Below are 55271 nucleotides of genomic sequence, written 5' to 3' on the forward strand. Positions count from 1 at the left end.
CGCCGTCGAGCGGGTCGGGGCCGGCGACGATCAGGGTGCCGCCCGCCTCGGCGAGGATCGCGCGCAGGTCGGCGGCGAGGGCGGCGCGCTCGGCCCGCGGGAGGTCCTTCTCCCGCAGCACCACCCACCGCACTCCCCCGGCCACCGCCCCGGCAACGACCTCGGCCAACGGCCGCCGAGCCTGCCGCCGGTCGGTCAGCAGCAGGACGCCGGCCGGCCCGCCCGAGATCCTGGTAGGAAACGGCCCCTCCCGGGGCTCTTTCGTACCAGGATCCAAAGCCGAAGCTGGCGCGACGGCCGGAGCCAGCGCCGAAACGACAGCCGACAGCGCCGAAACGGCACCCTGGGGCGAAGCGGAACCGGGGGTGGGGGCGGGGCGGGTCACAGGTCCGGCCGTCCCTCGTCCGGAGTGGAGGCGAGCGCGTGGAAGCGGCGGGCGATCCGGCCCGCCCCGTACGCGAGCCGGCCCGCCTCGACCGCGTACCGCATCGCGGTGGCCATCGCCACCGGGTCGGCGGCGCGGGTGACCGCGCTGGCGAGCAGCACCGCGTCGCAGCCCAGCTCCATGGCCAGCGCGGCGTCCGAGGCGGTGCCGATGCCGGCGTCCAGGATCACCGGCACGTCGACGCCCTGCCGGATCAGCCGGATGTGGTGCGGGTTCGACACGCCCAGGCCGGAGCCGATCGGCGCGCCCGCCGGCATCACCGCCGCGCAGCCCACGTCGGCCAGCCGGCGGGCCAGGATCGGGTCGTCCGACGTGTACGGCAACACCACGAACCCGTCGTCGACGAGCTCCTCGGCGGCGCGCAGCAGCTCCACCCCGTCAGGCAGCAGCGTGCGCTCGTCGCCGATCACCTCCAGCTTCACCCAGTCGGTGCCGAACGCCTCCCGGGCCAGGTGCGCCACCTTGACGGCCTCGCCCGCCGTGTAGCAGCCGGCGGTGTTCGGCAGCAGCCGTACGCCGCAGCAGTCCAGCAGGTCCAGCAGCCCGCCGGCGGTGCCGGGGGCGGTGTCGACGCGGCGCAGGGCCAGGGTGACGAGTTCGGTGCCGGAGGCACGGATGGCGTCCTCCAGCACGCGCAGGTTGGCCGCGCCGCCGGTGCCGAGGATCAGCCGGGACGTGAAGCTCACGCCGCCCAGGTCGAAGCTCACCGCGTCACCCGCCCTGGGCGGCGCTGAGCACCTCGACGCGGTCGCCGTCGCGCAGCACGGTCGCCGGCCAGCCCGTACGCGGCACCACCTCCCCGTTGACCGCGACGGCGAGGCCGCGCTGCTGGTCGGTGACCGCGCGGACCAGGTCCGCCACGGTCGAGCCGCCGGGCAGGCTGCGCCCGGCACCGTTCACCGTCAGTTCCACGTGTGCTCCTCCTCGGATGCGGACAAGTCGTGACCGAACCGGGCCGGGGTGAAGGGGGCGAGCAGCGGGTCCGCCGCGCCCGTGGCGACCAGCTCGGCGATCAGGTCGGCGGTGACCGGGGTGAGCACGATGCCGTGCCGGTGGTGTCCGGTGGCGGCGACCACGCCGGGCCGGCCGGGCAGCGGGCCGAGGATCGGGGCGTTGTCGGGGGTGCCGGGGCGCAGGCCGGCAAGCGTCTCCACCAGGTCGTACTCGGCCAGCTCGGGCAGCAGGTCGACGGCGGCGCGGAGCAGGCGCAGCACCGCCCCGGCGGACACGTCGGTGTCGGAGCGCTCCTCGACGGTCGCGCCCACCACCACCTCCCCGTCGGCGCGGGGCACGAGGTAGACGTGCTCGCCGTCGGCGTACCCCCGGATGACGTGCCGGAAGCCCGGCGCGTCGCCGCCGGGCGCGCGGAGCCGGACCACCTGCCCCTTCACCGGCCGCACGGGCAGCCCCGTCAGGGCCGCCGCGCCGCAGCCGGCCGCGACCACGGTGACCCTGGCGTCCACGTCGGACAGGGAGCGCACGGCGGCGGGCACCAGCGTGGCGCCGGCCCGCTCGGCGGCCGTGCGCAGCGCGGGCACGAGCCGGCGCGGGTCGACCTGGTGGTCGGTGTCGGCGAGCGCGCCGCCGCGCACCCGGGGCGCCAGCGCCGGCTCACGCTCCCGCAGCGCCGTGGGGCGCAGCGGCGTCACCGGCAGTCCGATCCCCTGCTGGTACGCCCACAGCCGGCGTGCCTCGGCCAGGTCGTCGGCGGTGAGCCCGACCATCAGCGTGCCCTCGGTCCGGTAGCCGACGTCCACGCCCGTGGCGGCGGTCAGCTCGGCGGCGAACGCCGGCCAGCGGGCGGCGGAGGCGGTCAGCAGCCCGGTCAGCTCGTGCTCGCCGAAGTACGCCTCCGCGACCGGCGCGAGCATCCCGGCGGCGACGTGGGACGCGCCGGAGCCCGGGGCGGGATCGTGCACGACGACCCGCAGTCCGCGCTGCGCGCAGCGCCAGGCGATCGCCAGCCCGACCGGTCCCGCCCCCACCACGGCGACGTCCGGTCGGTTCAGCACCCCAGCGCTCCCAGCAGCTCCGCCGTCGCCCGACCCGGATCCGCCGCCCCGGAGAGCGCCCCCACCACCGCCACCCCGTACGCCCCTGCGGCCAGCAGCGCGGGCACCCGCGCGGCGGTCACGCCGCCGATCGCGACGACCGGCACGTCCACGGCGTCGGCGACGGCGCGTACCCCGGCCGGGCCGATCGGCGCCGGCAGCCCCGCCTTGGTGCCGGTGGTGTGGCAGGGGCCCACGCCCAGGTAGCTGGCCCCGGCGGCGACCGCCCCGGCGGCCGTCCCCGGCTCGCGGGCGGTGGCACCGAGCACGGCGGTCGCGCCGAGCACCCGGCGGGCCGCCCCGACCGGCAGGTCGTCCGCGCCGACGTGCCCACCGGCGGCGCCCGCCGCCAGCGCCACGTGCAGCCGGTCGTTCACCAGGCAGGTGACGTCGTACGGGGCACAGAGCGCGACCACCCGGCGGGTCAGGTCGTACGCCTCCCGGTCGGTGGCGTCGTCCTCCACCCGGACCTGCACGACCAGTTCCGCGCGGGCCACCGCAAGGGCGGCCCGCAGCACGGTGAGCGGGTCCCGCCCGGGTCGGGTGTCGGTGATGAGATGCAGTCGCCCGAGGGACGGCACGGCAACACTCCTCCCTGCGCCGGCATTACCCGGATCAGGTTCGACGGTCGGGGGCTCACAGCCCCCCTCTCAGCCCGGTCCACCGGGCTCCCGTGGGTCACTTGCGGGTGTCACCGTACGACGGATCGCCGGATCCGCCAAGGTCGGGACGCGGATTTCACATCGACCGCCCGAACCCGGGGGACAGGGCGGCGGGTGACCGTCCCGTCACGCGATGCTGTCCGGATGCCCTCCGCCGCCCGGGTACCACCCCGCCTGGCCTTCCTGCCGTTCCGGGCCAGCGCCGCCATCGCCGACGGCCTCCTGACCTGGACGATGCTGCGCGGGCCGTCCTGGCGGCGCCTCCTGCCCGACGTCCACGTGCACCGCGACGGCTATCGGGCGGACGACCGCCGGATGTGGTGCGACGCGGTCGCACTGTCGCTGCCGGTCGGCGGGGCGATCGCCGGCCGCAGCGCCGCGTACCTGTGGGGCGTCGACCTGCTTCGCCGGGACGCGCCGGTCACCGTGCTGCTGCCACGCGCCGCGCGGATGCGCGCCCATCCCCGTCTTCGGGTGCACCGGTCGGTGGTGCCGGATTCCGATCGCACCCGCCTCGGCGGGCTGCCCGTCACCACTCCCCTGCGCACCGCCTTCGACCTGGGCCGCCAGGCCCCCCGGGACGACGCCCTGGTCGCCGTTGACGCGCTGCTGCACCGCCGGGTGGTGAAGCTCGCCGCACTACGCGCGTACGCCGACGCGCGGCCCGGCTGGCCCGGCCTGCCCCTGCTGCGGGAGATCCTGGCGCTGGCGGAGCCGCTGGCCGAGTCCCCGATGGAGACCCGCCTACGGCTGCTCCTGCTCGACGCGGGATTGCCGCCCGCGATCGCCCAGCACGACGTGCGCGACGCCGACGGGCGCTTCGTCGGCCGGGTGGACCTGGCGTGGCCAGCCCTGCGCGTCGCGGTCGAGTACGACGGCGACCACCACCGCGAGCGCGCCCACTTCCGCCAGGACGTCGCCCGGCTGAACGCCCTGCGCGCGGCCGGCTGGATCGTCCTCCGCTTCACCGCCGACGACGTGCTCCGTCACCCCACCCGCACCGCCGCCCTGGTGAGCCAGGCCCTCCGCGAGCGCCACCCCTCCGCCTGACCCACCACGCCAAGCTACGGGCAACCGGCCACCCCGATAGCCGGCCACCCCGATAGCCGGCCACCCCGATAGCCGGCCAGCCCGGTAGCCGGCCAGCCCGGTAGCCGGCCAGCCCGGTAGCCGGCCAGCCCGGTAGCCGGTCGGCAGGCCGAGTGGCCGGTCGGCAGGCCGGGTGGCCGGGTGGCCGGGTGGCCGGGTGGCCGGCCGCCTTACCCGGTGGCCGGCCCGGCCCGGTGGAACACCATGGGTGCCTCCGCCGCCCCTTGACACCCGTGACGTTCCACCGACGGGTGCGGTAGGGGTGCGTCCCCCGCCCCGCCCCCGGGCACCGGCACCGGCACCGGCACCGGTGGAACATGGCGGGTGTCTCCGAGGCCAGGTGACACCCGCCAGGTTCCACTCAGCCACCCGCACACCCCGCAACCAACGGTCGCCGGGTGACGGGTGGCGCACCGCCCGCGATGGCGCACCGCCCGCGATGGCGCACCGCCCCGCAGTGCTGCGGTGCCCGGGCGGGTCGACGTGGCTCAGAAGGTTGCGCGTAGGGCTTCGAGGTCCTCGTCGGTGGGCTGCCAGGTGCCCGCCGCCGCGTTGGCGCGTACCTGCTCGGGCGTGGTGGCGCCGGCGATCACCGAGGTCACCGCCGGCTGGGCGGCCAGCCCGCCGATGGCCACCTGGAGCATCGACAGCCCCCGCTCGGCGGCGTACGCCTCGATCGCCTCGATGGTGTCCCAGTCGGCGGCGGCGAGTCGCTGGGCGTACCGGCCGCCACCGGCGAGGCGGCTGCCGACCGGCGGGGTCTCGTTGCGCTTGTACTTGCCGGTGAGCAGCCCGTTGGCCAGCGGGAAGAACGGCAGCAGCCCGAGGCCGAAGCGCTCGCAGGCCGGCACCACCTCGGCCTCGACGCCGCGCTCCAGCAGGCTGTAGTGGTTCTGTGCGCTGATGAACCGGGACCGGCCGTTCGACGAGGCCACCCAGTCGGCGTCGGCGATCTGCCAGCCGGCGAAGTTGGAGTTGCCCAGGTAGCGGACCTTGCCGGCGCGGACGAGGTCGTCGAGCGCGGCGAGCGTCTCGTCGATCGGGGTGCCCGGGTCCGGCTCGTGCATCTGGTACAGGTCGATGTGGTCGGTGCCGAGCCGGCGCAGCGACGCTTCCACCGCCCGGGCGATGTAGCGGCGGGCGCCCCGGGCGCCGAAGTCGGGGCCGTTCATGCCGTTCATGTCCATGCCGAACTTGGTGGCCACCACCACGTCGTCGCGCCGGCCCTTGAGCGCCTGGCCCAGCAGTTCCTCGGAGCCGCCCTGCGGCTCTCCGTAGATGTCGGCGGTGTCGAAGAGGTTGATCCCGGCGTCGAGCGCGGCGTCGACCACCGCCCGGGTGCCGTCGAGGTCGAGCTTGCGGCCGAAGTTGTTGCAGCCGATCCCGACCACGGACACCACGAGCCCGGAGTCGCCCAACCGGCGGTAGGTCATCTCATTGACTTCCTCCCCATGCCTGAAGGCGGGGGATTCCCGTACCTCACGGTTCGGGGCTTTCTCCTTCATCGACAGTTGCCTTCCCACGCTAGGCGCGGGCTGGTCTGACACCATCTCGAGAGACGGACACGGCCAGCCCGGCCGCCAGAATGTTGATCGCCGCGTTCACGTCCCGGTCGTGGACGGCCCCGCACGGACACGTCCACTGGCGGATGTTCAGCGACAGGGACGGGTTGACCCATCCGCAGGTCGAGCAGATCTTGCTCGACGGATAGAAACGGTCGACCGCGATGACGGTCCGGCCGTACCAGTCGGCCTTGTACTCCAGCATGCTTCGCAGCTGCGACCACGCCGCATCCGAGATGGCACGGGCGAGGCTGTGGTTGCGGACCATGTTGCGTACCGACAGGTCCTCGATGACCACCGTTTGGTTCTCGCGGATGATCCTCGTGGACAGCTTGTGCAGCGCGTCGCGCCGCCGATCGGCGATGCGGGCGTGGATGCGGGCAACCATCAGCCGAACCTTGACCCGGTTCGCCGACCCCTTCTCCTTGCGGGCCAGGTTCCGCTGCGCCTTCGCGAGTCGTTCCCTGTCCCGCTTCTCGTGCTTCGGGTTGGTCACCTTCTCCCCGGTGGACAGGGTGACCAGGCTGGTGATGCCGGCGTCCACACCAACCCGGTTCGGGCTCGATGCGAGCGTTTCGATCGTGGCCTCTACCAGCATCGAGATGTGCCAGCGGTTCGCGCTGTCCCGGGAGACGGTGACCGTGGACGGGGTAGCGCCGTCGGGTAGTTGCCTCGACCAGACGATATTCAGCGGCTCGGCGCACTTCGCGAGTCGGATCCGACCATCGCGGTAGGAGAAGCCGCTGGTGGTGAACGTGGCAGACGCCCGGGACTTGCGCTTCGACTTGAACGTCGGGTATCTGGACCGCTTGCTCCAGAAGTTGAGGTAGGCGCGTTGCAGATGCTGCAACGCCTGCTGCAACGCCACGTTCGACACCTCGGACAGCCACGACAGGGCGGGGTCGCGCTTCCAGTTGGTGAGCATCCGACAGGTGCCGGCGAACGTGACCCGTTCCTGGTCCTGAAGCCAGGCGCGCGTGCGTTCGGCCAAGGCCCGGTTGTAGACGTAGCGGACACAGCCGAACGTGCGGTTCAGCAGGTCCGCCTGCTGCTCCGTGGGGTAGAAGCGGTACTTGTATGCCCGCTTGACCATTCGACTGGCCATGCTGAAACACTAGGGCTCCCGCGTTTCAGATGCACCTACCACGCGGCGGAACCATGGGCCCGCGCTACGAATTTTGGTCACGAGATCCACCCTATGCCGGCCGGCCAGGTACGCGCCGTGTACCTCGAAGCCGGAGGCAGGGCTGGACCGACGGTGGTAGACCAACAGACCAAACCCAGCAGACCGCTAGCCGAGCACGTCGGCGACGAGCCGGCGCGCGGCGGCGAGCGTGCCGGCCAGCTCGTCCGGAGTGTGCCCGACCCCGCCCAGCAGCGCCTGTGCCCGCCCGGCGAAGTCGACCGGCGCGCCCGGCAGCCGCCCTGCGGAGGCGATCATGCCCTTCTCGTTGACCAGCCACCGCCCGGCCCGGGCGTGCAGCACCTGGGCGAGTACGCCGACCACCCGGAACAGGCAGCCGGCCACGTACCCGCTGTCGCCGGCCACGGCGGCCTTGGCCGCGCCGCCGATCAGGAACGGGGCCTCCCAGCCGCCGGCGGTCAGGGCGTCGGCCAGGGCGCGGGTACGCGAGCGTCTCCTCCCGCAGCGCGGTCAGCTCACCGGTCGGGTCGCCGAGCACCCGGCAGTACGCCACCTCGCCGGCGTAGGCGGGCGAGTAGAAGCCGAGCGGGTGCCCGGCCTGCACGCCGACCTCGTAGCGGCCGGCCCGGCAGTCGGCCCAGATCCGGTGCACCCGGTCGAGGTCGCGGTAGATCCAGTCGACGGCCGCCCCGCCGATCCGCAGCCATCCGCCGCCGTCGACCCAGGGCCCCCACCCACCGGGCGGGGTCAACTCGACCGCCTCGTCGGCCACCGACGCGGCGACGGCCAGCAGCCCCGGCACGTCCAGCTCGCCCCGGTAGTAGAGGCCGAGGTCCCAGTCGGAGTCGTTCCGGTGCTCGCCCCGGGCCCGGCTGCCGCCGAGCGCGACGGCGACGACGCCGTCGACCGCGCAGAGGCGGGCGGCCAGGTCGGCGGGGATCACGCCACGTCCCAGACCGGCTCCGGCGTCTCCACCACCTCGTTGTCGCCCCGGAAGAGCACGAACCGGTCGAAGGTGCGGGTGAACCAGCGGTCGTGGGTCACCGCCACCACCGTCCCCTCGAACGCGGTCAGCCCGGCCTCCAGCGCCTCCGCCGAGGCCAGGTCGAGGTTGTCGGTGGGCTCGTCGAGCAGCAGCAGCGTCGCGCCGGACAGCTCCAGCAGCAGCACCAGGAAGCGCGCCTGCTGGCCGCCGGAGAGCGTGCCGAAGCGCTGGTCGCCCTGCCCCGCCAGCTCGTACCGGCTCAGCGCCGCCATCGCGGCGTGCCGGTCCATGCCGGTCCGGTGCTCGTCGCCCCGCCAGAGGATCTCGACGAGGGTCTTCGTCATCAGTTCCGGCCGGTCGTGGGTCTGGGAGAAGTGCCCGGGGCGCACGCGCGCGCCGAGCCGGGCCACCCCGTCGTGCACCACCGGCGCGAGCGCGGCGGCGCCGTCGACCGGCCCGTTGGCCGGGTCGGGGTCCGTGCCACCCCGGGCGAGCAGCCGCAGGAAGTGCGACTTGCCCGTGCCGTTGGCGCCGAGCACCGCGACCCGGTCGCCGTACCAGATCTCCAGGTCGAACGGGAAGGTCAGGCCGTCGAGCTCCAGCTGCTCGCAGATCACCGCGCGCTTACCGGTCCGCCCGCCGGTGAGCTGCATCCGGATGTCCTGGTCCTTCGGCGGTACGGGCGGCGGCCCGGCCTCCTCGAACTTGCGCAACCGGGTCTGCGCGGCCTGGTAGCGCGACGCCAGCCCGTCGTTGTACGCGGCCTTCTGCTTGTACATCAGCATCAGCTCGCGCAGCTTCTGGTGTTCCTCGTCCCACCGCCTGCGTAGCTCGTCGAGGCGGGCGTGCCGGGCCAGCCGGGCGGAGTGCCAGCTCGCGAAGCCGCCCGGGTGCACCCAGGCGCTGCCGCCCTCCACGGCGACCACCCGGTCGGCGGTCTGGGCGAGCAGTTCCCGGTCGTGCGAGACGTAGAGCACCGACTTGGTCGACTCCCGCAGCCGCCCTTCCAGCCACCGTTTGCCCGGCACGTCGAGGAAGTTGTCCGGCTCGTCGAGGAGCAGCACCTCGTCGGGGCCGCGCAGCAGCAGTTCGAGGGCGAAGCGCTTCTGCTGACCGCCGGACAGGGTCCGGACGGGTCGTTCCCGGGCGCTCTCCCAGGGCAGGCCGAGCACGATGGTGGCGACCGTGTCGAAGAGCACCTCGGCGTCGTACCCGCCGACCTCGCCCCAGGCCGCGAGCGCGTCCGCGTACGCGAGCTGGGCCTTGCCGGCGGCGGTGCTGTACTTGCCGCGGACCTCGGCGGCGCGCATGGCCCCCTCGGTCTCGACCAGCCGGCGGCCGGCGTCGCGCAGCACGGGCGGGGCCAGCGACAGGGCCAGGTCGGCCAGCGTCGACTCGTCGCCGATCATCCCGATGAACTGGCGCATCACGCCCAGCCCGCCGGCGCGCGCGATCGCGCCGGTCTTCACCGGCAGGTCGCCGGCGACCATCCGCAGCAACGTCGTCTTGCCCGCGCCGTTCGGCCCGACCAGGGCCACCTTGGCGCCCTCACCGACCCGGAACGACACGTCGGAGAAGAGTTCCCGGCCGTCGGGAAGGATGTGCCCGACCGCCGCCACGTCCACGTATCCCACGTCGGCATCCTGCCCGAGCCCGGGCCGGGCGGCCCAATCAATTACCGGGTGACCCGCAGCACCCGGTAGCCCTTCTGGCTCGCGTGCCGCCCCACCTGCCAGCCCTGCTCGACCAGCCAGCGCTGCAACGAGTCCCCGCCGAGATAGCGGGCCACCACCAGCCAGGCGACGCCGTCCGGGGCGAGCCGGGGCAGCCAGCGCAGCAGGATCGCGTGCAGCTCGTCCTTGCCGACGTGGATCGGGGGGTTGGACCAGATCTCGGCGAAGGTCAGCTCGGCGGGTACGTCGTCCGGCGTGGCGACGCGTACCCGGTCGGCCGCGCCGACCCGCGCGGCGTTGGCCGCGGTGAGTTCCCGGGCCCGTTCGTTGACGTCGACGGCCCACACGGTCGCCGTGGGGGCGGAATCCGCGAGTACGCAGGTGATCGGGCCGAAGCCGCAGCCGAGGTCGAGCAGGGCGCCGGTGGCCCCGGCGGTCGGCAGCTCGGCCTTGCGTAGCAGCACCGCCGTGCCGGGGTCGAGGCGGCCGGCGGAGAAGACGCCGGCGGAGGAGGCCAGGGTGTAGTCGCGGCCGGCGACGGAGAACTCGACCTCGCGCGGGTTGGCGGCGGTCGTGGGCTCAGCGGTGAAGTAGTGTTCGCCGGTCACGCCGGCAATTCTCGCACCGCCGCCGGCCACGCCGTCGCGGACCCGGCACGGCACCGCTCGGCACAGGCCCGGCGGCGCGGGTGCCCAGCACGTGCCGAAACGACTCTGCCCACAATTTCCCATTATTCGCACCTAAAGGGACAATGCCTCCTACTCTGGGCGGCATGGTGTATCGGTACGAGTCCGATGAGGACGCATTCATGGAGTACCCGGAGCCCGGGTCCGACGGGCCGGTGCTCGGTGCTGGTCCGCCTCCCCCCGCCGGCCCCTCCCCGTCCCGCTTCCCGACGCCGTCGCTCCCCCGCGCCAACCGGGTCGCGCTGCCCGCCGCCGCGCCGGACCCGGTCCGCGCCGCGGCGCAGGTGTCGCCGCCGCCCGCCGCGCCGGAGCCGGTCCGCGCCGCGGCGCAGGTGTCGCCACCGCCGTCCGCCCACGTGCGCACGCCCGTCGAGGGGCAGGCGCCGGCCCGGCCGCCCGCGCCGGTCGAGCCCCCTCCGCCGGTCGAGCCGGCCGCGCCGGTCGAGCCGCCGCCGTCTGCCGGGCGATCGCAGCGGGGTGGCGGCGGCAGGTGGTGGCAGGTCGTGGTCGGCGGCGCGGCCGTCCTCGCGCTGCTCGCGCTCTGCGGCCTCGGTGCCGCCGCTCTGCTGGCCGAGCGCAACGGGACGCCGCAGAACACGCCCACCTCCCGGCCGGAGGCGGCCGAGTCCGCCGACGTCGGGGCGCAGCCGCTCGACTCGCGGGACACCGACCAGGCGCCGTTGACCGCCAAGGAACTCTTCCCCGGCAAGCAGCTCGTCGTCGCGGACGGGGAGCCCGCCTACAAGGTGTTGAAGAGCCAGTCCAGCGCCGCCTGCGCGGTGGCGGCCACCGGGGAGGTCGCCGACCTGCTGGTCCGCCTCGGCTGCACCCAGGTGGTCCGGGCCACGCTGCGGACGCCCGACGGCGGCCACCTCGTCACCACCGGCTTGTTCAACCTGACCGACCGGACCAACGCCGAACGCGCACGGGACCGGATCCGGCTCCTGCTCGACGAGCGGGAGGGCCGGTTCCGGGGCATGGCGGCCGACGAGGACAGCGCGGCGATCGCCACCGCGCCGGCCCGCGTCGGCTGGCAGGTGCGCGGCCACTACCTCGCGTACGCGGTGGTCACCCGCAGCGACGGCGAGACGATCAGGTCCGGCGACACGAAGGCCCGGGAGATCCTCTTCGACATGATCGAGCTCCACCTCAACCGGGGCGTACTGGAGCGCCGGGCGGACGGCGGCACGGCCGGCCAGCCGACCGACGAGGGCGCGAGCGACACCGGCAGGCAGGACGGGGGCGACTGACCGGGCCGCGACAGCGAGCGCGCGCAACGGGTACGTGGGCCACACGGCCGCGTACCCGTTCCGCGTCCCGCCACCGGCCGCCTACGTCCGGAGCTCGACCCGGTGTGCCCGTAACAGGTCGAGCATCCGGTCGTGCGGGACCGCGTACTTGACCCGCCCCTTGACTCCGACGGTGGTGCGCGCCATGAACAGCGAGTTCAGCAGTGCCTCCTCCGTGGCCTCCAGCACCGCCGCGAAGACCGGCTCCAGGTCGGACTCCGGCGCCGTCGGCGTCGGCGCCTGCGTGTCGGCGGTGGAGAACGCCAGGGCGTAGTCGCCGCTGCCGCCGGCGAAGTCCGAACCGACCCGCGCCATGGCGAAGACGGCCCGGCGGGCCACCCGACCCAGTTGCCGCGCGTCGAGGCGGCCGTCCGTGGCGACCACGATGACGCAGGAGTTCCCCGGCTGCTCCGGCCGGACCGGCAGCGACAGGCTCGGCACCCCCACCTGCCCGGGCCGGATCGGCACCCCGCACACCTGTAGCAGGCCGGAGAAGTTGGACTGCACGAGCACACCGACGGTCACGGCGCCACGGGAGGTCGTGGCGAGCCGCGAGGACATGCCGATGCCGGCCTTGAAGCCGAGGGCCGCCGTGCCCGTACCGGCGCCGACGGCACCCTCCGCGGGCAGTCCGCCGCGGGCCTCCGCCAGCGCCGCGAGGACGTGCTGCTCCCGCACCGGCCGCGCCCGGATGTCGGACAGGAACCCGTCGTTGGTCTCCGCCACCACCGGGTTCAGCGACTCCACCGTCTCCCGGCCCGGCTGCCCGAGCATGTACGTGAGCAGCGCGTCCGCGGCCCGGAACGTCGACAGCGTCGCGGTCAGCACCACGGGCGTCTCGATCTCGCCCAGCTCGGCCACCTGGGTCGAGCCGACCATCTTGCCGTGCCCGTTGCCCACGAACAGCCCTGCCGGCAGCGACCGACGGTCGGTCAGCTGGTCCGGGACGATCGCCGTCACCCCGCTGCGGATGCTGTCCCCGTCGACCAGCGTGGTGTGGCCCACCCGTACGCCGGGCACGTCGGTGACGGCGTTCAGCGGGCCCGTCGGCAGCGTCCCGACGACGATGCCGAGGTCCCGTACACGGCGAGGTTCCTGCACGGCTTCCACTCCTTGACGCTCGACGATGCTGGCCGGGTGCCGGGGCCTGGGCCGGACCGGGCGGTCAGCCCTCCACGGGTACGCGCAGCTGCCGGGTCGCCTCGGCGCGGCGGGCGTACTCGGCCGGGTCCTCGGGGTAGCCGACGGCGACCAGGGTCAGCCCGTGCGCCGGTGCCACGGTCACCTCGCTGGAGCGTTCCCGGCGGGCCAGCAGGCTGCCCGGCCACTCGGCCGGTCGGCGCCCGTCGCCGGCGACCAGCATGGCACCGACGAGGCTGCGCACCATCGCCTGGCAGAACGCGTCGGCCTGCACGGTGGCCACGAGGACCCCGTCCGGGTCCCGCCGCCAGTCCAGCCGGGTCACCTCGCGCAGCGTGGTGGCGTTCTCCTTGCGCCGGCAGTACGCGGCGAAGTCGTGCTCCCCCACCAGCCCCGCCGCGGCGGCGTTCAGCGCGGCCAGGTCCAGCGGCTTCGGCCAGGCCAGGATCTCGTGCCGGCGCAGCGGCTCGGCGCCCCACGGCGCGTCGGTCACGCGGTACTCGTAGCGGCGGAAGGTGGCCGAGAACCGGGCGTCGAAGTCGGCGGGCACCTCGGCCATCGCGCGTACCCGGACGTCGGTGGGGAGCAGCCGGGCCAGTCGGCGCAGCAGCCGCCCGTCGTGCTCCCGCCACACGGCGGCCGGCAGGTCGAGGTGGCAGACCTGCCCGGTGGCGTGCACCCCGGCGTCCGTGCGGCCCGCCACGGTCAGGCCGGTCGCCGTACCCGCGCCGAGGACCAGGTCGAGGGTCTCCACGAGCACCCCGGCGACCGTGCGCCGGGTGGGCTGGGCGGCCCAGCCGGAGAAGCCCGACCCGTCGTACGCGACGTCCAGCCGCAGCCGGGTGCGCTCGTCCACTCGTACCTCCGCCTCACGGGTCGGGCCCGGCACCCCACGAAGGGGTGCCGGGCCCGACGGTGGCCTGGATCAGGCCTTGTCGTTCTCGCCGGCCTCGTCGCTGTCCTCGCGGGCGGCGGCGGTGTCGCCGGACGCCGACACGGGCGCCTCGGCGTCCTGGTCGCCCGAGTTCGACTTCGGGGCCTCCTCGGCCGGGGCGAGCGCCTCGACCTTGTCCTGCTGCGCGGCCTTGCGGGCGGCGGTCTTCTTGTTCGCCTTCGGCTCGGCGACCTGAAGCTCCTCGACCAGCTCGATGATCGCCATCGGCGCGTTGTCACCCTTGCGCGGACCGGTCTTCACGATCCGGGTGTAGCCACCGTTGCGGGTGGCGAACCGGGGGGCGATCTGGTCGAACAGGGCGTAGACCACGTCCTTGTCCTTGACGACGCCCAGCACCCGCCGGCGGGACGCCAGGTCGCCGCGCTTGGCCTTGGTGATGAGCTGCTCGGCCAGCGGACGCAGCCGCCGGGCCTTCGTCTCGGTGGTCTTGATCTTGCCGTGCTGGAACAGCGCAGTGGCCAGGTTGGCCAGCATCAGCCGCTCGTGCGCGGGGCTGCCGCCGAGGCGGGGGCCCTTGGTGGGCGTGGGCATGCTTGGTGCTCCTCAGGTGTGGCGGCAGCGCGGACTAGAGCTGCTCGGTCTCGCGATAGTCGTCGGTGTCGTAGTCGGCCTCGCCGAAGGCGTCCACGACGTGCGCCGGGTCGAAGTTCGGGGCCGAGTCCTTCAGCCCCAGACCCATCCCGGCGAGCTTCATCTTGACCTCGTCGATCGACTTCTGACCGAAGTTGCGGATGTCGAGGAGGTCGGCCTCGGTACGCCCGATGAGCTCACCAACGGAGTTGATGCCCTCGCGCTTGAGGCAGTTGTAGGAGCGGACGGTCAGGTCCAGCTCCTCGATCGGCAGCGCCAGGTCGGCCGCGAGCTGGGCGTCCTGCGGGGACGGCCCGATGTCGATGCCCTCGGCGGTCTCGTCCAGCTCCCGGGCCAGACCGAACAGCTCCACCAGCGTCGAGCCGGCGGAGGCCAGCGCGGTACGCGGGCCCATCGACGGCTTGGTCTCGACGTCGATGATCAGCCGGTCGAAGTCGGTCCGCTGCTCGACACGGGTCGCCTCGACGCGGTACGTCACCTTCAGCACCGGCGAGTAGATCGAGTCGACCGGGATCCGGCCGATCTCGGCGCCGGCCTGCTTGTTCTGCGCCGCGGTGACGTAGCCGCGACCCCGCTCGACGGTCAGCTCCATGTCGAGCCGGCCCTTGCCGTTGAGGGTGGCGAGCTTCAGGTCCGGGTTGTGCACCGAGACGCCGGCCGGCGGCTGGATGTCGCCCGCCGTCACGTCGCCCGGGCCCTGCTTGCGCAGGTACATGCTGACCGGCTCGTCGTGCTCGGAGCTGACGCACAGCTCCTTGATGTTCATGACGAGCTCGACCACGTCCTCCTTGACGCCGGGGATCGTGGTGAACTCGTGCAGCACGCCGTCGATCTTGATCGAGGTGACCGCCGCACCCGGGATCGACGACAGCAGCGTGCGCCGCAGCGAGTTGCCCAGGGTGTACCCGAAGCCCGGCTCCAGCGGCTCGATGGTGAACCGGGACCGGGTCTCGTTGATCGACTCCTCGGAGAGAGTCGGTCGCTGGCTGATGAGCATGTCTTCTCTTCTCTTCCGGGGCGCCCGCCATATGACGCCCACGACAAACTGTTCCGGTGGCCCGCCCCGGAAGGGCGGGCCACCGCAACGAGCTCCGACTACTTGGAGTAGAGCTCGACGATCAGCTGCTCCTGGACCTGCGTGTCGATGACCTGACGGGCCGGGAGCGAGTGCACGAGCACCTTCATCTGGCTGGGGATAGCCTCCAGCCACGCCGGAACCGACTTCGAGCCGGCCTCGGCCTGCGCCACGATGAACGGGGTGAGCTCCTTGCTCTTGCCCCGGACCTCGATGATGTCGTGCTCCTTGACGCGGAACGACGGGATGTCGACCTTCTTGCCGTTCACGGTGAAGTGACCGTGCTTGACGAGCTGGCGGGCCATGTCCCGGGACTTGGCGTAGCCGGCCCGGTAGACCACGTTGTCCAGCCGCGACTCGAGGATCTGCAGGAGAACCTCACCGGTCTTGGCCTTCTTGCCCACGGCCTCTTCGTAGTAGCCGCGGAACTGCTTCTCCAGCACGCCGTACACGCGGCGGGCCTTCTGCTTCTCACGGAGCTGGAGCAGGTACTCCGTCTCCTTCGTGCGGCCGCGGCCGTGCTGCCCGGGCGGGAACGGCCGGGACTCGAACGGGCACTTCGGACCATCGCACTTGCTGCCCTTGAGGAACAGCTTCATCTTCTCCCGCCGGCAACGGCGGCAGTCAGCACCGGTGTAACGAGCCATCTCTCTCTAACCTCTCAGACCCGGCGACGCTTCGGCGGACGGCACCCGTTGTGCGGCTGCGGCGTGACGTCGGAGATCTGCCCGACCTCCAGCCCGGCGGCCTGCAGCGAACGGATGGCGGTCTCCCGGCCGGAGCCGGGGCCCTTCACGAACACGTCGACCTTGCGCATGCCGTGCTCCATGGCCCGACGCGCGGCGGCCTCGGCGGCCAGCTGCGCGGCGAACGGAGTCGACTTGCGGGAGCCCTTGAAGCCCACCTGGCCCGAGGAGGCCCAGGAGATGACCGCACCGGTCGGGTCCGTGATGGACACGATGGTGTTGTTGAAGGTGCTCTTGATGTGCGCCTGCCCGTGGGCGACGTTCTTGCGTTCCTTGCGCCGGACCTTCTTGACGGCGGCTCCGGCACGAGCCTTCGGTGGCATAAGTCTGTGCGCTCCTAGTTACTTCTTGCCGGGCTTCTTCTTGCCGGCCACGGTCCGCTTCGGGCCCTTGCGGGTCCGCGCGTTGGTCTTGGTCCGCTGGCCACGAACGGGCAGGCCCCGGCGGTGCCGGATACCCGCGTAGCAGCCGATCTCGACCTTGCGGCGGATGTCAGCGGCGACCTCGCGGCGCAGGTCGCCTTCAACCTTGTAGTTGCCCTCGATGTGGTTGCGGAGCTGGACCAGCTCCTCGTCCGTGAGGTCCCGGACGCGCTTGTCCGGCGAGATGCCGGTGGCAGAGAGCGTCTCCAGGGCCCGGGTGCGACCCACGCCGAAGATGTAGGTGAGCGCGATCTCCATCCGCTTCTCGCGGGGGAGGTCGACGCCGACTAGACGTGCCATGTGCGGGCGTACTCCTCGTGATGTTCTGGCGGAGGTGTGGACCCGTCCCACCCCGCTACCGACCGTTCCGTCACCGGCGTCGTGCGCCGGCGACCAGGTCGGTCGCTGCCCGAGCGGGCCCCGGCCTCCGACCGGGGGTCAACCACGATGAGGTACGCGATGCGCACCGCCCGCGGCTGGGACGAGCATGTGATTCGGTGTCTGGATCTGCGGCCCGGACCGATTTCGACCGACCGTTGTCACACGGCCGGCCGGAACTGGTTCAGCCCTGGCGCTGCTTGTGGCGCGGGTCGGTGCAGATGACCATGACCCGGCCGTGCCGGCGAATGACCCGGCACTTGTTGCAGATCCTCTTGACGCTCGGCTTGACCTTCACGGTTGCCTTACTTCCCATCTGGCCCGACGACGCGCCGAGGCGCGACACCGGACGTCGAAGACGGACACGGGGACGTCCCGGCCGCCGTCAGGCTTACTTGTAGCGGTAGACGATGCGCCCGCGGGTCAGGTCGTACGGCGAGAGTTCGACGACGACCCGGTCTTCCGGCAGGATGCGGATGTAGTGCTGCCGCATCTTGCCGCTGATGTGAGCCAGCACCTTGTGGCCGTTCGCGAGCTCCACCCGGAACATGGCGTTCGGCAGGGGCTCGATGACCCGACCCTCGATCTCGATGGCTCCGTCTTTTTTCGGCATGTCCTCCGCTGTCCTGACGTCGGTTACTCCGGACGGCCCACAACGTCTTACACGGGCCACCGATCAAGATCAGATTGCCCGCGCCAGCCGCGGCTCCGGCTCCCACCGAAGCGCAGGGTGGGCATGCCGGAGTGGACGCTGTGCGCCGATCAGAAAGTGTACGCCCGCCTGCGGGCCGTCGCCAAACCGGCCGGGAATCGGTGCGTCGAACCGGACGGAACGGGCCATTCACACCTCGGCGTCGGCCTCGCCGGGCCGGCCTTCCCGCTGGGCCGCCGGCAGCTCCCGCACCGGCCCCCGGCTCCCCTCCTCGGCGGCAGCCAGCTCCCGCTTGCGCGCCCGCTTCGCCCGGCGGCGCTCGCGTCGCCGCTCCCGCTGCTCAGCCTGGCGCCGCGGCTCCCCGCTGACGAGGCCGGCGACCGTGCGCACCACGAGCACCCCTCCCCACGGCCCGGCCACCCAGACGGGCCAGAAGTAGAGCAGATCCGTGGAGAGCGCGGACGTCACCGCCCAGACGGTCACCGTGATCGCCACCACCCGCAGGTACGGCAGCCACACCTCGACCAGCCACCGGGCCGCCACCGACGAGGTCGCCGCCGACCGGACACCCTCCGCCGGCGACGGGACGGTCTCCGGCCGCGTGGCGAGCTCCGACGCCGCCGGGGACGCCGGCGCCGGCAGGTCGGTCACCAGCGCGTCCAGCTCGCCGTACGTGCGCGCGGCGTACGCCCGCTGCAACCGCTCGTCGTACTCGTGCAGGTCCAGCCGGCCCTCGTCGACGGCCACCCGCAGCCGCTCCGCCACCGCCTGGCGGTCGGCGTCGGCGGCCCGCATCCCGTCGCGTCCCTCCATGCCCGCAAGCATGCCACCGCTCCACCAGCCGCTGCCCCTCCCGCCCTGCGCGCCCGGGGCGCGGGCGGGAGCCCCGGCCGGCGGTCGGGGCGGCGGCGCGCCGCATCCCGGACGCGGGCCGGGCCGGCATCGCGCAGCCGGGCCCCGCGACTCCGGCCCTCCGTGCGCATCGCCGTTGGGTCCCCGTGGGGCGGTCGCCGTCCGGGCCCTCGGGTCGGGTGGCCGTCGAGGCCCTCGGTGCCATCACCCATCCGGGCCCTCGGTGCGCGTGGCCGTCCAGGCCCTCGGTGCGATCACCCATCCGGGCCCTGGGGACGGTCGCCGTCGAGGCTTTCGATGCGGTCGGTGCGCGTCGCCCTCCGGCCCCTCCGTGCGGCTGGTGCGCGCCTCAGGGGGCGGGAGGACGGGACGCGGCGCCCGGCGGGGCGCTGCTGAGGGCTCAGCGAGCCGGCGAGTCCGCGGGCTGGCGGGAGGTGACCAGCTCGCCCAGGCGGGCGCGTCCGCCGTCCGGCGCGGTCAGCACCCAGACGCCGTCCGGGAGCAGCGCCATCGTGTGCTCGACGTGCACCGCCATCGACCGGTCGCGGGTGATCACGGTCCAGCCGTCGGACAGCTCGACCGTCCGGGGCGAGCCCATCGTGATCATCGGCTCGATGGCCAGCGCCATGCCCGGCACCAGGCGCGGGCCCTTGCCCGGCCGCCCGTGGTTGAGCACGTGCGGGTCCTGGTGCATCTCGGTGCCGATGCCGTGCCCGCCGTAGCCGTCGACGATGCCGTACCGCCCGCCCTTGCGGACCGCGTCCTCGACGGCGTGCGAGATGTCGGTGAGCCGGCCCTTGCCGCTGGCCGCGCCGCGAGCGGCTGCGGCGATGCCCGCCCACATGGCGTCCTCGGCCACCGCCGCCATCTTCAGCAGCGCCGGTTCGACCTCGCCCACCCCGACGGTGATGGCGGCGTCGCCGTGCCAGCCGTCGAGCACCGCACCGCAGTCGATGGAGATCATGTCCCCGTCGCGGAGCACCTGCTGCGCCGACGGGATGGCGTGCACGACCTGCTCGTTGACCGACGAGCAGATCGACGCGGGAAAGCCGTGGTAGCCCTTGAAGGAGGGGACGGCACCGGCCTCGCGGATGGTCGACTCGGCGATGGCGTCCAGGTCGGCGGTGCTGACCCCTGGGGCGACCGCCTCCCGCATCCGACGCAGCGCCTCGGCGACCACCAGCCCGGCAGCCCGCATCTTCTCGATCTGGTCAGGGGTCTTCAGCTGGATGTCCAGCTGGGGACGACGCATGGAGCCGTTACCTTTCGTTGCAGATGCCGAAGAGCGGGGCACGTCAGGCGTACCCCGCTCTTCGCACTCTATCCGCCGGAGCCCGGCGGGACGTCAGCCGCCGTACGAGCGCAGGGCGTCGATGGCGCGGACGGTGACGTCCTCCACCGGGCCGGTGGCGTCGATGCCCACCAGCTTGCCCTGGGCGCCGTAGTAGTCGACCAGCGGCGCGGTCTTGTCCGCGTACTCGCGCAGGCGGGTGGCGATGGTCTCCGGCTTGTCGTCGTCGCGCTGGAACAGCTCGGCGCCGCACCGGTCGCAGATGCCCTCACGCGAGGTGGCGTCGAACTCGACGTGCCAGATCTTGCCGCAGCCCCGGCAGGTACGCCGACCGGAGAGCCGCCGGATCACCTCGTCGTCGTCGACGACCAGCTCCAGCACCAGGTCCAGCGCGGTGCCCAGGTCGGCGAGGAGCTTGTCCAGCGCGGCGGCCTGCGGCGTCGTGCGCGGGAAGCCGTCGAGCAGGAAGCCCTCGGAGGCGTCCGGCTCGGCGAGCCGGTCCCGCACCATGTTGATGGTGACCTCGTCGGGCACCAGCTCACCGGCGTCCATGTAGCGCTTCGCCTCGACGCCGAGCGGGGTGCCCTGCGAGACGTTCGACCGGAAGATGTCGCCGGTCGAGATCTTCGGGACCGAGAGGTGCGCGGCGATGAACTCGGCCTGCGTGCCCTTGCCCGCACCCGGCGGGCCAACCAGAACGAGTCTCATCTACCGCAGGAACCCTTCGTAGTTCCGCTGCATGAGTTGGCTCTCGATCTGCTTCGTGGTCTCCAGACCGACGCCGACCATGATCAGCACAGCGGTGCCGCCGAACGGGAAGTTCAGGTACTGCTGCTTGTCCAGCCAGATGAAGAAGAAGTTCGGCAGGATCGAGATGATGCCCAGGTAGAGGGCGCCCGGCAGCGTGATCCGACTGAGGATGAAGTCGAGGTAGTCGGCGGTCGGCTTGCCCGGGCGGATACCCGGCACGAAGCCGCCGTACTTCTTCATGTTGTCCGCGACCTCGGTCGGGTTGAACGTGATCGAGACGTAGAAGTACGTGAAGAAGATGATCAGCAGGAAGTAGACCGCGATGTAGATCGGGCTGGTCGGGTCCACCAGGTTGTTCTGGATCCACGCCTGCGTCTTGCCCGGGTTGTTCTGGTCGAAGAACTGCAGCGCCAGCTGGGGCAGGTAGAGCAGCGAGGAGCCGAAGATGACCGGGATGACACCCGCCTGGTTGACCTTCAGCGGGATGTAGGTCGAGGTGCCGCCGTACATCCGCCGGCCGATCATGCGCTTGGCGTACTGCACCGGGATCCGGCGCTGCGCCTGCTCGATGAAGGTGACCGCGGTGATGACCACCAGGACCAGCGCGATGACGAGCAGGAACTTGCCCCAGCCACCGGTCTGCTTGATCTGCCAGCCCTCGCTGGGGAGCCGGGCGGCGATCGAGGTGAAGATCAGGACGGACATGCCGTTGCCGACGCCCCGGTCGGTGATCAGCTCACCGAGCCACATCACCACGCCGGTGCCGGCGGTCATCGTCATGACCAGGAGGCTGAGGGTCAGCCAGTCCGGGATCCCGGTCCCCTCGGGGATGATCGGGAACTGGTCGCACTGGTTGTTGAAGAGCTGCCCGGAGCGGGCCAGCGCCACGAACGCCGACGCCTGGAGGACACCCAGGCCCAGGGTCAGGTAGCGGGTGTACTGGGTGATCTTCGCCTGGCCGGACTGGCCCTCCTTGCGGAGCTGCTCCAGCCGGGGGATCACCACCGTCAGCAGCTGCAGGATGATCGACGCTGTGATGTAGGGCATGATGCCCAGCGCGAAGACCGAGAGCTGCAGCAGCGCGCCGCCGGAGAAGAGGTTGAGCAGGTTCATCACGCCCGTGGAGCCGTTCTCCATGGCGTCGATGCACTTCTGGACGTTGCCGTACGAGACACCCGGGCTGGGCAGCGTCGCCCCGAGCCGGTAGACCGCGATGATGCCTACTGTGAACAGCAGCTTCTTGCGCAGGTCAGGCGTACGGAACGCACTGAGAAAGGCGGACAGCAACTTCTTCCTCCTGCGCGAGGCGGGCCGCCGGTGATCCCTGGCGGGGCGGGTTGGGTGCCGGGCGAGTGCCCGATATCCATGGCTGGGAAGGGACTCTAACAGCCCGATCCCCGTCCGGGCAGATGTGCCCGGCTACATAAACCGAATCCGATGTTACCCGGCGCACACGTGCCAGGCAGACCATGACGCCCGCCCAGTTGCGACAACTGAGCGGGCGCCGTGGATCGTGCAGCCCTTACAGCTCGGTGACGGAGCCACCGGCGGCGGTGATCTTCTCCTTGGCCGACGCGCTGAACGCGTGCGCCGACACCTGGAGAGCGACCCCGCCCAGGTCCCCGGTGCCGAGGACCTTGACCGGGTGGCCCTTGCGGACCGCGCCGGCCTCGACCAGCTCGAGCGGGCCGACCTGGCCGCCGTTCGGGAACAGCTCGGCGAGCCGGTCCAGGTTGACCACCTGGAAGACCACCTTGAACTTGTTCTTGAAGCCCTTCATCTTCGGCAGGCGCATGTGGATGGGCATCTGCCCACCCTCGAACGCCGCCGAGATGTTCTTACGGGCCTTGGAACCCTTGGTACCGCGACCGGCGGTCTTGCCCTTGGAGCCCTCACCGCGACCCACACGGGTCTTCGCGGTCTTGGCACCGGGCGCCGGGCGCAGGTGGTGGACCTTGATCGTCATTACTCGACCTCCTCGACCTTCACGAGGTGGTTGACCGTGAAGATCATGCCGCGGATCTCCGGACGGTCCTCCTTGACCACCACGTCGTTGATCCGCTTGAGACCGAGCGAACGCAGCGAGTCACGCTGGTTCTGCTTGGTCCCGATCCCGGACCGGACCTGGGTGACCTTCAGGCGAGCCATCAGGAAGCCACCCCCGCCCGCGACGCCAGCATGGCGGCCGGCGCGACGTCCTCGACCGGCAGGCCACGACGGGCGGCGACGGCCTCGGGGGACTCGAGCCCCTTCAGCGCCGCCACGGTGGCGTGCACGATGTTGATCGGGTTCGACGAACCGAGGCTCTTGGAGAGCACGTCGTGGATACCCGCGCACTCCAGCACGGCACGCACCGGGCCACCGGCGATGACACCCGTACCGGCGGACGCCGGCTTGAGCAGCACCACACCGGCCGCGGCCTCACCCGTCACCGGGTGCGGGATCGACGCGGCGATCCGCGGCACCTTGAAGAAGTGCTTCTTGGCCTCCTCGACGCCCTTGGCGATCGCCGCGGGCACCTCCTTGGCCTTTCCGTAGCCCACACCGACGGTGCCGTCGCCGTCGCCCACGATCACCAGGGCGGTGAAGCTGAAGCGACGACCGCCCTTCACGACCTTGGCGACGCGGTTGATCGCGACGACCCGCTCGAGGTGCGGGGTCTTCTCGACGGGCGCGTTTCCGCGGCCGCCCTCACGGCGGTTGTCGCGGCGACCACCCTCGTTGCCACCGGACCCGCCGCCACGGCGCTGTTGACCTGGCATCAGCAGCCTTCCTTCTCTCTCGTGACGGGGTTTCTAGAACTCGAGCCCGGCTTCGCGGGCGGCGTCGGCAAGCGCGGCGACCCGCCCCGCGTACCGGTTGCCACCGCGGTCGAAGACGACCTTGGAGACGCCGGCGGCCTTGGCGCGCTCGGCGAGCAGGGCACCGACCTTGCCGGCCAGGGCGCTCTTGTCGCCCTCCGTGCCGCGCAGCGATGCGTCCAGGGTCGAGGCCGACGCCAGGGTGTGACCCTTGGTGTCGTCCACGATCTGGGCCACGATGTGCCGCAGGGAACGGGTGACCACGAGGCGGGGACGCTCGGCGGTGCCGCTGACGTTCTTGCGGACCCGGAAGTGCCGGCGCGCACGCCCGACGGCACGCTTGGCGGCGACGCCGCGGCGGCGCTTGAGCAGCGTGGCGCTCACTTCTTACCTGCCTTTCCAGCCTTGCGGCGGATGACCTCGCCCTGGTACTTCACGCCCTTGCCCTTGTAGGGCTCCGGCGGGCGGATCTTCCGGATGTTGGCGGCAACCTCACCGACGAGCTGCTTGTCGATGCCGGCCACGTGGAACAGCGTCGGCCTCTCCACCGTGAAGGTGATGCCGGCGGGCGCCGCCACGTGCACCGGGTGCGAGAACCCGAGCGCGAACTCCAGGTCCTGGCCCTTGGCGGTCACGCGGTAACCGGTGCCGGCGATCTCCAGGCTCTTGCGGTAGCCCTCGGTGACGCCGACGATCATGTTGGCGACCAGGGTACGGCTGAGGCCGTGCAGTTCCTTGGCCTTGCGCTCGTCGTTCGGGCGGTTGACGTTCAGCTGCCCGTCCTCGGCCCGGTCGATCGTGATCGGCTCGGCCAGGGTGTGCGAGAGCTCGCCCTTCGGGCCCTTGACCTTGACGGTCTGCCCGTCGATCGTGATGTCGACGCCGGTCGGCACCGGGATCGACTTACGTCCAATACGCGACATTTCTACCTGTCTCCCGTTACCAGACGAAGGCGAGGACTTCCCCGCCAACGCTCCGCTTGCGGGCCTGCCGGTCGGTGAGCAGCCCCTGGGACGTCGAAATGATCGCCACGCCCAGCCCGCCGAGCACCCGCGGGAGCCCGTCCGACTTGGCGTAAACCCGCAGACCGGGCTTGGACACTCGCTTGATGCCGGCCAGGCTCCGCTCCCGGTTCTGGCCGTACTTCAGCTCGACGACCAGTCGCTTGCCGACGGCGCCCTCCTCGGGCTCCTCGACCGACCAGGTGGCGATGTAGCCCTCGGCCTTGAGGACCTCGGCGATGTTCGCCTTGATCTTCGAGTAGGGCATCGTCACCTGGTCGTGGTACGCCTGGTTGGCGTTACGCAGACGCGTGAGCATGTCTGCGATCGGGTCGGTCATCGTCATGGATTTCGTCAGCCTTTCTCGCCGGGGTTCCCGAGGCGATGCACGCCGGGCCTACGGCGAAGAGCAATACGTGATCGGTGCAAGGGGTCCCGGCCCGAAGGCCGGGACGCGGTCGCCCTTACCAGGAAGCCTTGGACACGCCCGGCAGCTCACCGCGGTGGGCCATCTCCCGGATGCAGACCCGGCAGAGACCGAACTTGCGGTAGACCGCCTTGGGACGCCCGCACCGCTGGCAGCGGGTGTACGCGCGAACCGAGAACTTCGGCTTCGCGGCCGCCTTGATGATCAGCGCCTTCTTGGCCATCTCAGTTCTCCTTGAACGGGAAGCCCAGGAGCTTGAGCAGCGCCCGGCCCTCGTCGTCGGTCGTGGCGGTCGTGACCACCGTGATGTCCATGCCCCGCTGCCGATCGATCTTGTCCTGGTCGATCTCGTGGAACACCGACTGCTCGGTCAGACCGAACGTGTAGTTGCCGTGCCCGTCGAGCTTGCGTCCGTCCAGACCGCGGAAGTCACGGATACGCGGCAGCGCGATCGAGAGCAGCCGGTCCAGGAACTCCCACATCCGGTCGCCGCGGAGGGTCACCTTCGCGCCGATCGGCATGCCCTCGCGGAGCTTGAACTGCGCGATGGACTTGGTCGCCCGCCGCACCTGCGGCTTCTGGCCGGTGATGGTGGCCAGGTCCCGGACGGCGCCGTCGATCAGTTTGGCGTCCCGGGCGGCCTCGCCGACACCCATGTTGACGACGATCTTGACGAGCCGCGGCACCTGCATCGGGTTGCCGAACTGGTGCTGCTCCTGCAGCTGCGCCACGATCTCGTTGCGGTACCGCTCCTTGAGGCGCGGCATGGTCTTGGTTTCGGTAGCCGTGGTCATCACAGGTCCTTACCGGTGCTACGCGCGATGCGGACCTTCTGGCCGTTGTCGTCGATCCGGTAACCGACGCGGGTCGGCTTGCCGTCGGAGTCCAGGACCTGCACGTTCGAGACGTGGATCGGGGCCTCCTGGGTGACGATGCCACCGGTCTTGGCGCCACGCTGGGTGGTGCTGATGCGGGTGTGCTTCTTGACCCGGTTCACGCCCTCGACCAGGACCTTGTCCTGCCGCGGGTAGGCCGCGATGACCTTACCCTTGGCACCCTTGTCCTTGCCGGCGATGACGACGACCGTGTCGCCCTTCTTGACCTTCACGGTCACAACACCTCCGGCGCGAGAGAGATGATCTTCATGAACCGCTTGTCCCGCAGCTCCCGGCCCACCGGGCCGAAGATGCGGGTACCGCGCGGGTCCCCGCCGTCCTTGATGATGACGGCGGCGTTCTCGTCGAAGCGGATGTACGAACCGTCCGGCCGCCGCCTCTCCTTGGCGGTGCGAACGACGACGGCCTTGACGACGTCGCCCTTCTTCACACCGGCACCCGGGATCGCGTCCTTGACGGTGGCCACGATGACGTCGCCGATACTCGCGTAGCGCCGACCGGAGCCACCGAGAACCCGGATGCACAGGATCTCCCGGGCACCCGTGTTGTCGGCGACGCGCAGTCGCGACTCCTGCTGAATCACGTCTATCTCCTATGTCTGCCGGTTCTCCGGCCGCGCATGGCGGCCGGAGCCTGGCGGAACCCGCGCCCGACTGACGCCGGGCGAGCTCGAGCCTTCGCTACTTGGCCTTTTCCAGGATCTCCACGATCCGCCACCGCTTCGTGGCGGACAGCGGCCGGGTCTCCATGATCATGACCCGGTCGCCGATGCCGGCGGTGTTCTGCTCGTCGTGCACCTTCAACTTGCGCGTACGACGCATGATCTTGCCGTACAGCGCGTGCTTGACCCGGTCCTCGACCTCGACGACGACGGTCTTTTCCATCTTGTCGCTGACCACGAGGCCCTCACGCACCTTGCGGCGGGCCCGCGCGGCGGCGGTGGTGGTGTTCTCGCTCATGATGCAGTCACCTCAGTCGGCGCGGCCGAGAGACCCAGCTCGCGCTCACGCATGATCGTGTAGATCCGGGCGATCTCCCGACGGATGACCTGCAACCGCCGGTTGTTGTCCAGCTGGCCGGTCGCGGCCTGCACGCGGAGGTTGAACAGCTCCGCCTTGGCCTCGCGCAGCTTCGTGACCAGCTCCTCCTCGGAGAGCTCACGCAGCTCGGAGGCCTTAACGCCCGCTGCCATCAGGATTCACCCACTTCGCGCGTAACAATGCGGCACTTCATCGGGAGCTTGTGGATCGCGCGACGCATCGCCTCTCGCGCGATCTGCTCGTTGGGGAAGGACATCTCGAAGAGAACCCGCCCCGGCTTGACGTTGGCGACCCACCACTCGGGCGAGCCCTTACCGGAACCCATCCGGGTCTCGGCCGGCTTCTTGGTGAGAGCCTGGTCCGGGAAGATCGTGATCCAGACCTTGCCACCACGCTTGATGTGGCGGGTCATCGCGATACGCGCCGACTCGATCTGGCGGTTCGTCACGTACGCCGGCTCGAGAGCCTGGATCCCGAACTCGCCGAACACCACCCGGTTACCACCCTTGGACGCGCCACTGCGGTCCGGGTGGTGCGGCTTGCGGAAGCCCTTCGGGGGCTTGCGCGGCATCAGCATCTGTCAGCCCTCCTGCTGCGTTTCTGCCGCGGCGGCGACGGCGGCGGGATCCACCGCGTCCCCACTCGGCGTCTCGGCCTGCTGCGCGATGGTCGTCGCGGCGGCGGCCCGGCCGGCCTCGGTACCGCCGGCGGTCGTGCCGGACGAGCCGGACCGGCCACGGCGCGGCCGCTCGGGGCGGTCGCCACGGTCACGGCGCGGACGCGACGGCGCCTCGGCCGGAGTCTCCCGACCCGGCACCGCGTCGCCCTTGTAGATCCAGACCTTCACGCCGATCCGGCCGAAGCTCGTACGGGCCTCGAAGAAGCCGTACTCGATGTTGGCCCGCAGCGTGTGCAGCGGAACCCGGCCCTCGCGGTAGAACTCGGTCCGGCTCATCTCGGCGCCGCCGAGACGACCCGAGACCTGGACCCGGATGCCCTTGCAGACCGGGTTCTTCATCGCGGACTGCATGGCCTTGCGCATCGCCCGACGGAAGCTGACCCGGCTGGAGAGCTGCTCGGCCACACCCTGTGCGACGAGCTGCGCGTCCGACTCGGGGTTCTTCACCTCGATGATGTTCAGCTGGACCTGCTTGCCGGTCAGCTTCTCGAGCTCGCCGCGGATCCGGTCGGCCTCCGCACCCTTACGGCCGATGACGATGCCCGGCCGGGCGGTGTGGATGTCGACGCGGACCCGGTCCCGGGTGCGCTCGATGTCGACCTTGGAGATGCCGGCGCGCTCGAGGCCCTTGGACATCATGCGGCGGATCTTGACGTCCTCGCCGATGTAGTCCTTGTAGAGCTTGTCCGCGAACCAGCGGGACTTCCAGTCGGTCGAGATGCCGAGCCGGAACCCGTGCGGGTGAACCTTCTGACCCATTACTCGGCGCCCTCCGTCTTGCTCTGCGTCTCGGCCGGCTCCGCCTGCTTCGCGGGGGCCGCCTTCTTCGCGGCCGCCTTCTTCGGCGCGGCCGGCGCCACCGCCTCCACCGCGACGGTGATGTGGCAGGTGCGCTTGCGGATCCGGTACGCCCGGCCCTGCGCCCGCGGCTGGAACCGCTTCATGGTCGGGCCCTCGTCCACGAACGCCTCGCTGACGAGCAGCGCGTCGGGGTCCAGCCGCTCGTTGTTCTCCGCGTTGGCGATGGCGCTCGCGAGCACCTTGTACACCTGCTCGCTCGCAGCCTGCGGCGCGAACTGCAGCACCGTGAGCGCCTCCTTCGCGGGCAGGCCGCGGACGAGGTTGACCACCCGGCGCGCCTTCATCGGCGAGATGCGCACGTGCCGCGCAACCGCCCGCGCGCCCGGAAGCACCGGAGCGTCGCCCTTTCCTGGCATCGCTGTAACCCCTTGTTCCTCTATCCGTATGCCCGCGGCGTCAGCGCCGACGGCTCTTCCGGTCGTCCTTCTCGTGACCCTTGAACGTGCGGGTCAGCGCGAACTCGCCGAGCTTGTGCCCGACCATCGCCTCAGTCACGAACACCGGGACGTGCTTGCGTCCGTCGTGCACGGCGATCGTGTGGCCCAGCATCTCGGGGATGATCGTCGAGCGCCGCGACCAGGTCTTGATGACGTTCTTCGAGCCCTTGTCGTTCTGCGTCTCCACCTTCTTGAGCAGGTGGTCGTCGATGAACGGGCCCTTCTTCAGGCTGCGAGGCATGTCTTATCTCCCTCAGCCGCGCTTACGCGTGGCGTAGCGGCGGCGGACGATCAGCCGGTCACTCGGCTGGCCCTTACGACGGGTGCGGCCCTCGGGCTTACCCTGCGGGTTGACCGGGTGGCGACCACCGGAGGTCTTACCCTCACCACCACCGTGCGGGTGGTCGACCGGGTTCATAGCGACACCACGGACGGTCGGGCGCTTGCCCTTCCACCGCATGCGGCCGGCCTTGCCCCAGTTGATGTTCGACTGGTCGGCGTTGCCGATCTCGCCGATGCTGGCGCGGCAGCGGACGTCGACCCGCCGGATCTCGCCGGACGGCATGCGCAGGGTCGCGTAGACGCCCTCACGGCCGAGCAGCTGGATGCCGACGCCGGCCGAGCGGGCCAGCTTGGCGCCGCCGCCGGGACGCAGCTCCACGTTGTGGATCGTGGTACCGACCGGGATGTTGCGCAGCGGCAGGTTGTTGCCCGGCTTGATGTCGGCGCCCGGACCCGACTCGACGCGGTCGCCCTGCTTCATGTCCTTCGGCGCGAGGATGTAGCGCTTCTCGCCGTCGGCGTAGTGCAGCAGCGCGATGCGCGCGGTGCGGTTCGGGTCGTACTCGATGTGGGCGACCTTCGCCGGCACGCCGTCCTTGTCGACCCGCTTGAAGTCGATGAGACGGTACTGGCGCTTGTGGCCGCCACCGTGGTGCCGCGCGGTGATCCGGCCGTGGGCGTTACGCCCGCCCTTCTTCGGCAGCGGAGCCAGCAGCGACTTCTCGGGCGTCGACCGGGTGATCTCAGCGAAGTCGGCGACGCTGGAGCCACGCCGGCCCGGCGTCGTCGGCTTGTACTTACGGATAGCCATTGTCTACACCCCTCAGCTGACCGGGCCGCCGAAGGCCTCGATACGGTCACCGTCAGCCAGCTTCACGATCGCCCGCTTGGTGGCCTTACGCTGCCCGAAACCGGTCTTGGTCCGCTTGCGCTTGCCCTGGCGGTTGAGCGTGTTGACCGTCAGGACGCGGACGTCGAAGATCTGCTGGATCGCGATCTTGATCTCGGTCTTGTTCGCGTCCGGGTGCACCAGGAAGGTGTACCAGTTGCGGTTCAGCTCGCTGTAGCTCTTCTCCGAGACGACCGGCGCCACGATGATGTCGCGCGGGTCGGCGATCGTGCTCACTTGCCACCCTCCTCGGTGGTCTCGGCGGGAACACCCAGGAACTCGTCCAGGGCGTCCTTGGTGAAGACCACGTCGTCGGCCACCAGCACGTCGTACGTGTTGAGCTGGCCGGCCTCGATCAGGTGCACCCGCGGCTCGTTGCGCAGCGACACCCAGTTCAGCTCGTCGGTGCTGCTCAGCACGACCAGGACCCGACGGGCCTCGGTCAGCTTCGTCAGCGTGGCCAGGGCGGCCTTGGTCGACGGCTTCTCACCCGAGACGAACGCCTCGACGACGTGCACCTGCCCGGCGCGGGCCCGGTCGGAGAGGGCGCCACGCAGGGCGGCGGCCTTCATCTTCTTCGGGGTCCGCTGGCTGTAGTCGCGCGGCACGGGGCCGTGCACGACGCCACCGCCGGCGAACTGCGGCGCGCGGATCGAGCCCTGCCGGGCGCGACCGGTGCCCTTCTGCTTGTACGGCTTCTTGCCGCCACCGGCGACCTCGCCGCGGGTCTTGACCTTGTGCGTGCCCTGCCGGGCCGCCGCGAGCTGGGCCACCACGACCTGGTGCATCAGCGCGACGTTGGCCTGGACGTCGAAGATGTCGGCGGGCAGCTCGACGGAGCCGCTCTTGGAGCCTTCGACGGTGAGGACGTCAACGGTGGTCACTTGGCCGCACCGCCCTTCTTCGCCTTGGTCTTGGCCGCGGTACGGACCAGGACCAGCGCGCCCTTGGGGCCGGGAATGGCGCCACGGACGAGCAGGAGGTTGTTCTCGGTGTCGACCGCCTGGACGGTCAGGTTCTGCACGGTGTAGCGCACGCCACCCATGCGGCCGGCCATCCGGGTGCCCTTGAAGACACGACCCGGGGTGGCGCAGGCGCCGATGGAGCCCGGCGAGCGGTGCTTGCGCTCGACACCGTGGCTGGCGCGCAGACCGTGGAAGCCGTGCCGCTTCATCGGGCCGGCGTAGCCCTTGCCCTTGGTCTTGCCGGTCACGTCGATGGAGACGCCGGCCGGGAACTCCTCGACCGTGATCTCCTGGCCGAGCGAGTAGTCGGCGGCGTCGCTGGTGCGCAGCTCGACGATGTGGCGCCGCGGCGCGACGTCGGCCTTCGCGTAGTGCCCGCTGATCGGCTTCTTGACCTTGCGCGGGTCGATCGTGCCGTACGCCAGCTGGACCGCGGAGTAACCGTCCTTGTCGGCGCTACGAACCTGGCTGATGACGCACGGGCCGGCCTCGACCACGGTCACCGGGACAACACGGTTGTTGTCCCAGACCTGGGTCATGCCGAGCTTGGCGCCCAGGATCCCCTTGACTTGCCTGTCCATTTGTCCGGTCCCTACAGCTTGATCTCGATGTCGACGCCAGCCGGCAGGTCGAGGCGCATGAGCGAGTCGACCGTCTTCGGGGTCGGGTCGATGATGTCGATCAGCCGCTTGTGCGTGCGCATCTCGAAGTGCTCGCGCGAGTCCTTGTACTTGTGCGGCGAGCGGATAACGCAGAAACGGTTGATCTCCGTGGGCAGCGGCACCGGGCCCGCGACCTGCGCCCCGGTACGCGTCACCGTCTCGACGATCTTCCGAGCCGAGGAGTCGACGACCTCGTGGTCATAGGCCTTGAGCCGGATGCGGATCTTCTGTCCCGCCATGGTGGCTTCTGTTCCTTCTCTCGATGCCGCTGTGTTGCGGGCGCCTGTACCGGCTGGCACAGGCCCACTTCGCCGACCCCCGCGGTCGGGCGTGTCGCGCCCTCGGGCCAGGCTCCGCCCCGGGACTCCGGAGCGACTCTGACCGCGCGGTGGGTCAAGGCGTCGATCGCACTACCGCGACCTGAACGCCGTGCGAGGGTGGTTGGCGGACGGGCCGCCAACCACCCTACGCTCGACTGCTCTGCCACCCGGAGGTTCAGCGAAAGCCGAACACAGGCAGCGAACTGTCGTTACGCAACCTGACTAGTATGCCGCACGACCGGCGGCGGGTCTAATCGGGGTTACCTAGCTCACTTGATGATCTTGGTGACGAACCCGGCGCCGACGGTGCGGCCACCCTCGCGGATCGCGAACTTGAGGTTCTCCTCCATGGCGATGGGCTGGATCAGCTTCACCGTCATGGTGGTGTTGTCACCCGGCATGACCATCTCGGTGCCCTCGGGGAGGGTGACGACACCGGTGACGTCCGTGGTCCGGAAGTAGAACTGCGGACGGTAGTTCTGGAAGAACGGGGTGTGGCGGCCACCCTCCTCCTTGGAGAGGATGTAGACCGTCGCCTCGAACTCCGTGTGCGGGGTCGTGGTGCCCGGCTTGATGACGACCATGCCGCGCTCGACGTCCTCGCGCTTGATGCCACGCAGCAGCAGACCGACGTTCTCGCCCGCGCGGGCCTCGTCGAGCAGCTTGCGGAACATCTCGATGCCGGTGCAGGTGGTCTTCATCGACTTCTCGCGGATGCCGACGATCTCCACCTCCTCGTTCGGCTTGAGCACGCCACGCTCGGCGCGGCCCGTGACGACCGTGCCACGACCGGTGATCGTGAAGACGTCCTCGATGGGCATGAGGAACGGCTTCTCGGTCTCGCGCTCCGGCTGCGGGATCGCGGTGTCGACCGCGGTCATCAGGTCCAGCAGCTTGCCGGTCCACTCGGGGTCACCCTCGAGGGCCTTCAGCGCGGAGACCCGCACGACCGGCAGGTCGTCGCCCGGGTACTCCTGGTTCGACAGCAGCTCACGAACCTCGAGCTCGACGAGCTCCAGGAGCTCCTCGTCGTCGACCATGTCGCTCTTGTTGAGCGCCACGACGATGTACGGCACGCCGACCTGGCGGGCCAGCAGCACGTGCTCGCGGGTCTGCGGCATCGGGCCGTCGGTCGCCGCGACCACCAGGATCGCGCCGTCCATCTGGGCGGCACCGGTGATCATGTTCTTGATGTAGTCGGCGTGACCGGGGCAGTCGACGTGCGCGTAGTGCCGCGCCTCGGTCTGGTACTCGACGTGCGCGATGGAGATCGTGATGCCGCGGGCCTTCTCCTCCGGCGCCTTGTCGATCTCGTCGAACGGCGTGTACGGGTTCAGGTCCGGGTACTGGTCGTGCAGGACCTTGGTGATGGCCGCCGTCAGCGTCGTCTTACCGTGGTCGATGTGACCAATGGTGCCGATGTTGACGTGCGGCTTAGTCCGCTCGAACTTCGCCTTCGCCACTGGGTCCTCCTGTGGACTTCTTGGTTCGTACGCCCGGCGCGCCGGTCGGCGCTTAGGACTCTGTCGACAGCCTTTCCGGCCTGACGGCCGGAGAGCTTTGGTGGGTTCTGCGGCGATGAAGCCTACAGGCCCGGTCTCACGCGTTCCGACCGAGGTGGTCGCGGGCGGGAGCACCCTCCCGCGACCGCCTCGGATCATCGATCACGTCAGGTGAGGGTCACTCACCCGTCGCCTTGGCGATGATCTCCTTCGCGACCGAGGACGGAACCTCGGCGTAGGAGTCGAACTGCATGCTGTAGCTAGCCCGGCCCTGGGTCTTCGACCGCAGGTCGCCGACGTAGCCGAACATCTCCGACAACGGCACCAGAGCCTTGACGACGCGGGCGCCGCTGCGCTCCTCCATCGCCTGGATGATGCCGCGGCGGGAGTTGAGGTCGCCGATGACGTCACCCATGTTCTCCTCAGGAGTGGTGACCTCAACGGCCATCATCGGCTCGAGGAGCGCGGGGTCGGCCTTGCGGGCCGCCTCCTTCATCACCATCGAGCCGGCGATCTTGAATGCCATTTCCGACGAGTCGACCTCGTGGTACTGGCCGTCCAGCAGCGTGAGCTTGACACCCACCAGCGGGAAGCCGGCGAGGATGCCGTACTGCATGGCGTCCTGCGCGCCCGCGTCCACCGACGGGATGAACTCCCGGGGGATGCGGCCACCGGTGACGGCGTTGGCGAACTCGTAGGTCGGGGCGTCGTTGCCGAGCGGCAGCGGCTCCAGGCTGATGATCACCCGGGCGTACTGGCCGGAACCACCGGTCTGCTTCTTGTGGGTGTACTCGACCTTGTCCACCTTGCGGCGGATGGTCTCGCGGTACGCCACCTGCGGCTTACCGATGTTGGCCTCGACGTTGAACTCGCGGCGCATCCGGTCGACCAGGATGTCCAGGTGCAGCTCGCCCATGCCGGAGATGACCGTCTGACCGGTCTGGTCGTCCAGCTTGACGCGGAAGGTCGGGTCCTCCTCGGCCAGCCGCTGGATGGCGGTGCTGAGCTTCTCCTGGTCGGCCTTGGTCTTCGGCTCGATGGCGACCTCGATGACCGGCTCCGGGAAGGTCATCGACTCCAGGATGACCGGGTTCGCCGGGTCGCACAGGGTGTCACCGGTGGTGGTCTGCTTGAGACCCTGCACCGCGATGATGTCGCCAGCCTGGGCCGAGCTGCGCTCTTCCCGCTTGTTGGCGTGCATCTGGTAGATCTTGCCGATCCGCTCCTTGCGGTCCTTGGTGGAGTTGACCACCTGGGAGCCGGACTCGAGCGTGCCGGAGTAGATCCGCACGTAGGTGAGCTTGCCGAGGTGCTTGTCCGTCTGGATCTTGAAGGCGAGGCCCGAGAAGGGCTCCGACTTCGACGGCTTGCGCTGCAGCGGGGTCTCGCCGTCGGTGGCCGTACCCTCGATCGCCGGGATGTCCAGCGGCGACGGCAGGTACGCGATGACCGCGTCCAGCATCGGCTGGATGCCCTTGTTCTTGAAGGCGGTGCCGGTGAGGACCGGGTTGGCCTTGCCGGCGATGGTGGCCCGACGGATGGCGTCCTTGATCTCCTCGACGGAGATCTCCTCGCCCTCCAGGTACTTCTCCATCACCGCGTCGTCGACGTCGGCCAGGGTCTCCATCAGCTTCTCGCGCCACTCCGCGGCGGAGTCGGCGAGGTCGGCCGGGATCTCCTCGATCGCGTAGTCCTCACCCTTCTGCGTCTCGCCGCGCCAGGTGAGGGCCCGCATCTCGACCAGGTCGACCACGCCGATGAAGTCGGACTCGGCACCGATCGGGATCTGGAGGACCAGCGGGGTGGCGTTGAGCCGGTCGATCATCATCTGCACGCAGCGGAAGAAGTCGGCACCGGTCCGGTCGAGCTTGTTGACGAAGCACATCCGGGGGACGTTGTACTTGTCCGCCTGCCGCCAGACGTTCTCCGTCTGCGGCTCCACGCCGGCGACACCGTCGTAGACCGCGACCGCGCCGTCCAGCACCCGCAGCGACCGCTCGACCTCGACCGTGAAGTCGACGTGACCGGGCGTGTCGATGATCTGGATCGTGTGGCCCTTCCACTCACACTTGGTAGCAGCGGAGGTGATGGTGATACCACGCTCCTGCTCCTGCTCCATCCAGTCCATGACGGCACCGCCCTCGTGGACCTCACCGATCTTGTACGTGATGCCGGTGTAGAACAGGATCCGCTCGGTGGTGGTGGTCTTACCGGCATCGATGTGGGCCATGATGCCGATGTTGCGTACGTTGGCGAGCGCGTCTGCGGCGGCCACTTCAATCCCTACTTATCGTCGTCTCGACACAACTGGTGGCGGTTCCGGCGCCCTCGCGGGCGCCGGAACCAGGGTGTTACCAGCGGTAGTGCGCGAAGGCCTTGTTGGACTCGGCCATCTTGTGCGTGTCCTCGCGCCGCTTGACGGCGGCACCGAGGCCGTTGCTCGCGTCCAGCAGCTCGTTCATCAGCCGCTCGATCATGGTCTTCTCGCGACGGGCGCGGGAGTAGGTGACCAGCCAGCGCAGGCCCAGGGTGGTCGCCCGGGCGGGGCGGACCTCGACCGGGACCTGGTAGGTGGCGCCACCGACGCGGCGGCTACGCACCTCGAGGGTCGGCTTGACGTTGTCCATCGCCCGCTTGAGGGTGACGACCGGGTCGGTGCCGGACTTCTCACGGCAGCCCTCGAGGGCGGCGTAGACGATGCGCTCGGCGAGCTGACGCTTACCGCGCAGGAGGATCTTGTTCACCAACTGGGTGACCAGCGGCGAGTTGTACACCGGGTCAGCGACCAGCGGCTTCCGCGGAGCGGGTCCCTTACGCGGCATGTCAGCTCTTCTCCTTCTTCGCGCCGTAACGGCTGCGCGCCTGCTTGCGGTTGCGGACACCCTGGGTGTCCAGCGAACCGCGGACGATCTTGTAACGCACGCCGGGGAGGTCCTTCACCCGGCCGCCGCGGACGAGCACGATCGAGTGCTCCTGCAGGTTGTGGCCGACGCCCGGGATGTAGGCGGTCACCTCGATCTGGCTGCTGAGCTTGACACGAGCGACCTTGCGCAGCGCCGAGTTCGGCTTCTTCGGGGTGGTGGTGTACACGCGGGTGCACACGCCGCGCCGCTGAGGGGAACCCTTCAGCGCCGGGGTCTTGGTCTTACTCGTCTTAGCCTGGCGGCCCTTTCGGACCAGCTGCTGGATCGTGGGCACCGGGTTTCTCCGCTCCCTTCGACCGCCTGGTGGCGGCCGCACCGTCTGCCGTAGCCGACCAGATGGTCGACTCTCCTACATTCCGACCAGGGCCACCTCGCGGCGGTCCCGGCACCCGCGGTCGGGCGTGTCGCCCAGCTCACGGCCCCGGCGCCGACGCTCACGCGTTGCCGACGGGGTCTTGCACCGGCGCACGGCAGGCCGCGCGCCGGATCTTTGGCTTTGTCGTGCTCCCACGCGATCTCCGGCTCACCGGATCCAGCGCACGCACGAGTTGCCCGGGCTGGCCCGGGCACAAGGGGAAAGAGTACCTACCACAACCGCACAGGTCAAAACGGAGCGGCCTGCGGAGCGTCCACCGCCTGCCGATCGAACCCGTCGCGCCTACCCGCCCGTGGTGGGCACCTACGGCCCAAGTGTACCGGCTTCCCCGCGGACCGGCCCGTCGACCCCGTCACGGCCGCCGTCACGCCCCACGGGCGGGCGCGGGCGTCACCCGAGCGTCAGCAGCAACGCCAGTCCCAGGCCGAGCAGGCTGAGCAGCAGCCCCGCCCCGCCACAGCTGACGCCGGCCACCGCCAGGCCCCGCCCGGTGAACCGGACCGCCGGCGGGGCGGCCGGGCGCCGGATCTGCCGCATCCCGAGCAGGCCGGCCACGACGGCGCCCGCGCCGGCCAGGATGCCCAGCACCGTGAAGGCGCCGGCCGCCCAGGCGCCGCCCACGCCGCCGACCGCGCCGACACAGATCACGAGCAACGCGACCAGCGTCGAGACGATCCCGGCCACCAGCGAACCCACGGCCAGCCCGGAGGTGACCGGCGGCACGTCGAGGTGCACCACGCCGAAGGACGTGCCCGCGACCGGGTCGACCCGCTTCGGCGGCCGGGCGGCCTCGCGTGGCGGTGGGGGCGGGGCGACCGGGCCCGGACCCCAGCCCGGCGACGGCGACGGGCCCGCTGCCGCGGGCGAGGTGCCCCACGGGGACGCCGACGACGGACCCGGGACCCCCGCCCCGGGCGAGGCGCCCCGGGGCGACGCCGACGACGGACCCGGGACCTCTTCCCCGGACGGGGCGTGCCAGGGCGCCGCCGGTGGCGGGTACCCCGGTGTGACGGACGGGGTGCCCGCGTCGGGTCGCGCCCACTGCGACTCGCCGGGCGGGGCGTCGGGATTCGCGGCGGGGTGCGCCACGGGATCGCCGCCCGGGTAGCGCGCCGGTTCCGTCACGGGTCCTCCTGTCGACGTCTCGGCGTCCACCGCCGCGCGACGGACACCGGGCCAGGCTACCGCCGCCGGCCCGACGGCCCGCGCCCGGCGCGAGACCCGTTCCCCTCGGGTGGTCGGTCAGTCCATGTTCGGGGCGAAGTCCTGCCCGTGGGGCGTGTCGGCGAGCCGGACCACCCCGAGCACCACCGCGGCCACCACGCTGACGGCGACGAGCACCAGGCCCGTCCAGGCCAGCCGCTCCCCTCGCCGCAGCCAGGCGGAGCCGGTCAGGAAACCCCCCGAGGCGTACGCCTCCCGGCGCGCCTGGCGGGCGAGCTGGAGCGCCACCGTGGCCGGCACCACGCCGCCGATGAACAGGCCGGTCAGCGCGCCGATCAGGCCGAGCGCGAAGACCGCCCGCGCCTTGGTGGCCCGGGCCGGGTCCGGGTCGAGCGGATGGCGGGGCAGCCCCGGCTGGGCGACGGGCGCCTGCCCGGGTGCGGTCGTCATGCCCCCCATCATGCCCCGGTCCGCTCCCCCGCGGCGCCCGCACGGGCCACCCCGGACCCGGGACGCGACGAGGCCCCCGGCGCGTGCCGGGGGCCTCGTCGATCGTGCTGCCTAGCGGTACGACCCGAAGTCGAAGTCGTCCAGCGGAACCGCCTGGCCGCTGGCCGGCCCGAAGCCGTAGTCGGTCTCCGGGTAGCCGGTCATCGAGTAGACCTTGGCCTTCGCCTCCTCGGTCGGCTCGACCCGGACGTTGCGGTACTTGCTGATGCCCGTACCGGCCGGGATGAGCTTACCGATGATCACGTTCTCCTTGAGGCCGACGAGCGAGTCGCTGCGCGAGTTGATCGCCGCGTCGGTCAGCACCCGGGTGGTCTCCTGGAAGGAGGCCGCCGAGAGCCAGGAGTCGGTGGCCAGCGAGGCCTTGGTGATACCCATCAGCACCGGGCGGCCGGCGGCGGGCTCGCCGCCCTCGGAGACGAGTCGGCGGTTCTCCGACTCGAACAGCGCCCGGTCGACCAGCACGCCCGGCAGGAACTCGGTCGAGCCGGAGTCGATGACCGTCACCCGCTTGAGCATCTGGCGGATGATGATCTCGATGTGCTTGTCGTGGATCAGCACACCCTGCGAGCGGTAGACCTCCTGGACCTCACTGGTCAGGTGGACCTGGACCGCCCGCGGACCCATGATCCGCAGCAGCTCGTGCGGGTCGATGGTGCCCTCGGTCAGCTTCTCGCCGACCGCGACGTGACCGCCGTCGTGGGTCCGCAGCCGGACCCGCTTGGAGATCTTGTCGTAGACGATCTCGTCGCTGCCGTCGTCCGGCACCACGATGATCTTCCGCGAGCGCTCGCCGTCCTCGATCCGGATCCGACCCGGGGTGTCGGCGATGGGCGCCTTGCCCTTCGGGACCCGGGCCTCGAAGATCTCCTGGACACGGGGCAGACCCTGGGTGATGTCCTCACCCGCGACGCCACCGGTGTGGAAGGTACGCATCGTCAGCTGCGTACCCGGCTCACCGATCGACTGGGCGGCGATGATGCCGACCGCCTCGCCGACGTCCACGGTCTTGCCGGTCGGCAGCGAGCGGCCGTAGCACGCACCGCAGACGCCCAGCTTCGACTCGCAGGTGAGCACGCTGCGCACCCGGACCGTCTCCGTCCCGGCGGCGACGATCTTGTCGACCAGGATCGAGTTGATGTCCTGGCCCCGCTCGGCGACGACGACGCCGTCCGGCCCCTTGATGTCGTCGGCCAGCGTCCGCGCGTGCACGCTGGTCTCGGCGTGCTCGTGCACGACCAGCTTGCCGTCGATCCGCTCGCCGATCTGCATCGGGATGGCGCGGTCGGTGCCGCAGTCCTCCTCGCGGATGATGACGTCCTGCGAGACGTCCACCAGACGACGGGTCAGGTAACCCGAGTCGGCGGTACGCAGGGCGGTGTCCGCGAGACCCTTACGGGCACCGTGCGTGGAGATGAAGTACTCCAGCACGGACAGACCCTCCCGGTAGCTGGCCTTGATCGGCCGCGGGATGATCTCGCCCTTCGGGTTGGCCACCAGACCACGGATCGCCGCGATCTGCCGGAGCTGGAGGAGGTTACCGCGGGCACCCGAGTTGATCATCTTCCACAGCGGGTTCTCCTGCGGCAGGGCGGTGTCCATCTCCTTGGCGACCTCGTTGGTCGCCTTGGTCCAGATCTGGATGAGCTCGCCGCGACGCTCCTCCGGGGTCATCAGACCGCGCTGGTACTGCTTGTCGATCTGGTCGGCTTCCTTCTCGTACCGCTCCAGGATCTCCCGCTTGCGCGGCGGGGCGATGACGTCCTCCATGCCGATCGTCACGCCGGACCAGGTGGCCCAGTGGAAGCCGGCCTCCTTGAGCCCGTCCAGGGTGGCGGCCAGCGCCACCTTGGGGAAGCGCTCGGCGAGGTCGTTGACGATCGCGGAGAGCTGACCCTTGCGGATCTCGTAGTTCACGAAGCGGTAGCCCTGCGGCAGCGTCTCGTTGAACAGCACCCGACCGAGGGTCGTCTCGACGGTCAGCGGCTCGCCCTCGACCCAGCCCTCCGGGGCGGTCCACGCCTCGGCGCCGGCGCCGTTGTCGACCCCGACCACGCCACGCAGGCGGATCTTCACAGGGGCCTGCAGGTGCAGCTCGCCGTTGTCGTACGCCATCCGCGCCTCGGCGTCCGAGCTGAACGCCCGGCCCTCGCCCTTCTCGCCCGCCGTGAGGTGGGTGAGGTGGTAGAGGCCGATGACCATGTCCTGGGTGGGCATGGTGACGGGCTTGCCGTCGGCCGGCTTGAGGATGTTGTTCGACGACAGCATCAGGATCCGCGCCTCGGCCTGGGCCTCGGCGGACAGCGGCACGTGCACCGCCATCTGGTCACCGTCGAAGTCGGCGTTGAACGCGGTGCAGACCAGCGGGTGGATCTGGATCGCCTTGCCCTCGACGAGCTGCGGCTCGAAGGCCTGGATGCCCAGGCGGTGCAGGGTCGGCGCCCGGTTCAGCAGGACCGGGTGCTCGCCGATGACCTCTTCGAGCACGTCCCACACGACCGGGCGCTGCCGCTCGACCATCCGCTTGGCGGACTTGATGTTCTGCGCGTGGTTGAGGTCGACCAGCCGCTTCATCACGAACGGCTTGAACAGCTCCAGCGCCATCTGCTTGGGCAGGCCGCACTGGTGCAGCTTCAGCTTCGGGCCGACGACGATGACCGAACGGCCGGAGTAGTCGACGCGCTTGCCCAGCAGGTTCTGCCGGAACCGACCCTGCTTGCCCTTGAGCATGTCGGAGAGCGACTTCAGCGGGCGGTTGCCCGGCCCGGTGACCGGCCGGCCGCGGCGGCCGTTGTCGAACAGCGCGTCGACGGCCTCCTGGAGCATCCGCTTCTCGTTGTTGACGATGATCTCGGGCGCGCCGAGGTCGATCAGCCGCTTGAGGCGGTTGTTCCGGTTGATCACGCGGCGGTACAGGTCGTTCAGGTCGGAGGTCGCGAAGCGGCCACCGTCGAGCTGCACCATCGGGCGCAGGTCCGGCGGGATGACCGGCACGCAGTCGAGCACCATGCCGAGCGGCGAGTTGCGGGTGTTCAGGAACGCCGCGACGACCTTGAGCCGCTTGAGCGCCCGGATCTTCCGCTGTCCCTTGCCGGAGCGGATGGTCTCGCGCAGGTTCTCGGCCTCGGCGTCGAGGTCCATGTTCTGGACCAGCGCCTTGATGGCCTCGGCGCCCATGCCGCCGGTGAAGTACTCGCCGAACCGGTCCCGCAGCTCGCGGTAGAGCAGTTCGTCGGTGACGAGCTGCTTCGGCTCCAGCTTGCGGAAGGTGTCCAGCACCTCGTCCAGGCGGTCGATCTCGCGCTGGGCCCGGTCGCGGATCTGGCGCATCTCGCGCTCTCCGCCCTCCTTGACCTTGCGCCGGACGTCCGCCTTGGCACCCTCGGCCTCCAGCTCGGCCAGGTCGGCCTCGAGCTTGGTGGCCCGCTTCTCGATCTCCGAGTCTCGGCTGTTCTCGGCCTGCCGCTTCTCGGCCAGGATCTCGTTCTCGATCGTCGAGAGGTCACGGTGACGCGACTCGGCGTCCACGCTCGTCACGACGTACGAGGCGAAGTAGATGATCTTTTCGAGGTCCTTGGGGGCGAGGTCCAGCAGGTAGCCCAGCCGGCTCGGCACGCCCTTGAAGTACCAGATGTGGGTCACCGGCGCGGCGAGCTCGATGTGCCCCATCCGCTCGCGGCGGACCTTCGACCGCGTCACCTCGACGCCGCAGCGCTCGCAGATGATGCCCTTGAACCGGACCCGCTTGTACTTACCGCAGTAGCACTCCCAGTCCCGCTGCGGACCGAAGATCTTCTCGCAGAAGAGCCCGTCCTTTTCCGGCTTCAGGGTGCGGTAGTTGATCGTCTCAGGCTTCTTGACCTCACCGTGCGACCACTGACGGATGTCGTCAGCGGTGGCGAGGCCGATGCGCAGCTCGTCGAAGAAGTTGACGTCGAGCACTATGTCCCCTATGTCGTCGTCTGTACTGCTAGCTAGTGGGTGGGGTCGGGAGCCGGCGAGCCGGCCCCCGACCGCTCACCTCAGACCTCTTCGACCGAGCTCGGCTCGCGCCGGGACAGGTCGATGCCCAGCTCCTCCGCGGCGCGGAACACCTCGTCGTCGGTCTCGCGCATCTCCAGGGCCACGCCGTCGCTGGACAGCACCTCGACGTTGAGGCACAGCGACTGCAGCTCCTTGAGCAGCACCTTGAACGACTCGGGGATGCCCGGCTCCGGGATGTTCTCGCCCTTGACGATCGCCTCGTAGACCTTGACCCGGCCGAGGACGTCGTCGGACTTGATCGTCAACAGCTCCTGCAGGGCGTACGCGGCGCCGTACGCCTGCATCGCCCAGCACTCCATCTCGCCGAAGCGCTGGCCACCGAACTGCGCCTTACCACCCAGCGGCTGCTGCGTGATCATCGAGTACGGACCGGTCGACCGGGCGTGGATCTTGTCGTCGACCAGGTGGTTGAGCTTCAGGATGTAGATGTAGCCGACCGCGATCGGGTCCGGCAGCGGCTCGCCGGAGCGACCGTCGAACAGCTGCGCCTTGCCGGTGGAACCGATCAGCTGCTTGCCGTCCCGGTTGGGCAGGGTCGACGCCAGCAGGCCGGAGATCTCCTCCTCGCGGGCACCGTCGAAGACCGGCGTGGCCACGTTGGTGTCCGGCTCCGACTCGTGCGCCTCGATGGAGCGCAGCTGGCGCTTCCACTCGGCGTCGTCGCCGTCGACGCTCCAGCCCGTCTTCGCCACCCAGCCGAGGTGCGTCTCCAGCACCTGGCCGATGTTCATCCGGGACGGCACACCCAACGGGTTGAGCACGATGTCGACGGGCGTGCCGTCCTCCAGGAACGGCATGTCCTCGATCGGCAGGATCTTGGAGATGACGCCCTTGTTGCCGTGCCGGCCGGCGAGCTTGTCGCCGTCCTGGATCTTCCGCTTCTGGGCGACGTAGACCCGGACCAGCTCGTTGACGCCCGGCGGCAGCTCGTCGCCGTCCTCGCGGGAGAAGGTACGCACGCCGATGACCGTGCCGGTCTCGCCGTGCGGCACCTTCAGCGAGGTGTCCCGGACCTCGCGCGCCTTCTCACCGAAGATCGCGCGGAGCAGCCGCTCCTCCGGGGTCAGCTCGGTCTCGCCCTTGGGCGTGACCTTGCCGACCAGGATGTCGCCGGGGACGACCTCGGCGCCGATCCGGATGATGCCGCGCTCGTCGAGGTCGGCGAGCATCTCCTCGCTGACGTTCGGGATGTCGCGGGTGATCTCCTCCGGGCCCAGCTTGGTGTCCCGGGCGTCGACCTCGTGCTCCTCGATGTGGATCGAGGTGAGCACGTCCTGCTGCACGAGGCGCTGCGACAGGATGATCGCGTCCTCGTAGTTGTGGCCCTCCCAGCACATGAACGCCACGAGCAGGTTGCGCCCGAGCGCCATCTCGCCCTCGTCGGTGCACGGACCGTCGGCGATGACCTGGCCGGCCTCGACGCGGTCGCCCTCGAAGACGACCGGCTTCTGGTTCACGCAGGAGCCGGCGTTGGAGCGGCGGAACTTGTGCAGCAGGTACGTGCGGCGGTGGCCGTCGTCCTGGTGGATGGTGATGTAGTCGGCGCAGAGGTCCTCGATGACACCGCCGACCTCGGCGACGACCACGTCACCGGCGTCGACCGCGGCACGGTATTCCATGCCGGTGCCGACGAGCGGGGACTCGGCCTTGACCAGCGGCACCGCCTGGCGCTGCATGTTCGCGCCCATCAGCGCCCGGTTGGCGTCGTCGTGCTCGAGGAACGGGATCATCGCGGTGGCGACCGAGGTCATCTGCCGCGGCGACACGTCCATGTAGTCGACGGCGCTCGGCACCACGTCCTCGGTCTCGCCGCCCTTACGGCGGCACAGGACCCGGTCCTCGGCGAACGTGCCGTCGGCCTTCAGCGGCGCGTTGGCCTGCGCCTTGACGAACCGGTCCTCCTCGTCCGCGGTCAGGTAGTCGATCTGGTCGGTGACCCGACCGTCGACGACCTTCCGGTACGGCGTCTCGATGAAGCCGAACGGGTTGACCCGGGCGAAGGTGGACAGCGCGCCGATCAGGCCGATGTTCGGGCCTTCCGGCGTCTCGATCGGGCACATCCGGCCGTAGTGGGACGGGTGCACGTCGCGGACCTCGAAGCCGGCCCGCTCCCGGGACAGACCACCCGGGCCGAGCGCGCTCAGCCGGCGCCGGTGGGTCAGGCCCGCCAGCGGGTTGGTCTGGTCCATGAACTGGGACAGCTGCGACGTGCCGAAGAACTCCTTGATCGCCGCCACCACGGGACGGATGTTGATCAGGGTCTGCGGCGTGATCGCCTCGACGTCCTGGGTGGTCATCCGCTCGCGGACGACGCGCTCCATCCGGGACAGACCGACCCGGACCTGGTTCTGGATCAGCTCACCCACGGTACGCAGGCGCCGGTTGCCGAAGTGGTCGATGTCGTCGGCCTCGTAGCCGTCCTCACCGGCGTGCAGCCGGCAGAGGTACTCCACGGTGGCGACGATGTCGTCCTCGGTCAGGGTGCCGGTCGTGATCGGCACCTCCAGCTCGAGCTTCTTGTTGAACTTGTAACGACCGACCTTGGCGACGTCGTACCGCTTCGGGTTGAAGAAGAGGTTGTCGAGCAGGGTCTGGGCGTTCTCGCGGGTCGGCGGCTCGCCAGGGCGGAGCTTCCGGTAGATGTCGAGCAACGCCTCGTCCGCGCCGGCGATGTGGTCCTTCTCGAGCGTGGTCATCATCAGCTCGGACCAGCCGAACCGCTCGCGGATGCGCTCGGCCGACCAACCGACGGCCTTGAGCAGGACGGTGACGGCCTGCCGGCGCTTGCGGTCGATGCGGACGCCGACCGTGTCGCGCTTGTCGATGTCGAACTCCAGCCAGGCGCCCCGGCTGGGAATGACCTTGACGCTGGTGAGGTCGCGGTCGGAGGTCTTGTCCGGCTGCTTGTCGAAGTAGACGCCCGGGGACCGGACGAGCTGGCTGACCACGACGCGCTCGGTGCCGTTGATGATGAAGGTGCCCTTCGGCGTCATCATCGGGAAGTCACCCATGAACACCGTCTGGCTCTTGATCTCGCCGGTGGTGTTGTTGGTGAACTCCGCGGTCACGAAGAGCGGGGCGCAGTAGGTCAGGTCCTTCTCCTTGCACTCCTCGATCGAGGCCTTGACCTCGTCGAAGCGCGGAGCCGAGAAGGAGAGCGACATGGTGCCGGAGAAGTCCTCAATGGGACTGATCTCGTCGAGGATCTCCGCGAGACCCGAGCGTGCGTGCGGGTCGTCCGCCGACCGGCCCTGCCAAGCCTCGTTGCCGACGAGCCAGTCGAAGGACTCGTTCTGGATGGCGAGGAGGTTGGGGACCTCGAGGTGTTCGGTGATCCTGCCGAATGAAACTCGGCGGGGAGCGAATGCGCTCGACGTACGACTGGTCTTCGCAGGGCGGGAAGCTGCCAAGATGCGTCCTTCCGAGGACCGGTGCTGCAGAACGGCTGGTACGCGTGCACTCCAATGACCCCACCAGAAATATCCGTAAACGGACATTTCCGAGCAGGGGTCAAGTCGGAAGGCAGCGCAAACTAGCAGTGTAGCCGAGAGGCTAACCGCTGTCCAGCCCAACCCGCAGGTCGTCGCGGAACGTGCCTCGGGACCCCTGAACCGGGGTCGAACCGGGCCGCTCGGAACGCGACGTTCCTGCCGGGCCGCTCAGGTGCCGCGGGCGATGGTGTCGCCGCTGCCATTACCCAAGTGGTGGCCGTTGCAAGCGCGGAAGGTCTTGCTGTGTCAGCGTGCCTGTCAGCCCGGGGCCGCGTCAAGGCCCGGCATCCGGGTCGCCGCTTCTTTCCCACCGACGGGCTACCCCCGGGCGCCGGTCGCCGACCGTCGCGACGCGTTGACGCCCTGCTCACCGCCCCTGTCGCCGGATCCACCACGAAGGCGGGCGGCGATCCAGTGTCGGATCACCGCCCGCCGTGACGCGGTGTGCCCCGGCTCACCGAGCCGGACACGCGCCTGGTGGTACGTCAGGTCACTTGAGGGTGACCTTGGCGCCCTCGCCCTCGAGCTTGGTCTTCGCCTTCTCGGCGGTCTCCTTGTTGGCCTTCTCCAGGACGGCCTTCGGAGCGGCCTCGACCAGGTCCTTGGCCTCCTTGAGGCCCAGGCCGGTCAGCTCGCGCACGACCTTGATGACCTGGATCTTCTTGCCGCCGTCAGCCTCGAGGATGACGTCGAACTCGTCCTTCTCCTCCTCGACCGGAGCGGCGGCGGCCGGGCCGGCCGGGCCGGCGACGGCGACCGGAGCGGCCGCGGTGACCTCGAAGGTCTCCTCGAACTGCTTCACGAACTCGGAGAGCTCGATCAGCGTCATCTCCTTGAACGCGCCGAGCAGCTCGTCGGTGCTGAGCTTCGCCATGTCTGGCGTCCTTTCCTGAATCTGTTAGGTAAGAACTGGGTGCGCCGCGGGGCCTCAGGCCGCCTCGGCGCCCTCCTTCTCGCGCTTGTCCTGCAGGGCGGCCGCCAGACGGGCGGTCTTCGACAGCGGGGCCTGGAACAGGGCCGCGGCCTTGCTCAGGTTGCCCTTCATCGCGCCGGCCAGCTTGGCCAGCAGCACCTCACGGGACTCCAGGTCGGCGAGCTTCGTGACCTCGGCCGCGGTAATGGCCTTGCCCTCGAAGACACCGCCCTTGATGACGAGCTTCGGGTTGGCCTTCGCGAAGTCGCGAAGCCCCTTCGCCGCCTCGACGACGTCGCCCGAAACGAAAGTCAGCGCGGTAGGACCGGAGAACATCTCGTCGAGGCCGGAGATACCAGCGTCGGTCGCGGCACGCTTCGCGAGCGTGTTCTTCGCGACGGTGTAGCTGGTCTCCTTGCCGAGCGAGCGCCGCAGCTGGGTGAGCTGGGAAACCGTCAGACCGCGGTACTCGGTCAGCACCGTGGCACCCGCGTTGCGGAAGCTCTCGGTCAGCTCAGCGACGGCCGTGGCCTTGTCGGCCCGGATCGGCTTGTCCGCCATGTCCCTCCTCTCTCGTTACTCGAGGCCGGTCACCGTCGTCGGCCGGAGCTTTCGACGGGGGCGCAGGTGCCACGACAACGAGAAAGGCCCCGGCGCAGGGCGCACGGGGCGAGGGCCGGCACACGGACACGGTCGGCGGACCATGCTCAGCACCGATTTTCGCTTACCGCCCTGCGCGGGTCGCCCGTAGTCGCGGGACCTTCGACCGTGCCGGGGCACGGTGACCAGCGGTCTCTGGGTGGAACTTCGCGGCCAAGGTTACGCGAGGAGCCCCGCGACCACCAAATCGCCCCCCGGTGGGCCAGGTCACTCCCCCGCACCCCGAGGGGCCGACGGTCAGGGCCGGTGGCGCCGCCGCCACAGGTACGCCGTTGCGGCCGCCGCGCTCCAGGCCACGGCCCAGGCGGTGAGCAGGCCCACCGTCGGCGCGGCCAGGCCGTCGGCGGCGGCTCGTGCGGTGGCCATCACCGGTGGCGCCAGCCAGGGCGCCACCGAGCCGCTCAGGCCGAGGGCGACCGTGCCGACCCCGCCGAGCGCGAGCACCGCGACGCCGTAGCCGGCACTACCCGTGGAGGCGCGGCTGGCCAGCGCCCCGAGCGCCACCGCCGCGGGTACGGCCAGCAGGTGCGCCCACAGCCCGACGGCGATCCCCACCGGCACCGACCGGTCGCCCGGCCCCTCCGGACCGGCGACCCCGCCCACCAGCCACGGGAAGACCAGCGCGACGGCCACCGTGCCGAGCCCGGCCACGCCGGCCGCCAGCAGCCCGGCCAGTCGCTCCCGGCGCACCCCGACGAGCGCCTGCGCCAGCCGGCGCTGCACGTCCGGCTCGACGTCCAGCAGCACCTTGGTCTGCCAGGCGAGCACCGGGAAGAGCACCACCGCCGAGACGCCGTAGGCCTCCCCCGGCTGCGCCCGGCCGCCGCCGTAGAGGACGCCGAGAGCCACCAGGCCGGCCAGCAGGGGGGCCAGCGCCCGTCCCGTACGCAGGAAGCCCGCCAGACGCAGCCGGAGCAGTGCGGTCACCGCGGCCCCCCGGTGGTCCCGCCCGTGGCCTCTGGCGCCCGGGCGACGGGCGGCGTGGCGGGGTCCACGGTCACCGTCGGCGGCCCCTCGGCGCCGTCCCGGGCGACCACGCCGGGTCGGGCGGGCCGGCGTACGCGAAGGATCCGGTGCCCCTCGGCGCGCAGCCGGGCGACGGTGCCGTCGACCCGCGCCGCCGGGACCCCGACCTCGACCACCGCCAGCGCCGCCTCCGCCGACGGGGCGGCCTCGGTGACCGTGCCGTCCGCCACCGTCCACCGGCGGGCACCCGGCAGCCGGGCGATCTCGCCCCGGTGGTCGCTGACCAGCACCGAACCGCCCGCCGCCGCCACCTCGTCGATCACCTCGGGCACGAGGTCCCGGGTCGCGGCGTCGAGGCCCTCCCACGGCTCGTCGAGCACCAGCAGACCGGGCGGACGCAGCATCGCCTGGGCCAGGCCGACCTTCTGGGCGGTGCCCTTGGACAGCTCCGGCAGGCGGACCCGGCGGAACCCGGACAGGCCCAGCCGGGAGGTCCAGTGGTCGACCGCGTGGCCGGCGGCCGCCGGGTCGAGGCCGGCGACACGTCCCATGGCGGTCAGGTAGTGCTCGACGGTGAAGGGCTGGTCGGCCGGGAAGCGCTCCGGGACCCACCCGACGTGCCGGGGTCGACCGGTGACCCGCCCCCGACTCGGCCGCAGCACCCCGGCCGCCACCTGGAGCAGGGTCGACTTGCCCACGCCGTTGCGGCCGAGGACGACCACGACCTCACCGGGGCCGATCCGCACCGCGGCTTCCCGCAGCACCCACGGGCCCCGTCGCCGGTAGCGCAGCCAGACGTTCTCCAGGCGCACCGGCCGAGCATGCCACAACCGACACGGAACGGGGCGCCGCCACGATGTGGCGACGCCCCGTCACGGGTACGGGTGCTCAGGCCTCGGCCGGAGCCTCCTGCAGGTTCTTCACCACGTTGGGGTCGACCGGGACGCCCGGGCCCATGGTGGTGGTGAGGGTGACCTTCTTGAGGTACTTGCCCTTCGCGGCGGACGGCTTGGCCCGCAGGACCTCGTCGAGGACCGCCGCGTAGTTGTCGATCAGCTGGGTCTCGGAGAACGAGGCCTTGCCGATGATCAGGTGCAGGTTGGAGTGCTTGTCCACCCGGAAGGTGATCTTACCGCCCTTGATGTCCGAGACGGCCTTGGTGACGTCCATGGTCACCGTGCCGGTCTTCGGGTTCGGCATGAGACCGCGCGGGCCCAGGATCCGCGCGATCCGGCCGATCTTGGCCATCTGGTCCGGCGTGGCGATCGCCGCGTCGAAGTCGAGCCAACCGCCCTGGATCCGGGCGACCAGCTCGTCGGTGCCCACCTCGTCCGCACCGGCGGCGACGGCCTCCTCGGCCTTCGCACCGGCGGCGAAGACGATCACGCGGGCGGTCTTACCGGTGCCGTGCGGCAGGTTGACCACGCCACGGACCATCTGGTCCGCCTTGCGGGGGTCGACGCCGAGGCGCATGGCGACCTCGACCGTGGCGTCGAACTTGGCGGAGGTGGTGTCCTTGGCCAGCTTCACGGCCTCGGCGGGGGTGTAGAGCTTCGACCGGTCGATGACCTCGGCGGCCTTGCGGTAGCTCTTGCTGCGCTGCATTTTCTACGTACTCCTGTGGTCTATGGCGGGCCGCGACTTCCGCGCGCCCTCCCACGAACTGATCGGGTGAGTGCTGACCAGCGTCAGTCGTTGACGACGATGCCCATCGACCGGGCGGTGCCGGCGATGATCTTCGCAGCCTGGTCGATGTCGTTGGCGTTGAGGTCGACCATCTTCTTCTCGGCGATCTCACGCACCTGGGCCTGCGACACCGAGCCGACCTTGTCCTTCTGCGGGACGCCCGAGCCCTTCTCCACCCCGGCGGCCTTGAGCAGCAGCCGGGCGGCGGGCGGGGTCTTCAGGACGAAGGTGAAGCTGCGGTCCTCGTAGACGCTGATCTCGGCGGGGACGATGTCGCCCCGCTGGGACTCGGTCTGCGCGTTGTAGGACTTGCAGAACTCCATGATGTTCACGCCGTGCTGGCCGAGCGCGGGGCCGACCGGCGGCGCCGGCGTGGCCTGGCCCGCCTTCAGCTGAAGCGTGAAAGTCTTGACGAGCTTCTTCTTCGGAGGCATGTCTCTTCCTGGGGCTTGGAACTGGGAAAGGTGCCGGCCGCAGGCGCGCACGGTCAGCGCGATGCGACAGCGGCGACGTTCTAGAGTAGCGCAGCGTCCCACCGCCGCCTGCGCCGAGGTCGGGCGGGGCGCGGAACAGGTACGCCGGCGGCGGGCCGCTGCCCACCGCCGGCGCTCCCGACGTCAGATCTTGGCGACCTGGTTGAAGTTCAGCTCCACCGGCGTCTCGCGACCGAAGATCGACACCAGCACCTTGAGCTTCTGCTGGTCGGCGTTGATCTCGCTGATCGTCGCCGGCAGCGAGGCGAAGGCGCCGTCGGTGACGGTGACCGAGTCGCCGACCTCGAAGTCGAGGACCTTGATCTCGGGCTTGGCCTTCTTCTGCTCGGTCTCGACGGCCGGTGCCAGCCACTTCAGCACCTCGTCGAGGGAGAGCGGGGCCGGGCGGTCGGCCCGGTCCGTCGCGCCCACGAAGCCGGTGACACCCGGCGTGTTGCGCACGCAGGAGTAGGACTCGGCGGTCAGCTCCATCCGGACCAGGATGTAGCCCGGGAAGACCTTGGCCTGGATCTGCGACCGCTTCCCGTTCTTGACCTCCACCTCTTCCCGGGTCGGCACCTCGACCTGGTAGATGTAGTCCTCCATGTCGAGGCTCGTGATCCGGGTCTCGAGGTTGGTCTTGACCTTGTTCTCGTAGCCGGCGTACGAGTGCACCACGTACCAGTCGCCCGGCGCGTAGCGCAGCTTCTGCCGCAGCTCGGCGACCGGGTCGTAGTCCTCGTCCGGCGCGGGCTCGGTGGTGGGGAACTCCGGCTCGCTGGCGGCCTCGACCGACTCGTCACCAGCCGCCGTCGCCACCGTGGACTGCTCGTCCGTGGTCTCGGCGGTCTCGTCGTACTCAGGCACGCTCGCTCACTTCCGTCACTATCGGCTCAGTCGGCCGGTCAGCTGGGGTTGCCGAAGACCCACAGCACGCCCTTCGCGAAGGCGAAGTCAAGGCCGGCCACGATCGTCAGCATCACCGCGACGAAGGCGACCACCACGGCCGTGTAGGTCAGCAGCTCCTTGCGGGTCGGCCAGATGACCTTACGCAGTTCCGCCACGACCTCGCGGATGAATCGGGCGATACGGCCGAACAGACCGACCCGGTCGGTTTCCGCCTTGGTCTTCGGCTTGCTGTCCGCCGAATCCGCCTTCGCCCGCGAGCGCGTCGCGGTGCCGCCCCGGGATACCGGTTCCTCGGCGTCGGTGGCGTCGTCGTCGGCCACGTCGTCGACGACCTCGTCGTGCAGACGATCGTCGCCGGCGTCCTCGCCGCGCCGCTTCTTGTCGGCCACTTCGCCCTCCGTCGCGGGATGTCGGGGTCGCACGCTGTCGGGCGTGCGCGGCGTTTGGTCACGCCGGCCGGACCAACCGTCCCGCGACGGGCCGCGGCCGGCGGATCAGCCGGGAGGGCCCGAATGCCTCGGAGCCACCCCGCCGATGCCACCACCACGGGCCGGACGCCGCCGTACGGCGGCGCGACCCACGGGAACGGTCAGGCCTGAGGCGCAGGGGTGACAGGACTTGAACCTGCAGCCTGCGGTTTTGGAGACCGCTGCTCTGCCAATTGAGCTACACCCCTGTGCGGCAATGCTCGCCCCGCCCGGTCATGCACGACCGTGCAGGGGTTACTTGCCCCACGGCGGACCAGTGTACGGGTAGCGGCACCACTTTCCCAACCGGTCTGCCCCTCGCGCGTCGGAAGCCTGGTCAGCGGGCTGTCCGGACGGTCGCGCGAGCCTGCGAGAGCACCTTCTCCCCCCGGCAGACGGCGGTCACGTCGAGCCTGGTCAGGCCGTCCTCGGTGACCTCCCGGACGACGGCCGTCACCTCGATCTCGGTGCCCTCGTCGTCGTCCGGGACGACCACCGGGCGGGTGAAGCGGACGTTGTAGTCGACGATCGCGTCGGGTGCCCCGGCCCACTCCGCCACCGCGCGGCCTACCAGCGCCATGGTGAACATGCCGTGGGCGATCACACCGGGCAGACCCACCTTCGTGGCGGTCCGGTCGTTCCAGTGGATCGGGTTGAAGTCCCCCGAGGCGCCGGCGTAGCGGACCAGGTCCGCGCGCGTCACCCGGAACGTCCTGGCTGGCAGCTCCATCTCAGCCCTCCCCGCGTACGACGAGCTTCGACCAGACGGTCACGACCGGTTCGCCGGCCGGGGTGGCGACCTCGGTGCGGGTGGTCAGGAAGCCGTGCCCGCCACGGCTGCTGACGTCGTCGATGACGCTGACGCAGACCAGCTCGTCCCCCGCCACCACCGGCCGGGTGTAGGCGAAGCGCTGGTCGCCGTGGACGACGCGGCTGTAGTCGACGCCGAGGGCCGGGTCGTCGATGATCTGCTGGTTGGCCGCCATCGTGAGCACGATGGGGAAGGTCGGCGGGGCGACCACGTCCGGGTGGCCGAGCGCGCGGGCGGCCTCCGGGTCGTGGTGGGCCGGATCGGCGGCGCCGATCGCCGTCGCGAACTCGCGAATCTTTTCTCGGCCCACCTGGTAGGGGGCGGTCGGCGGATACGTCCGGCCGACGAAGGACGGGTCCAGGGACATGCCGCGAACCTACACGCAAACGCCGATCGCCGATCCGTACGGTCGGCGGCGGCCGGAGCCGCGCCGTCCCTACGGACCGGCGATCGGGAAGTGCCTGAGGACCGGGCCGGCGGCGCCGGCCGTGGGTCAGCGGGTCTCGCGGTGGACCGTGTGCTTGCCGTCCCGCGGGCAGAACTTCTTCAGCTCGATGCGGTCGGGGTCGTTACGACGGTTCTTGCGCGTGATGTAGTTGCGCTCCTTGCACTCCACACACGCCAAAGTGATCTTCGGCCGGACATCGGTCGCCTTCGCCACGGCGGAGTGCCTTCCTCGCTACGGGTAACAACTACGGCGCATCAGCCTACGCGCTGACGGCGCGGACATGCAAAGTGGGCGCCAGTGGCGCCCATCCCACCGACCGCCGGGAGCTGGCCCGGTGGACGAGAGTAGCGGTGGCCGGACTTGAACCGGCGACACAGCGATTATGAGCCGCTTGCTCTACCATCTGAGCTACACCGCCGTGGCGGGTCCAGCCGGACCCTCTGAGCCCCCTTACGGAATCGAACCGTAGACCTTCTCCTTACCATGGAGACGCTCTGCCGACTGAGCTAAGGGGGCCTGCGCGATCTCCCCGGGGGGTGACGCGCAGGGGATACATTACACGGCCGTGCGGCGGAGATGAAATCGGATCCCCCACCGGGGCGTTTCCACAGGTCAGGGCACGGCCCGCAGCCGGGGAAGCTCCCCCGGGGAGATCGTCTCCGGGTCCACCTGGGCACCGAACCAGGCTTCCAGCCGCTCGTACGGCAACGGGCGGCTGAACAGGAAGCCCTGGCCGATCTCGCAGCCGATGTCCTGGAGCAGCTCCAGGGTCAGCTCGCTCTCCACACCCTCGGCGACCACGGCCAGGCCGAACTGCTGGGAGAGCGTGACCACCGCGTTGACGATCGCCAGGTCGCCCGGGTCCGTCGCCATGCCCTGCACGAAGGAGCGGTCGACCTTCACCTCGTGCACCGGCAGGCGGCGTAGGTGGGCCAGGGACGAGTCGCCGGTGCCGAAGTCGTCCACCGACAGCCGTACGCCGAGGTCCCGCAGTCGCCGCAGGGTCGGGATGGGCCGGTCGGTGCCGTCCAGCACCCCGGCTTCCTTGATCTCCAGCGTGAGCAGCTGCGGCGGCACGCCGTACTCGTCGAGCAGCTCCTTGACGCGGGCCGGGAAGTGCTGGTCGGTGAGCGTACGCGCGGAGAGGTTGACCGCGACGGCGAGCGGCTGGCCGGCATGCGTCCAGTCCCGGCTGCGCCGCAGCCCCTCGCGGAGCACGGACTCGGTGAGCCGGCCGAGCTGGCCGGTGTGCTCGGCCACCGCGACGAAGTCCTCCGGGGCGACCGTGCCGTGCGCCGGGTGCTCCCAGCGGGCCAGGCACTCCACGCCGACCAGCCGGCGGTCGCGCAGCGTCACCTTGGGCTGGAAGTAGACCTCCAGCTCGTCGGCGTCCAGCGCGCGCCGCAGGTCGCCGGCGAGGCCGAGCCGCCGCAGCGACCGCGACTCCAGCGTCGGGCTGAACAGCTGCACGCTGCCCGGCACGGACTTGGCCGCCGTCGCCGCCAGATCCACCCGTTGCAGCAGGGCGACGGCGTCGCTGCCGTGGTCGGGGTACACGGCGACACCGACCGCCGTGTCCACGTCGAGGGTGAGCGTGTCGAAGACCATCTCGTCGCGGATCTGCTCGCGCAGCTGCGCGGCCAGCTCCATCGCCGCCTCGGCACTCTCCAGGCGCAGCGTCACCAGGAACTCGTCCCCGCCGGCCCGCCCGACCAGGGCCGACGAGGGTACGCAGGAGCGTAGCCGGTTGGCGACCTCCACCAGGACCTTGTCGCCGGCGGCGTGCCCGAGCGACTCGTTGACCTGGCGCAGCCGGTCGACGTCGAACAGCAGCAGGGCCACCACCTCGCCGGGCGCCCGGATCTTGACGGCCTCCTCCAGCGCGCCCGTGATCCGTCGCCGGTTCGGCAGCCTGGTCAGCGTGTCGTGGCTGGCGTCGTGCCGGAGCCGGTCGACCAGCCGCGAATTCTCCAACGCCACCGCCGCGTGCGCCGCCACCGTCTCGAAGAGCGGCACGTCGGTGCGGACGAAGTAGTTGCTGTCCCCCAGCCGGTTGGCCACCTCCAGCGTCCCGATGACCGCCTGGCCGGACCGCAGTGGAAGGACGATCACGTCCTTGACCCGGTGCGTCGAGAGGGGGGCGCGCAGGTCGCCGTCGGTCGTCAGTCCCCGACCGACGGCCACGGTGCGGCCCTCGTCGCGGGCCCGTTCCCGCAGGGCGGCCGGGGTCTT

At 70.7% G+C, this 55271-nt stretch carries 66 protein-coding genes, 3 tRNA genes, 1 pseudogene and 1 riboswitch (2 of these 71 only partly in view); of the genes and pseudogenes, 2 read left to right on the forward strand and 68 right to left on the reverse strand.

Going from position 1 to position 55271, the window contains the following annotated elements:
- The 5 genes from RM555_RS05970 to thiE all read right to left on the reverse strand — a co-directional run.
- A protein-coding gene (locus RM555_RS05970; RefSeq protein WP_311410871.1) for a thiamine phosphate synthase crosses the window boundary here: on the reverse strand, positions 1-229 show its start. The gene continues 458 nt to the left of window position 1, outside the view; only the first 229 of its 687 coding nucleotides appear in the window; the start codon lies at positions 227-229; the stop codon falls past the left edge of the window.
- 152 nt (positions 230-381) lie between these two features.
- Entirely contained in the window at positions 382-1152 is a 771-nt protein-coding gene (locus RM555_RS05975; protein ID WP_311410813.1) for a thiazole synthase, read from the reverse strand.
- A gap of 4 nt (positions 1153-1156) precedes the next feature.
- Positions 1157-1357, reverse strand: a complete 201-nt coding sequence (gene thiS, locus RM555_RS05980) for a sulfur carrier protein ThiS (RefSeq protein WP_132230919.1) — start codon at positions 1355-1357, stop codon at positions 1157-1159.
- Positions 1348-2457, reverse strand: coding sequence for a glycine oxidase ThiO (gene thiO / locus RM555_RS05985; protein ID WP_311410814.1), 1110 nt, complete (start codon positions 2455-2457; stop codon positions 1348-1350). Before thiO ends, thiS begins: the two co-directional genes overlap by 10 nt.
- Positions 2451-3077, reverse strand: a complete 627-nt coding sequence (gene thiE, locus RM555_RS05990; RefSeq protein WP_311410815.1) for a thiamine phosphate synthase — start codon at positions 3075-3077, stop codon at positions 2451-2453. Before thiE ends, thiO begins: the two co-directional genes overlap by 7 nt.
- A riboswitch (TPP riboswitch) is annotated at positions 3072-3180 on the reverse strand. (Overlaps the previous gene by 6 nt.)
- A 122-nt stretch (positions 3181-3302) precedes the next feature.
- On the opposite strand from thiE, the gene RM555_RS05995 reads away from it, so the two are divergent.
- Complete coding sequence (locus RM555_RS05995) at positions 3303-4208, forward strand: endonuclease domain-containing protein (RefSeq protein ID WP_311410816.1); 906 nt, start codon at positions 3303-3305, stop codon at positions 4206-4208.
- A gap of 527 nt (positions 4209-4735) precedes the next feature.
- Here the strand turns inward: RM555_RS05995 and RM555_RS06000 are convergent.
- The 6 genes and pseudogenes from RM555_RS06000 to RM555_RS06025 all read right to left on the reverse strand — a co-directional run bounded on the left by RM555_RS06000 (position 4736) and on the right by RM555_RS06025 (position 10219).
- A complete protein-coding gene (locus RM555_RS06000) occupies positions 4736-5680 on the reverse strand; it encodes an aldo/keto reductase (RefSeq protein ID WP_311410817.1) in 945 nt (314 codons plus the stop codon).
- Between the two features lie 91 nt (positions 5681-5771).
- Complete coding sequence (locus RM555_RS06005; protein ID WP_311410818.1) at positions 5772-6914, reverse strand: RNA-guided endonuclease InsQ/TnpB family protein; 1143 nt, start codon at positions 6912-6914, stop codon at positions 5772-5774.
- 186 nt (positions 6915-7100) lie between these two features.
- The gene (locus RM555_RS06010; RefSeq protein WP_311410876.1) at positions 7101-7358 is read right to left on the reverse strand and encodes a hypothetical protein; all 258 of its coding nucleotides are present in this window, start codon (positions 7356-7358) and stop codon (positions 7101-7103) included.
- Positions 7359-7809: 451 nt separating this feature from the next.
- Positions 7810-7896: pseudogene (locus RM555_RS06015) on the reverse strand (DNA polymerase subunit beta); the annotation flags it as partial.
- Entirely contained in the window at positions 7893-9572 is a 1680-nt protein-coding gene (locus RM555_RS06020; RefSeq protein ID WP_311410819.1) for an ABC-F family ATP-binding cassette domain-containing protein, read from the reverse strand. The gene RM555_RS06020 and the pseudogene RM555_RS06015, both read right to left, overlap by 4 nt.
- Before the next feature lie 41 nt (positions 9573-9613).
- Positions 9614-10219 carry a class I SAM-dependent methyltransferase gene (locus RM555_RS06025; protein ID WP_311410820.1) on the reverse strand — a complete coding sequence of 202 codons (606 nt, stop codon included), beginning with the start codon at positions 10217-10219 and terminating at the stop codon, positions 9614-9616.
- A 164-nt stretch (positions 10220-10383) separates the two neighbouring features.
- On the opposite strand from RM555_RS06025, the gene RM555_RS06030 reads away from it, so the two are divergent.
- Entirely contained in the window at positions 10384-11547 is a 1164-nt protein-coding gene (locus RM555_RS06030; RefSeq protein ID WP_311410821.1) for a hypothetical protein, read from the forward strand.
- Between the two features lie 81 nt (positions 11548-11628).
- Here RM555_RS06030 and RM555_RS06035 read toward each other — a convergent pair whose 3' ends face one another.
- From RM555_RS06035 to RM555_RS06315, 57 genes are all read right to left on the reverse strand, one after another.
- The gene (locus RM555_RS06035) at positions 11629-12687 is read right to left on the reverse strand and encodes a P1 family peptidase (RefSeq protein ID WP_311410822.1); all 1059 of its coding nucleotides are present in this window, start codon (positions 12685-12687) and stop codon (positions 11629-11631) included.
- A 64-nt stretch (positions 12688-12751) separates the two neighbouring features.
- The gene (truA, locus tag RM555_RS06040) at positions 12752-13582 is read right to left on the reverse strand and encodes a tRNA pseudouridine(38-40) synthase TruA (RefSeq protein WP_311410823.1); all 831 of its coding nucleotides are present in this window, start codon (positions 13580-13582) and stop codon (positions 12752-12754) included.
- 69 nt (positions 13583-13651) lie between these two features.
- On the reverse strand, positions 13652-14212 hold the full coding sequence (rplQ, locus tag RM555_RS06045) for a 50S ribosomal protein L17 (RefSeq protein ID WP_132230911.1): 561 nt from the start codon (positions 14210-14212) through the stop codon (positions 13652-13654).
- A gap of 34 nt (positions 14213-14246) precedes the next feature.
- Positions 14247-15269, reverse strand: a complete 1023-nt coding sequence (locus RM555_RS06050) for a DNA-directed RNA polymerase subunit alpha (RefSeq protein WP_013735931.1) — start codon at positions 15267-15269, stop codon at positions 14247-14249.
- 98 nt (positions 15270-15367) lie between these two features.
- A complete protein-coding gene (gene rpsD, locus RM555_RS06055; RefSeq protein WP_132230910.1) occupies positions 15368-15994 on the reverse strand; it encodes a 30S ribosomal protein S4 in 627 nt (208 codons plus the stop codon).
- Positions 15995-16008: 14 nt separating this feature from the next.
- Entirely contained in the window at positions 16009-16416 is a 408-nt protein-coding gene (gene rpsK, locus RM555_RS06060) for a 30S ribosomal protein S11 (RefSeq protein ID WP_014440747.1), read from the reverse strand.
- Between the two features lie 18 nt (positions 16417-16434).
- Positions 16435-16815: a 30S ribosomal protein S13 gene (gene rpsM / locus RM555_RS06065; protein WP_088998365.1), complete on the reverse strand. Its 381-nt coding sequence runs from the start codon at positions 16813-16815 to the stop codon at positions 16435-16437.
- A gap of 262 nt (positions 16816-17077) precedes the next feature.
- Positions 17078-17191, reverse strand: a complete 114-nt coding sequence (rpmJ, locus tag RM555_RS06070; protein WP_012184307.1) for a 50S ribosomal protein L36 — start codon at positions 17189-17191, stop codon at positions 17078-17080.
- A gap of 93 nt (positions 17192-17284) precedes the next feature.
- Positions 17285-17506, reverse strand: a complete 222-nt coding sequence (infA, locus tag RM555_RS06075; protein WP_007073013.1) for a translation initiation factor IF-1 — start codon at positions 17504-17506, stop codon at positions 17285-17287.
- Between the two features lie 228 nt (positions 17507-17734).
- Positions 17735-18358, reverse strand: coding sequence for a DUF1707 SHOCT-like domain-containing protein (locus RM555_RS06080; RefSeq protein ID WP_311410824.1), 624 nt, complete (start codon positions 18356-18358; stop codon positions 17735-17737).
- Positions 18359-18797: 439 nt separating this feature from the next.
- Positions 18798-19649: a type I methionyl aminopeptidase gene (map, locus tag RM555_RS06085; protein WP_311410825.1), complete on the reverse strand. Its 852-nt coding sequence runs from the start codon at positions 19647-19649 to the stop codon at positions 18798-18800.
- Between the two features lie 93 nt (positions 19650-19742).
- On the reverse strand, positions 19743-20396 hold the full coding sequence (locus RM555_RS06090) for an adenylate kinase (protein ID WP_091627746.1): 654 nt from the start codon (positions 20394-20396) through the stop codon (positions 19743-19745).
- Positions 20397-21725, reverse strand: coding sequence for a preprotein translocase subunit SecY (secY, locus tag RM555_RS06095; RefSeq protein WP_132230908.1), 1329 nt, complete (start codon positions 21723-21725; stop codon positions 20397-20399).
- Between the two features lie 235 nt (positions 21726-21960).
- Positions 21961-22404, reverse strand: coding sequence for a 50S ribosomal protein L15 (gene rplO / locus RM555_RS06100; RefSeq protein ID WP_121399885.1), 444 nt, complete (start codon positions 22402-22404; stop codon positions 21961-21963).
- A complete protein-coding gene (gene rpmD, locus RM555_RS06105) occupies positions 22404-22586 on the reverse strand; it encodes a 50S ribosomal protein L30 (protein ID WP_074314584.1) in 183 nt (60 codons plus the stop codon). The genes rplO and rpmD overlap by 1 nt, the downstream gene beginning before the upstream one ends.
- Positions 22586-23200 (reverse strand): 30S ribosomal protein S5, encoded by a 615-nt coding sequence (rpsE, locus tag RM555_RS06110; RefSeq protein WP_132230907.1) that lies wholly within the window; start codon positions 23198-23200, stop codon positions 22586-22588. The genes rpmD and rpsE overlap by 1 nt, the downstream gene beginning before the upstream one ends.
- 33 nt (positions 23201-23233) lie before the next feature.
- Positions 23234-23623 carry a 50S ribosomal protein L18 gene (gene rplR, locus RM555_RS06115; RefSeq protein WP_088998360.1) on the reverse strand — a complete coding sequence of 130 codons (390 nt, stop codon included), beginning with the start codon at positions 23621-23623 and terminating at the stop codon, positions 23234-23236.
- Positions 23620-24162 carry a 50S ribosomal protein L6 gene (gene rplF / locus RM555_RS06120; RefSeq protein ID WP_311410826.1) on the reverse strand — a complete coding sequence of 181 codons (543 nt, stop codon included), beginning with the start codon at positions 24160-24162 and terminating at the stop codon, positions 23620-23622. Before rplF ends, rplR begins: the two co-directional genes overlap by 4 nt.
- A 16-nt stretch (positions 24163-24178) precedes the next feature.
- Entirely contained in the window at positions 24179-24586 is a 408-nt protein-coding gene (gene rpsH / locus RM555_RS06125) for a 30S ribosomal protein S8 (protein WP_073828943.1), read from the reverse strand.
- 118 nt (positions 24587-24704) lie between these two features.
- Positions 24705-24890 (reverse strand): type Z 30S ribosomal protein S14, encoded by a 186-nt coding sequence (locus tag RM555_RS06130; protein ID WP_007465272.1) that lies wholly within the window; start codon positions 24888-24890, stop codon positions 24705-24707.
- 1 nt (position 24891) lies between these two features.
- Positions 24892-25461, reverse strand: a complete 570-nt coding sequence (gene rplE / locus RM555_RS06135) for a 50S ribosomal protein L5 (RefSeq protein WP_132230905.1) — start codon at positions 25459-25461, stop codon at positions 24892-24894.
- On the reverse strand, positions 25461-25781 hold the full coding sequence (rplX, locus tag RM555_RS06140) for a 50S ribosomal protein L24 (RefSeq protein ID WP_007465276.1): 321 nt from the start codon (positions 25779-25781) through the stop codon (positions 25461-25463). The genes rplE and rplX overlap by 1 nt, the downstream gene beginning before the upstream one ends.
- Complete coding sequence (gene rplN / locus RM555_RS06145) at positions 25778-26146, reverse strand: 50S ribosomal protein L14 (protein WP_007465279.1); 369 nt, start codon at positions 26144-26146, stop codon at positions 25778-25780. Before rplN ends, rplX begins: the two co-directional genes overlap by 4 nt.
- A 97-nt stretch (positions 26147-26243) precedes the next feature.
- On the reverse strand, positions 26244-26522 hold the full coding sequence (gene rpsQ / locus RM555_RS06150) for a 30S ribosomal protein S17 (RefSeq protein ID WP_151453331.1): 279 nt from the start codon (positions 26520-26522) through the stop codon (positions 26244-26246).
- On the reverse strand, positions 26519-26755 hold the full coding sequence (gene rpmC / locus RM555_RS06155) for a 50S ribosomal protein L29 (protein WP_007073028.1): 237 nt from the start codon (positions 26753-26755) through the stop codon (positions 26519-26521). Before rpmC ends, rpsQ begins: the two co-directional genes overlap by 4 nt.
- On the reverse strand, positions 26755-27180 hold the full coding sequence (gene rplP / locus RM555_RS06160; protein WP_007465292.1) for a 50S ribosomal protein L16: 426 nt from the start codon (positions 27178-27180) through the stop codon (positions 26755-26757). Before rplP ends, rpmC begins: the two co-directional genes overlap by 1 nt.
- Positions 27181-27183: 3 nt before the next feature.
- Positions 27184-28041, reverse strand: coding sequence for a 30S ribosomal protein S3 (gene rpsC / locus RM555_RS06165; protein WP_088998355.1), 858 nt, complete (start codon positions 28039-28041; stop codon positions 27184-27186).
- Positions 28041-28499, reverse strand: coding sequence for a 50S ribosomal protein L22 (gene rplV / locus RM555_RS06170; protein WP_132230903.1), 459 nt, complete (start codon positions 28497-28499; stop codon positions 28041-28043). The genes rpsC and rplV overlap by 1 nt, the downstream gene beginning before the upstream one ends.
- 40 nt (positions 28500-28539) lie before the next feature.
- Entirely contained in the window at positions 28540-28821 is a 282-nt protein-coding gene (gene rpsS / locus RM555_RS06175) for a 30S ribosomal protein S19 (protein WP_088647003.1), read from the reverse strand.
- 12 nt (positions 28822-28833) lie between these two features.
- On the reverse strand, positions 28834-29673 hold the full coding sequence (gene rplB / locus RM555_RS06180) for a 50S ribosomal protein L2 (protein WP_091627702.1): 840 nt from the start codon (positions 29671-29673) through the stop codon (positions 28834-28836).
- A 12-nt stretch (positions 29674-29685) separates the two neighbouring features.
- Positions 29686-29988, reverse strand: a complete 303-nt coding sequence (rplW, locus tag RM555_RS06185) for a 50S ribosomal protein L23 (protein WP_088998352.1) — start codon at positions 29986-29988, stop codon at positions 29686-29688.
- Positions 29985-30635, reverse strand: a complete 651-nt coding sequence (gene rplD / locus RM555_RS06190; RefSeq protein WP_151453328.1) for a 50S ribosomal protein L4 — start codon at positions 30633-30635, stop codon at positions 29985-29987. The genes rplW and rplD overlap by 4 nt, the downstream gene beginning before the upstream one ends.
- A complete protein-coding gene (gene rplC / locus RM555_RS06195; RefSeq protein WP_132230902.1) occupies positions 30632-31297 on the reverse strand; it encodes a 50S ribosomal protein L3 in 666 nt (221 codons plus the stop codon). The genes rplD and rplC overlap by 4 nt, the downstream gene beginning before the upstream one ends.
- A gap of 11 nt (positions 31298-31308) precedes the next feature.
- Complete coding sequence (gene rpsJ, locus RM555_RS06200; RefSeq protein WP_007073037.1) at positions 31309-31617, reverse strand: 30S ribosomal protein S10; 309 nt, start codon at positions 31615-31617, stop codon at positions 31309-31311.
- 350 nt (positions 31618-31967) lie between these two features.
- Entirely contained in the window at positions 31968-33161 is a 1194-nt protein-coding gene (gene tuf, locus RM555_RS06205) for an elongation factor Tu (protein WP_151453326.1), read from the reverse strand.
- Between the two features lie 217 nt (positions 33162-33378).
- A complete protein-coding gene (gene fusA / locus RM555_RS06210) occupies positions 33379-35475 on the reverse strand; it encodes an elongation factor G (protein WP_311410827.1) in 2097 nt (698 codons plus the stop codon).
- A gap of 76 nt (positions 35476-35551) precedes the next feature.
- On the reverse strand, positions 35552-36022 hold the full coding sequence (rpsG, locus tag RM555_RS06215; protein WP_077938296.1) for a 30S ribosomal protein S7: 471 nt from the start codon (positions 36020-36022) through the stop codon (positions 35552-35554).
- A gap of 1 nt (position 36023) precedes the next feature.
- On the reverse strand, positions 36024-36398 hold the full coding sequence (gene rpsL / locus RM555_RS06220; RefSeq protein ID WP_014440718.1) for a 30S ribosomal protein S12: 375 nt from the start codon (positions 36396-36398) through the stop codon (positions 36024-36026).
- Positions 36399-36890: 492 nt separating this feature from the next.
- On the reverse strand, positions 36891-37238 hold the full coding sequence (locus RM555_RS06225; RefSeq protein WP_311410872.1) for a hypothetical protein: 348 nt from the start codon (positions 37236-37238) through the stop codon (positions 36891-36893).
- 504 nt (positions 37239-37742) lie between these two features.
- A complete protein-coding gene (locus RM555_RS06230; protein WP_311410828.1) occupies positions 37743-38114 on the reverse strand; it encodes a hypothetical protein in 372 nt (123 codons plus the stop codon).
- 111 nt (positions 38115-38225) lie between these two features.
- Complete coding sequence (locus RM555_RS06235; RefSeq protein WP_151453324.1) at positions 38226-42113, reverse strand: DNA-directed RNA polymerase subunit beta'; 3888 nt, start codon at positions 42111-42113, stop codon at positions 38226-38228.
- Positions 42114-42193: 80 nt separating this feature from the next.
- A complete protein-coding gene (rpoB, locus tag RM555_RS06240; protein ID WP_132230898.1) occupies positions 42194-45625 on the reverse strand; it encodes a DNA-directed RNA polymerase subunit beta in 3432 nt (1143 codons plus the stop codon).
- A gap of 571 nt (positions 45626-46196) precedes the next feature.
- Positions 46197-46580 (reverse strand): 50S ribosomal protein L7/L12, encoded by a 384-nt coding sequence (gene rplL, locus RM555_RS06245; protein WP_311410829.1) that lies wholly within the window; start codon positions 46578-46580, stop codon positions 46197-46199.
- Positions 46581-46634: 54 nt separating this feature from the next.
- Positions 46635-47180 (reverse strand): 50S ribosomal protein L10, encoded by a 546-nt coding sequence (gene rplJ, locus RM555_RS06250; protein WP_132230896.1) that lies wholly within the window; start codon positions 47178-47180, stop codon positions 46635-46637.
- 336 nt (positions 47181-47516) lie between these two features.
- On the reverse strand, positions 47517-48206 hold the full coding sequence (locus tag RM555_RS06255) for a hypothetical protein (protein ID WP_311410830.1): 690 nt from the start codon (positions 48204-48206) through the stop codon (positions 47517-47519).
- Complete coding sequence (locus RM555_RS06260; protein WP_311410831.1) at positions 48203-49057, reverse strand: ABC transporter ATP-binding protein; 855 nt, start codon at positions 49055-49057, stop codon at positions 48203-48205. The genes RM555_RS06255 and RM555_RS06260 overlap by 4 nt, the downstream gene beginning before the upstream one ends.
- 76 nt (positions 49058-49133) lie before the next feature.
- On the reverse strand, positions 49134-49850 hold the full coding sequence (gene rplA, locus RM555_RS06265; RefSeq protein WP_132230893.1) for a 50S ribosomal protein L1: 717 nt from the start codon (positions 49848-49850) through the stop codon (positions 49134-49136).
- Positions 49851-49933: 83 nt separating this feature from the next.
- Entirely contained in the window at positions 49934-50365 is a 432-nt protein-coding gene (gene rplK, locus RM555_RS06270; protein ID WP_132230892.1) for a 50S ribosomal protein L11, read from the reverse strand.
- A gap of 183 nt (positions 50366-50548) precedes the next feature.
- Positions 50549-51271, reverse strand: a complete 723-nt coding sequence (gene nusG / locus RM555_RS06275) for a transcription termination/antitermination protein NusG (protein WP_088998338.1) — start codon at positions 51269-51271, stop codon at positions 50549-50551.
- A 38-nt stretch (positions 51272-51309) separates the two neighbouring features.
- Positions 51310-51702, reverse strand: a complete 393-nt coding sequence (gene secE / locus RM555_RS06280; RefSeq protein ID WP_088998337.1) for a preprotein translocase subunit SecE — start codon at positions 51700-51702, stop codon at positions 51310-51312.
- A 214-nt stretch (positions 51703-51916) separates the two neighbouring features.
- Positions 51917-51989, reverse strand: a tRNA-Trp gene (locus tag RM555_RS06285).
- Positions 51990-52117: 128 nt separating this feature from the next.
- The gene (locus tag RM555_RS06290) at positions 52118-52510 is read right to left on the reverse strand and encodes a MaoC family dehydratase (RefSeq protein WP_132230891.1); all 393 of its coding nucleotides are present in this window, start codon (positions 52508-52510) and stop codon (positions 52118-52120) included.
- 1 nt (position 52511) lies between these two features.
- On the reverse strand, positions 52512-52958 hold the full coding sequence (locus RM555_RS06295; RefSeq protein ID WP_121399901.1) for a MaoC family dehydratase N-terminal domain-containing protein: 447 nt from the start codon (positions 52956-52958) through the stop codon (positions 52512-52514).
- A gap of 126 nt (positions 52959-53084) precedes the next feature.
- A complete protein-coding gene (gene rpmG / locus RM555_RS06300; RefSeq protein WP_013288652.1) occupies positions 53085-53252 on the reverse strand; it encodes a 50S ribosomal protein L33 in 168 nt (55 codons plus the stop codon).
- 132 nt (positions 53253-53384) lie between these two features.
- Positions 53385-53457 (reverse strand) — tRNA-Met (locus tag RM555_RS06305).
- Positions 53458-53482: 25 nt separating this feature from the next.
- A tRNA-Thr gene (locus tag RM555_RS06310) sits at positions 53483-53555 on the reverse strand.
- Between the two features lie 96 nt (positions 53556-53651).
- A protein-coding gene (locus RM555_RS06315) for a putative bifunctional diguanylate cyclase/phosphodiesterase (RefSeq protein WP_311410832.1) crosses the window boundary here: on the reverse strand, positions 53652-55271 show its 3' portion. The gene runs 909 nt beyond the window's last position; 1620 of the gene's 2529 nt are visible here — the last part of the coding sequence; the start codon falls outside the window, past its right edge — the gene reads right to left on this strand; its stop codon occupies positions 53652-53654.

Origin of the sequence: Micromonospora reichwaldensis (assembly GCF_031845925.1) — a bacterium.
Lineage (GTDB): Bacteria > Actinomycetota > Actinomycetes > Mycobacteriales > Micromonosporaceae > Micromonospora > Micromonospora reichwaldensis.

Bases quoted from the DNA above. Each gene is read 5' to 3' on its own strand.
- RM555_RS05995 (WP_311410816.1), top strand. From the start codon at position 3,303: ATGCCCTCCGCCGCCCGGGTACCACCCCGCCTGGCCTTCCTGCCGTTC.
- RM555_RS06000 (WP_311410817.1), bottom strand. From the start codon at position 5,680: ATGACCTACCGCCGGTTGGGCGACTCCGGGCTCGTGGTGTCCGTGGTC.
- RM555_RS06005 (WP_311410818.1), bottom strand. From the start codon at position 6,914: ATGGCCAGTCGAATGGTCAAGCGGGCATACAAGTACCGCTTCTACCCC.
- RM555_RS06030 (WP_311410821.1), top strand. From the start codon at position 10,384: ATGGTGTATCGGTACGAGTCCGATGAGGACGCATTCATGGAGTACCCG.
- rplQ (WP_132230911.1), bottom strand. From the start codon at position 14,212: ATGCCCACGCCCACCAAGGGCCCCCGCCTCGGCGGCAGCCCCGCGCAC.
- RM555_RS06050 (WP_013735931.1), bottom strand. From the start codon at position 15,269: ATGCTCATCAGCCAGCGACCGACTCTCTCCGAGGAGTCGATCAACGAG.
- rpsD (WP_132230910.1), bottom strand. From the start codon at position 15,994: ATGGCTCGTTACACCGGTGCTGACTGCCGCCGTTGCCGGCGGGAGAAG.
- rpsK (WP_014440747.1), bottom strand. From the start codon at position 16,416: ATGCCACCGAAGGCTCGTGCCGGAGCCGCCGTCAAGAAGGTCCGGCGC.
- rpsM (WP_088998365.1), bottom strand. From the start codon at position 16,815: ATGGCACGTCTAGTCGGCGTCGACCTCCCCCGCGAGAAGCGGATGGAG.
- infA (WP_007073013.1), bottom strand. From the start codon at position 17,506: ATGCCGAAAAAAGACGGAGCCATCGAGATCGAGGGTCGGGTCATCGAG.
- RM555_RS06080 (WP_311410824.1), bottom strand. From the start codon at position 18,358: ATGGAGGGACGCGACGGGATGCGGGCCGCCGACGCCGACCGCCAGGCG.
- map (WP_311410825.1), bottom strand. From the start codon at position 19,649: ATGCGTCGTCCCCAGCTGGACATCCAGCTGAAGACCCCTGACCAGATC.
- RM555_RS06090 (WP_091627746.1), bottom strand. From the start codon at position 20,396: ATGAGACTCGTTCTGGTTGGCCCGCCGGGTGCGGGCAAGGGCACGCAG.
- rplO (WP_121399885.1), bottom strand. From the start codon at position 22,404: ATGACGATCAAGGTCCACCACCTGCGCCCGGCGCCCGGTGCCAAGACC.
- rpmD (WP_074314584.1), bottom strand. From the start codon at position 22,586: ATGGCTCGCCTGAAGGTCACCCAGGTCCGGTCCGGGATCGGGACCAAG.
- rpsE (WP_132230907.1), bottom strand. From the start codon at position 23,200: ATGCCAGGTCAACAGCGCCGTGGCGGCGGGTCCGGTGGCAACGAGGGT.
- rplF (WP_311410826.1), bottom strand. From the start codon at position 24,162: ATGTCGCGTATTGGACGTAAGTCGATCCCGGTGCCGACCGGCGTCGAC.
- rpsH (WP_073828943.1), bottom strand. From the start codon at position 24,586: ATGACGATGACCGACCCGATCGCAGACATGCTCACGCGTCTGCGTAAC.
- RM555_RS06130 (WP_007465272.1), bottom strand. From the start codon at position 24,890: ATGGCCAAGAAGGCGCTGATCATCAAGGCGGCCGCGAAGCCGAAGTTC.
- rplE (WP_132230905.1), bottom strand. From the start codon at position 25,461: ATGACCACGGCTACCGAAACCAAGACCATGCCGCGCCTCAAGGAGCGG.
- rpsQ (WP_151453331.1), bottom strand. From the start codon at position 26,522: ATGAGCGAGAACACCACCACCGCCGCCGCGCGGGCCCGCCGCAAGGTG.
- rpmC (WP_007073028.1), bottom strand. From the start codon at position 26,755: ATGGCAGCGGGCGTTAAGGCCTCCGAGCTGCGTGAGCTCTCCGAGGAG.
- rplP (WP_007465292.1), bottom strand. From the start codon at position 27,180: ATGCTGATGCCGCGCAAGCCCCCGAAGGGCTTCCGCAAGCCGCACCAC.
- rpsC (WP_088998355.1), bottom strand. From the start codon at position 28,041: ATGGGTCAGAAGGTTCACCCGCACGGGTTCCGGCTCGGCATCTCGACC.
- rplV (WP_132230903.1), bottom strand. From the start codon at position 28,499: ATGCCAGGAAAGGGCGACGCTCCGGTGCTTCCGGGCGCGCGGGCGGTT.
- rpsS (WP_088647003.1), bottom strand. From the start codon at position 28,821: ATGCCTCGCAGCCTGAAGAAGGGCCCGTTCATCGACGACCACCTGCTC.
- rplB (WP_091627702.1), bottom strand. From the start codon at position 29,673: ATGGCTATCCGTAAGTACAAGCCGACGACGCCGGGCCGGCGTGGCTCC.
- rplC (WP_132230902.1), bottom strand. From the start codon at position 31,297: ATGGACAGGCAAGTCAAGGGGATCCTGGGCGCCAAGCTCGGCATGACC.
- rpsJ (WP_007073037.1), bottom strand. From the start codon at position 31,617: ATGGCGGGACAGAAGATCCGCATCCGGCTCAAGGCCTATGACCACGAG.
- rpsG (WP_077938296.1), bottom strand. From the start codon at position 36,022: ATGCCGCGTAAGGGACCCGCTCCGCGGAAGCCGCTGGTCGCTGACCCG.
- RM555_RS06230 (WP_311410828.1), bottom strand. From the start codon at position 38,114: ATGACGACCGCACCCGGGCAGGCGCCCGTCGCCCAGCCGGGGCTGCCC.
- rplL (WP_311410829.1), bottom strand. From the start codon at position 46,580: ATGGCGAAGCTCAGCACCGACGAGCTGCTCGGCGCGTTCAAGGAGATG.
- rplJ (WP_132230896.1), bottom strand. From the start codon at position 47,180: ATGGCGGACAAGCCGATCCGGGCCGACAAGGCCACGGCCGTCGCTGAG.
- rplA (WP_132230893.1), bottom strand. From the start codon at position 49,850: ATGCAGCGCAGCAAGAGCTACCGCAAGGCCGCCGAGGTCATCGACCGG.
- rplK (WP_132230892.1), bottom strand. From the start codon at position 50,365: ATGCCTCCGAAGAAGAAGCTCGTCAAGACTTTCACGCTTCAGCTGAAG.
- RM555_RS06290 (WP_132230891.1), bottom strand. From the start codon at position 52,510: ATGGAGCTGCCAGCCAGGACGTTCCGGGTGACGCGCGCGGACCTGGTC.
- RM555_RS06295 (WP_121399901.1), bottom strand. From the start codon at position 52,958: ATGTCCCTGGACCCGTCCTTCGTCGGCCGGACGTATCCGCCGACCGCC.